Annotated in this window: 49 protein-coding genes and 1 pseudogene (2 of these 50 running past the window's edge); 26 read left to right on the top strand and 24 right to left on the bottom strand. The window is 72.0% G+C overall.

Going from position 1 to position 57,201, the window contains the following annotated elements; genetic code table 11:
• The 3 genes in view from QF035_RS27410 to fabG are tightly spaced (each overlapping or abutting the next) and all read left to right on the top strand, a layout consistent with a single transcriptional unit that may run on beyond the window.
• A protein-coding gene (locus tag QF035_RS27410) for a class-II fumarase/aspartase family protein (RefSeq protein WP_307523242.1) crosses the window boundary here: on the top strand, positions 1–476 show its end. 1,006 nt of this gene lie to the left of the window's left edge; only the last 476 of its 1,482 coding nucleotides appear in the window; its start codon lies beyond the left edge, outside the window; its stop codon occupies positions 474–476.
• Positions 473–2,197: an MFS transporter gene (locus QF035_RS27405; protein ID WP_307523241.1), complete on the top strand. Its 1,725-nt coding sequence runs from the start codon at positions 473–475 to the stop codon at positions 2,195–2,197. The genes QF035_RS27410 and QF035_RS27405 overlap by 4 nt, the downstream gene beginning before the upstream one ends.
• Entirely contained in the window at positions 2,079–2,798 is a 720-nt protein-coding gene (gene fabG / locus QF035_RS27400) for a 3-oxoacyl-ACP reductase FabG (protein ID WP_307523240.1), read from the top strand. Before QF035_RS27405 ends, fabG begins: the two co-directional genes overlap by 119 nt.
• A 90-nt stretch (positions 2,799–2,888) precedes the next feature.
• On the opposite strand, the gene QF035_RS27395 is transcribed toward fabG, so the two are convergent.
• The 3 genes from QF035_RS27395 to QF035_RS27385 all read right to left on the bottom strand — a co-directional run bounded on the left by QF035_RS27395 (position 2,889) and on the right by QF035_RS27385 (position 5,937).
• Positions 2,889–4,649 carry a lysyl oxidase family protein gene (locus QF035_RS27395; RefSeq protein WP_307523239.1) on the bottom strand — a complete coding sequence of 587 codons (1,761 nt, stop codon included), beginning with the start codon at positions 4,647–4,649 and terminating at the stop codon, positions 2,889–2,891.
• Between the two features lie 239 nt (positions 4,650–4,888).
• A complete protein-coding gene (locus tag QF035_RS27390) occupies positions 4,889–5,689 on the bottom strand; it encodes a polysaccharide deacetylase family protein (protein ID WP_373466731.1) in 801 nt (266 codons plus the stop codon).
• Positions 5,686–5,937, bottom strand: coding sequence for a hypothetical protein (locus tag QF035_RS27385; protein ID WP_307523238.1), 252 nt, complete (start codon positions 5,935–5,937; stop codon positions 5,686–5,688). The genes QF035_RS27390 and QF035_RS27385 overlap by 4 nt, the downstream gene beginning before the upstream one ends.
• A gap of 170 nt (positions 5,938–6,107) precedes the next feature.
• Between QF035_RS27385 and QF035_RS27380 the strand changes: the two genes are divergently transcribed.
• The 9 genes from QF035_RS27380 to QF035_RS27345 all read left to right on the top strand — a co-directional run bounded on the left by QF035_RS27380 (position 6,108) and on the right by QF035_RS27345 (position 16,163).
• Entirely contained in the window at positions 6,108–7,472 is a 1,365-nt protein-coding gene (locus QF035_RS27380) for a sensor histidine kinase (protein ID WP_307523237.1), read from the top strand.
• Positions 7,460–8,146 (top strand): response regulator transcription factor, encoded by a 687-nt coding sequence (locus tag QF035_RS27375; RefSeq protein WP_307523236.1) that lies wholly within the window; start codon positions 7,460–7,462, stop codon positions 8,144–8,146. The genes QF035_RS27380 and QF035_RS27375 overlap by 13 nt, the downstream gene beginning before the upstream one ends.
• Before the next feature lie 205 nt (positions 8,147–8,351).
• The gene (locus tag QF035_RS27370; protein WP_373466730.1) at positions 8,352–9,044 is read left to right on the top strand and encodes a DUF5994 family protein; all 693 of its coding nucleotides are present in this window, start codon (positions 8,352–8,354) and stop codon (positions 9,042–9,044) included.
• 5 nt (positions 9,045–9,049) lie between these two features.
• Positions 9,050–9,250, top strand: coding sequence for a hypothetical protein (locus QF035_RS27365; RefSeq protein WP_307523235.1), 201 nt, complete (start codon positions 9,050–9,052; stop codon positions 9,248–9,250).
• Positions 9,251–9,439: 189 nt separating this feature from the next.
• Positions 9,440–10,888, top strand: coding sequence for a PP2C family protein-serine/threonine phosphatase (locus tag QF035_RS27360; RefSeq protein ID WP_307523234.1), 1,449 nt, complete (start codon positions 9,440–9,442; stop codon positions 10,886–10,888).
• Between the two features lie 87 nt (positions 10,889–10,975).
• The gene (locus QF035_RS55875) at positions 10,976–11,116 is read left to right on the top strand and encodes a barstar family protein (RefSeq protein ID WP_373466729.1); all 141 of its coding nucleotides are present in this window, start codon (positions 10,976–10,978) and stop codon (positions 11,114–11,116) included.
• Between the two features lie 131 nt (positions 11,117–11,247).
• On the top strand, positions 11,248–11,799 hold the full coding sequence (locus tag QF035_RS27355) for a GNAT family N-acetyltransferase (protein ID WP_307523233.1): 552 nt from the start codon (positions 11,248–11,250) through the stop codon (positions 11,797–11,799).
• Between the two features lie 75 nt (positions 11,800–11,874).
• A complete protein-coding gene (locus QF035_RS27350; RefSeq protein ID WP_307523232.1) occupies positions 11,875–15,006 on the top strand; it encodes a beta-N-acetylglucosaminidase domain-containing protein in 3,132 nt (1,043 codons plus the stop codon).
• A 557-nt stretch (positions 15,007–15,563) separates the two neighbouring features.
• Positions 15,564–16,163 (top strand): hypothetical protein, encoded by a 600-nt coding sequence (locus tag QF035_RS27345; protein WP_307523231.1) that lies wholly within the window; start codon positions 15,564–15,566, stop codon positions 16,161–16,163.
• Between the two features lie 84 nt (positions 16,164–16,247).
• Here QF035_RS27345 and QF035_RS27340 read toward each other — a convergent pair whose 3' ends face one another.
• Entirely contained in the window at positions 16,248–16,658 is a 411-nt protein-coding gene (locus QF035_RS27340; protein ID WP_307523230.1) for a DUF5994 family protein, read from the bottom strand.
• A gap of 743 nt (positions 16,659–17,401) precedes the next feature.
• Here QF035_RS27340 and QF035_RS27335 point away from each other — a divergent pair.
• The 3 genes from QF035_RS27335 to QF035_RS27325 all read left to right on the top strand — a co-directional run bounded on the left by QF035_RS27335 (position 17,402) and on the right by QF035_RS27325 (position 19,441).
• Positions 17,402–17,785, top strand: a complete 384-nt coding sequence (locus tag QF035_RS27335) for an STAS domain-containing protein (RefSeq protein ID WP_307523229.1) — start codon at positions 17,402–17,404, stop codon at positions 17,783–17,785.
• 79 nt (positions 17,786–17,864) lie between these two features.
• Entirely contained in the window at positions 17,865–18,656 is a 792-nt protein-coding gene (locus QF035_RS27330; protein WP_307523228.1) for an ANTAR domain-containing protein, read from the top strand.
• Positions 18,653–19,441, top strand: coding sequence for a GAF and ANTAR domain-containing protein (locus tag QF035_RS27325; protein ID WP_307523227.1), 789 nt, complete (start codon positions 18,653–18,655; stop codon positions 19,439–19,441). The genes QF035_RS27330 and QF035_RS27325 overlap by 4 nt, the downstream gene beginning before the upstream one ends.
• Positions 19,442–19,456: 15 nt before the next feature.
• Here QF035_RS27325 and QF035_RS27320 read toward each other — a convergent pair whose 3' ends face one another.
• From QF035_RS27320 to QF035_RS27310, 3 genes are all read right to left on the bottom strand, one after another.
• Positions 19,457–21,088 carry a serine/threonine-protein kinase gene (locus QF035_RS27320; protein WP_307523226.1) on the bottom strand — a complete coding sequence of 544 codons (1,632 nt, stop codon included), beginning with the start codon at positions 21,086–21,088 and terminating at the stop codon, positions 19,457–19,459.
• Positions 21,089–21,342: 254 nt separating this feature from the next.
• A complete protein-coding gene (locus tag QF035_RS27315) occupies positions 21,343–22,368 on the bottom strand; it encodes a hemolysin family protein (protein WP_307531450.1) in 1,026 nt (341 codons plus the stop codon).
• 5 nt (positions 22,369–22,373) lie between these two features.
• The gene (locus QF035_RS27310; protein ID WP_307523225.1) at positions 22,374–23,738 is read right to left on the bottom strand and encodes a hemolysin family protein; all 1,365 of its coding nucleotides are present in this window, start codon (positions 23,736–23,738) and stop codon (positions 22,374–22,376) included.
• 278 nt (positions 23,739–24,016) lie between these two features.
• On the opposite strand from QF035_RS27310, the gene QF035_RS27305 reads away from it, so the two are divergent.
• Positions 24,017–24,442, top strand: coding sequence for a hypothetical protein (locus tag QF035_RS27305; RefSeq protein ID WP_307523224.1), 426 nt, complete (start codon positions 24,017–24,019; stop codon positions 24,440–24,442).
• A 77-nt stretch (positions 24,443–24,519) separates the two neighbouring features.
• On the opposite strand, the gene QF035_RS27300 is transcribed toward QF035_RS27305, so the two are convergent.
• From QF035_RS27300 to QF035_RS27280, 5 genes are all read right to left on the bottom strand, one after another.
• Positions 24,520–25,221, bottom strand: a complete 702-nt coding sequence (locus QF035_RS27300) for a DUF4232 domain-containing protein (protein WP_307523223.1) — start codon at positions 25,219–25,221, stop codon at positions 24,520–24,522.
• A gap of 300 nt (positions 25,222–25,521) precedes the next feature.
• Entirely contained in the window at positions 25,522–26,760 is a 1,239-nt protein-coding gene (locus QF035_RS27295; RefSeq protein ID WP_307531449.1) for a cation:proton antiporter, read from the bottom strand.
• A gap of 5 nt (positions 26,761–26,765) precedes the next feature.
• Complete coding sequence (locus QF035_RS27290; RefSeq protein ID WP_307523222.1) at positions 26,766–27,251, bottom strand: cation:proton antiporter regulatory subunit; 486 nt, start codon at positions 27,249–27,251, stop codon at positions 26,766–26,768.
• 215 nt (positions 27,252–27,466) lie between these two features.
• The gene (locus QF035_RS27285) at positions 27,467–28,885 is read right to left on the bottom strand and encodes a flotillin family protein (RefSeq protein ID WP_307523221.1); all 1,419 of its coding nucleotides are present in this window, start codon (positions 28,883–28,885) and stop codon (positions 27,467–27,469) included.
• 87 nt (positions 28,886–28,972) lie between these two features.
• The gene (locus QF035_RS27280) at positions 28,973–29,488 is read right to left on the bottom strand and encodes a hypothetical protein (RefSeq protein ID WP_307523220.1); all 516 of its coding nucleotides are present in this window, start codon (positions 29,486–29,488) and stop codon (positions 28,973–28,975) included.
• Between the two features lie 469 nt (positions 29,489–29,957).
• On the opposite strand from QF035_RS27280, the gene QF035_RS27275 reads away from it, so the two are divergent.
• Positions 29,958–31,049, top strand: coding sequence for a PucR family transcriptional regulator (locus QF035_RS27275; RefSeq protein ID WP_307523219.1), 1,092 nt, complete (start codon positions 29,958–29,960; stop codon positions 31,047–31,049).
• A 14-nt stretch (positions 31,050–31,063) separates the two neighbouring features.
• On the opposite strand, the gene QF035_RS27270 is transcribed toward QF035_RS27275, so the two are convergent.
• The 3 genes and pseudogenes from QF035_RS27270 to QF035_RS27260 form a co-directional block, all read right to left on the bottom strand.
• Positions 31,064–32,542: a serine/threonine-protein kinase gene (locus QF035_RS27270; RefSeq protein ID WP_373466979.1), complete on the bottom strand. Its 1,479-nt coding sequence runs from the start codon at positions 32,540–32,542 to the stop codon at positions 31,064–31,066.
• Positions 32,543–32,788: 246 nt separating this feature from the next.
• Positions 32,789–33,784 (bottom strand): FkbM family methyltransferase, encoded by a 996-nt coding sequence (locus tag QF035_RS27265; protein ID WP_307523217.1) that lies wholly within the window; start codon positions 33,782–33,784, stop codon positions 32,789–32,791.
• A 41-nt stretch (positions 33,785–33,825) separates the two neighbouring features.
• Positions 33,826–35,662 (bottom strand): annotated as a pseudogene (locus tag QF035_RS27260) (glycoside hydrolase family 15 protein).
• Between the two features lie 151 nt (positions 35,663–35,813).
• Here QF035_RS27260 and QF035_RS27255 point away from each other — a divergent pair.
• Complete coding sequence (locus tag QF035_RS27255) at positions 35,814–36,683, top strand: hypothetical protein (protein ID WP_307523216.1); 870 nt, start codon at positions 35,814–35,816, stop codon at positions 36,681–36,683.
• A 30-nt stretch (positions 36,684–36,713) separates the two neighbouring features.
• Here QF035_RS27255 and QF035_RS27250 read toward each other — a convergent pair whose 3' ends face one another.
• Positions 36,714–38,750, bottom strand: coding sequence for an AfsR/SARP family transcriptional regulator (locus QF035_RS27250; protein ID WP_307523215.1), 2,037 nt, complete (start codon positions 38,748–38,750; stop codon positions 36,714–36,716).
• A 320-nt stretch (positions 38,751–39,070) separates the two neighbouring features.
• Between QF035_RS27250 and QF035_RS27245 the strand changes: the two genes are divergently transcribed.
• Positions 39,071–39,958 carry an alpha/beta fold hydrolase gene (locus QF035_RS27245; RefSeq protein ID WP_307523214.1) on the top strand — a complete coding sequence of 296 codons (888 nt, stop codon included), beginning with the start codon at positions 39,071–39,073 and terminating at the stop codon, positions 39,956–39,958.
• A gap of 89 nt (positions 39,959–40,047) precedes the next feature.
• The gene (locus tag QF035_RS27240; protein WP_307531447.1) at positions 40,048–41,091 is read left to right on the top strand and encodes an ABC transporter substrate-binding protein; all 1,044 of its coding nucleotides are present in this window, start codon (positions 40,048–40,050) and stop codon (positions 41,089–41,091) included.
• A 237-nt stretch (positions 41,092–41,328) separates the two neighbouring features.
• Here QF035_RS27240 and QF035_RS27235 read toward each other — a convergent pair whose 3' ends face one another.
• Positions 41,329–42,345: a PP2C family protein-serine/threonine phosphatase gene (locus tag QF035_RS27235; protein WP_307523213.1), complete on the bottom strand. Its 1,017-nt coding sequence runs from the start codon at positions 42,343–42,345 to the stop codon at positions 41,329–41,331.
• Between the two features lie 166 nt (positions 42,346–42,511).
• On the bottom strand, positions 42,512–42,916 hold the full coding sequence (locus tag QF035_RS27230; RefSeq protein WP_307523212.1) for a nuclear transport factor 2 family protein: 405 nt from the start codon (positions 42,914–42,916) through the stop codon (positions 42,512–42,514).
• A 223-nt stretch (positions 42,917–43,139) separates the two neighbouring features.
• On the opposite strand from QF035_RS27230, the gene QF035_RS27225 reads away from it, so the two are divergent.
• Entirely contained in the window at positions 43,140–43,565 is a 426-nt protein-coding gene (locus tag QF035_RS27225; protein ID WP_307523211.1) for a luciferase domain-containing protein, read from the top strand.
• An 8-nt stretch (positions 43,566–43,573) separates the two neighbouring features.
• Here QF035_RS27225 and QF035_RS27220 read toward each other — a convergent pair whose 3' ends face one another.
• The 3 genes from QF035_RS27220 to QF035_RS27210 all read right to left on the bottom strand — a co-directional run bounded on the left by QF035_RS27220 (position 43,574) and on the right by QF035_RS27210 (position 46,167).
• Positions 43,574–44,680 (bottom strand): HoxN/HupN/NixA family nickel/cobalt transporter, encoded by a 1,107-nt coding sequence (locus QF035_RS27220; protein ID WP_307523210.1) that lies wholly within the window; start codon positions 44,678–44,680, stop codon positions 43,574–43,576.
• A gap of 139 nt (positions 44,681–44,819) precedes the next feature.
• Positions 44,820–45,668 (bottom strand): L,D-transpeptidase, encoded by an 849-nt coding sequence (locus QF035_RS27215; RefSeq protein ID WP_307523209.1) that lies wholly within the window; start codon positions 45,666–45,668, stop codon positions 44,820–44,822.
• Positions 45,658–46,167 carry a SigE family RNA polymerase sigma factor gene (locus QF035_RS27210; protein ID WP_307523208.1) on the bottom strand — a complete coding sequence of 170 codons (510 nt, stop codon included), beginning with the start codon at positions 46,165–46,167 and terminating at the stop codon, positions 45,658–45,660. The genes QF035_RS27215 and QF035_RS27210 overlap by 11 nt, the downstream gene beginning before the upstream one ends.
• Positions 46,168–46,409: 242 nt before the next feature.
• On the opposite strand from QF035_RS27210, the gene QF035_RS27205 reads away from it, so the two are divergent.
• From QF035_RS27205 to QF035_RS27195, 3 genes are all read left to right on the top strand, one after another.
• Positions 46,410–47,483: a sigma factor-like helix-turn-helix DNA-binding protein gene (locus QF035_RS27205; RefSeq protein ID WP_307523207.1), complete on the top strand. Its 1,074-nt coding sequence runs from the start codon at positions 46,410–46,412 to the stop codon at positions 47,481–47,483.
• Complete coding sequence (locus QF035_RS27200) at positions 47,480–49,243, top strand: transglycosylase domain-containing protein (protein WP_307523206.1); 1,764 nt, start codon at positions 47,480–47,482, stop codon at positions 49,241–49,243. The genes QF035_RS27205 and QF035_RS27200 overlap by 4 nt, the downstream gene beginning before the upstream one ends.
• Before the next feature lie 455 nt (positions 49,244–49,698).
• Complete coding sequence (locus tag QF035_RS27195; RefSeq protein WP_307523205.1) at positions 49,699–51,546, top strand: SpoIIE family protein phosphatase; 1,848 nt, start codon at positions 49,699–49,701, stop codon at positions 51,544–51,546.
• On the opposite strand, the gene QF035_RS27190 is transcribed toward QF035_RS27195, so the two are convergent.
• From QF035_RS27190 to QF035_RS27180, 3 genes are all read right to left on the bottom strand, one after another.
• Positions 51,532–53,610, bottom strand: a complete 2,079-nt coding sequence (locus QF035_RS27190; RefSeq protein WP_307531445.1) for a TerD family protein — start codon at positions 53,608–53,610, stop codon at positions 51,532–51,534. The genes QF035_RS27195 and QF035_RS27190 overlap by 15 nt on opposite strands.
• A gap of 271 nt (positions 53,611–53,881) precedes the next feature.
• Positions 53,882–54,652, bottom strand: a complete 771-nt coding sequence (locus tag QF035_RS27185) for a TIGR03943 family putative permease subunit (RefSeq protein ID WP_444968454.1) — start codon at positions 54,650–54,652, stop codon at positions 53,882–53,884.
• A gap of 23 nt (positions 54,653–54,675) precedes the next feature.
• The gene (locus tag QF035_RS27180) at positions 54,676–55,671 is read right to left on the bottom strand and encodes a permease (RefSeq protein ID WP_307523203.1); all 996 of its coding nucleotides are present in this window, start codon (positions 55,669–55,671) and stop codon (positions 54,676–54,678) included.
• A 253-nt stretch (positions 55,672–55,924) separates the two neighbouring features.
• Between QF035_RS27180 and QF035_RS27175 the strand changes: the two genes are divergently transcribed.
• On the top strand, positions 55,925–56,539 hold the full coding sequence (locus QF035_RS27175) for a Uma2 family endonuclease (protein WP_307523202.1): 615 nt from the start codon (positions 55,925–55,927) through the stop codon (positions 56,537–56,539).
• Between the two features lie 85 nt (positions 56,540–56,624).
• A protein-coding gene (locus QF035_RS27170; protein WP_307523201.1) for a DNA polymerase III subunit beta family protein crosses the window boundary here: on the top strand, positions 56,625–57,201 show its 5' portion. 533 nt of this gene lie beyond the right edge of the window; the window shows 577 of its 1,110 coding nt (coding positions 1–577); its start codon is at positions 56,625–56,627; the stop codon falls past the right edge of the window.

Genomic DNA, 57,201 nt, shown 5'->3' with positions numbered 1-57,201 from the left:
TGCCCGCCCATGCCCTCGTACTGGCCCAGTGCCTGCTGGCCGAGGACGAGCGGCCCGCCGGGGCGTGGCACGCCGAATGGCAGCCGCTGCGGGAGGCGTTGCGGCTGGCGGGCGGTGCCTCGCACACCGCCGTCGAGCTCGCCGAGGGGCTGGTCGTCCATCCGGAGCGGATGCTGGCCAACCTGGAACTGACCGGGGGCGCCCTCGTGACCGAGCGGCTGACGGTGGTGCTGGCCCCGGCGCTCGGCAAGGTGCGGGCGAAGAAGCTGCTGACCGCCGCGTCGGCCGAGGCGGCCGACACCGGGCGCCCGCTGGCCGAGGTGCTGTCCCAGCACCCCGAACTCCCGGCCCTGTTCAACCCCGCCCGGCTGTCGGAACTGCTCGACCCGGCCCACTACACGGGCGCGGCCGACGCACTGGTCGACCGGGCGCTGCGCAGATACGCGGAGCTCGACGAGAAGGGAGGCAGCCGATGACCGCCGTGAGCCGGGCGGAGGAGGCGGGGGAGAAGGCCGTCCCGTCCCGGTCCTGGCCCGTTCTCCTGGTCGTGGTCTGCGCCCAGATGCTGATCTGGCTGGACACCTCGGTCCTCAACGTCGCCGTCACCACGCTCGCCGACCCGGTCGACGGCCTGGGCGCGACCCCCGCCGAACTGGAGTGGGTGGCGAGCGCCTACACCCTGGTCTTCGCCGGCACGCTCTTCGCGGGCGGCGCGCTGGCCGACCGTTTCGGCCCCCGGAACACGCTCCTCGCCGGGCTCGCGCTGTTCGGAGCAGCCTCCGGCGCGGGCGCCTTCGCCACCTCTCCCGCCTGGCTGATCGTCGCACGGGCCTTCATGGGCGCGGGCAGCGCACTGCTGATGCCGGCGACCCTGTCGGTCATCGTGCAGAGCACGCCGGAGGAGAAACGTACCCGGGCGATCGCGATCTGGAGCTCGTCCAGCGGTCTCGGGGTGGCCGTCGGCCCGGTCGTGGGCGGGGCGCTGCTCAGCCACTTCTGGTGGGGCTCGGTGTTCCTGGTCAACGTGCCGATCGTGGCCCTGTGTCTGGCCGGAGTGGTCGCCGCCGTACCGGAGTCGAAGGGTCCTCGGCGCAGGGTGCTCGATCTGCCCGGTCTCGCCCTGTCGGTGCTCGGTCTCGGCGGTGTGGTCTACGGGATCATCGAACTCGGCAACGGACGGACCTGGTACGGCCCGCACGTGCTCCTCCCCCTCCTCCTGGGCGGCGCGCTGCTCGCCCTCTTCGTGGCCGGTCAGCGCCGGTCGCCCGCGCCCAGCCTGGATCTGCGGCTGTTCCGGCAGCCCGGGTTCACGGCCGGGAGCGTGGTGCTGCTGATCGCGTTCATGGCGCTGGCCGGGCATCTCTTCTACGCGGCCTTCTACTTGCAGGGGCCGCGCGGGCTCTCCCCCGCCGACGCCGGAACGGTCATGATCGCCGCGGCCATCGGCATCGTCCTCGGCAGTCAGGCGTCCCCCGCGCTGAGCCGGCTGCTCTCGGCCCGGTGGACGGTCGCGGCCGGGGTGCTGGCCACGGCGGCCACGTACGTCGGTTATCTGTGGTTCGACGGACGGACCCCGGTCCTGACCGTCGCCGCGCTGCTGTGGGTGCAGGGCTTCGGGATGGGCCTGGTCGGTACGCCGGTCACGGCCGTGATGATGAGCGGGGTGCCGCCGCATCTCGCGGGCGCCGGGTCGGCCGTCAACAGCGTCACCCGGCAGGTGGGCGGGACGCTCGGGGTGGCGATGACCGGCTCGATCCTCTCCGGGGTGTACCGGGCGCGAATGGCGGAGGCCGGACTCCCGGGCGGGGAGGGTGGGTTGACACCGGAAGGAGCGGAACAGGCCCGCGCCTCCGCCGAGGCGGCCCGCTCGCTGGCCGGTTCACTGCGGCTGCCCGAACTGGCGGCCACGGCCGACCGCGCCTTCCTCGACGCCATGTACGCGGCCACGTTCTGGACCGCCGTACTGGCCCTCGTCGGATTCGCCGTGGCTGTCGTGGGACTGCGGACACGGAACGCCACCAACGGAAGTGACGGAAGTGGCGGAAGTGGCGGAAGCAGGAAGGGAAGTGGGGTCGACGATGGAACAGGCGACGGGCCGGTCGGTCTTCGTGACCGGGGGGAACCGGGGGATCGGGCTGGCCACGGCCCGCGGCTTCGCGGCGGCGGGGGACCGGGTCACGGTGACGTACCGCGGTGAGGAGCCGCCGCCCGCGTCCGCCGGATTCCTCGCCGTACGCTGTGATGTGACGGACAGTCAGCAGGTGGACCGGGCCTTCAAGGTGGCCGAGGCGGCCCACGGTCCGGTCACCGTCCTGGTCGCCAACGCGGGCACCACCCAGGACCGGCTGCTGGTGCGGATGACGGAGGAGGACTTCACCTCCGTCGTCGACACCAACCTCACGGGGGCCTTCCGGGTCGCCCGGCGCGCGGTGCGCGGAATGCTCCGCGCGGGCCACGGACGTATCGTCCTGATCTCCTCGACGGCGGCACTGCACGGCGCCGCCGGGCAGACCAACTACGCGGCGTCGAAGGCGGGTCTGGTCGGTTTCGCCCGGTCGCTGACCCACGAACTCGGCCCCCGGGACATCACCTGCAACGTGGTGGCACCCGGTCTGACCGAGACGGACATGAGCCGTGCGCTCACCGAGGAGCAGCGCGGGAACCTGCTGCGGCAGACCCCCGCCGGCCGGCTGGCCCGGCCCGAGGAGGTCGCCGACGCGGTGGCGTTCCTGGTCGGCGCGGGGTATGTGCGCGGCGCGGTGATCCCGGTCGACGGGGGTGCGGGGCTGGGGCACTGAGACCACCGCCGCGGAGTCGATGCCCGGGAAGGCCACGGCTCCTGGCCCGGCGCCGGAGTGCCGGACCAGGAGCCGCTCGGGAACGGGCGGTTACGGGGCGTTGATCAGGTCGTGCGGCGGGACCGTCACGGTACGGGCGCCCGGGTCACCGGCCAGGACGACCTTGCGCAGCGCGACGTTGTTCTTGGTGTTCGTCTCCTGGAGGCGGTTCTCCGGGTTGGCGATCACCTGGATGTAGTACGTGCCGTTCGGCAGGTCGGTGATGTCGAAGGACTGGCCGGGACGGTACTGGGTGTACGTGTCGCCGGAGCCGACGTCGAGGACCTCACGGACGGAGATCGAGTTCTGCTGACCGCAGGCGGTCGACAGGTCGGTGTTCTCCGGGTGCCAGTTGGCGTTCTTCACCGTGTAGTCGACGGCATCGGTGTTGGCCAGGCAGAACGCCTCCTTGCCGCTGCGCACCTCCTTGGTCTGGTCCTCGCTCAGCAGCCGGTAGCTGGCGAAGTCCGTGAAGTGCCAGTGCTCATGGCCGACGCGCGGGTCCCACTCCATGGTGCCGCTGGGCGTGTACCCGACCTGCTTGCCGTCGGCGTCGTAGAAGTACTGGTAGGAGTCCATCAGGTCCTTGCCCGGGCTGCGGAATCCGTCCACGACGAGCGGCGCGGGACCCGCGTTCCAGACGTTGGCGCTGAAGGCGAGGTAGTCCTTGCCCGGGGCGTCGCCGTCCTCGCCGTCGGTGACGGCGATGTCCCAGGCGGGGAGCGAACGCAGGTCGGGCTTGGGCACGTTGGCCGGGACACCGGCACGGCCGCTGGGCCGCTTGGCGGCCGGCTTCAGCGCGGGCGCGATGCGCGAGCCGTCGGTGTGTCCGGGTCCGTCGCCCAGGTGGTGCGCCAGGCCACGGTCTTCGAGCGCGTGGGAGAGCGCGGGCGGGGTGGGTGCGTCTGCGCCGCGGGGGCCGTAGTGGTGGGCGGCCGCAGCGGCCGCCGCGGCGGGGTCCTTGGCGGACGGTGTGCCGTGGCCGCCGTGCCCGCCTCCGTGGGCGGAGGACCGCGAGGCGGCCACTCCCTCCCCGCCTTCGCCCTCCGACCGCACCGTCAGCTTGATGATGTGCTGGTCGTCGGGGATGCCGAACAGATCGCGGTACTGCTTGGACACCCCGACCTTGGCGGTGTACTCACCCACCGGCAGGTCCACCGGCTTGTCGTAGTCGATCGTGCTGGTGTTGGACGCCCAGCCCTTCTCGACGCCCCACACCGAACCCAGCGTGAAGGGATTGGTGGGGCAGCTCTGCGGATACTTCGAGGTCGCCGGGGCGTCCGGACGGATCCGCCCCGAGGCGTTGTTCGGACAGAAGGTCCCCTGGGTGTTCGACACCTCCTCGCCCGCCGCGTTCTTGATCGACACGTCGATGAAGCCGGGCAGCCCGGAGAAGTCCTTCACCAGCCCGGCGGGCAGCGCCTTCGTCTTCGTGCTCGTTCCGTCGCGGAGTATCTGCTGGGCGACGACCGGGTCCTTGTACGACTTCCGGGTCACCTTGAATTCCAAGGGCGCGTCGTCGACCGAGACGTACGTGCCGAGGTCCAGGAAGACGCCGGAGGCGCCGTCCCAGTCGTAGCGGTCCAGCGTCACGGAGTTCGTCGCGGCGATCAGCTTGAGCTTCGGCTTGCCCGCCGTGCTCTCCTGTGCGGCCCCGGCGCCCGGAGCGGCCCCGGCCCCCGCGACGACGACGGTGAGCGCGGCTCCCGCCGCGAGCGTCGCACGCTGTAAACGGGTGCGACCTTCCTGGCTTCCCTGGCCTGTCTGACTTCCCTGACTCGTCCGGCTGGTCTGACTTCTCTTGCTGGTCATCGATTCCTCGTCTGCGAGTGCCATGGTCAGTGGCATCGGACTGGGCTGCCCACAGCCGACCGGGCCGGTGCCGGGGCATGGAGCCGCGCGGGCACGGGCCGTACGGTCCGGACGCACCCCCGCGCGCCCGGCGCCGATCTGTGATCAAGCTGCTGTGAGCAACCTGTGAGAGAGGCAAATGCGGTGCGTGGGTTGCCTGTTGGGAACAAGCTCGGGAAATAACCGTCAGGGCCGGTTCGTCAGGGCCGGTATATGGTCCCGGGCTCCGGTGCCGCGGGCGCCAGGAGCTGGGAGACCGTCACGATGGTGTAGCCGCGCCGGCGCAGGGAGTCGATGATGCCCGGCACGGCCGGAACGGTTCCCTTGTAGCGGTCGTGCAGCAGGATGATCCCGTCGCGTCTCGTCTGGTCCAGCACCCGCCGGGTGATCAGGGCGGTGTCCGTCGTGGCGTAGTCCTTGGCCGTGACGCTCCACAGGATCTGGGCCAGGCCCAGCTTCTTCATCACGGCCGACACGTCGTCACTGGTCCGCCCCTGCGGCGGCCGCATCAGGACCGGGGCGCGGCCCGTGATGCGCCGCACATCGTCCTGCACGGGCTTCATCTCCGCCTCGATCTCCTCGGCGCTCAATTCCGTGAGCACTTTGTGGGACCAGGTGTGGTTCGCCGTCTCGTGCCCTTCCCTGGACATCCGCAGAACCGTGTCCGGATAGGTGTCCGTGTGCCCCTTTCCCTGAAGAAAGAAAGTCGCGTGCACTTTCTTCTCCTTCAGGATGTCGAGGAGTTTCGGGGTGGGCTTGCTCGGGCCGCCGTCAAAGGTGAGCGCGACGCACTTCGCGACGGTGCAGTCGGGGCTGTCGGCACCGCTCTGCTGTGCTCCGGATTCCTTGGTGGTCTCACGGGCTTCCTCGGCGGCGGCCTGACGGGCGTCGTGCGGGGCCTTCACGCCGTGGAGGGTGCCGCACCCGCCGGCCAGGAGGAGCGAGGCGCCGGTCGCGAGCGTGACCGCGGCCCGGAAGACCGGCGTTCGGAGCCGCGTCACCGCACATCAGCGGCTCGTGCGTCCTGCCGCCCGCGTCGGTGGGCGGTGACGGCGACGGTCACGAGGACCGCGCCGACGACCACCGAGAGCACGTCTCGCGCGCCGGGAAAGGCCCAGAACATGGCGCCCAGCAGGGCCCACACCCGGTCGAGCAGCGGGAGTCCGCCGAGCGCCAGGGGCAGCAGTCCCGCGACCCCGCACAGCAGCGTCGTCGAATTGACGGCCCCGGTCGAGTTCTTTATTTCCATGCCGTCGACCGTAGAAATCGGCGGGGAAAGGGAAATCGGCAAAAAGAATACGGTGCGCCTGACCCAATTGACAGAGCACACCGATACCAACGAACAGGGCGCACCTATACTTTGGTATAGGAATTCACCGCCGGTTCCCGCTCACGGGGATCCATGGGTACGGTTTCTCCGTGATCGATGTGAGACAGGCCTGGCGTGGCCGTCCCGGGCTCGCGGAACTCGCCGTGGCCACGGCAGCCGTTGCCCTGACCGTGCTCGTGGCCAGGGCGCAGCGGTCGGGCCTGTCCGTCTATCCGCAGATCGGCGGAGGCGCCCCGGCAAGCCTGCTCGAGGAGGTACTGCCGTTTCACTGGGCGCTCACGGGACTCAGCGGCATCCAGCCCTTCGCCTGGGCACACACGGGATCCGGCAGCCTCGTACCCCTGCTCGCCTGCGCCGCACTGGGGCTGCGGCGACGCCGCCCCGCCGGTCTGGCGGTGGCCCTGATCGTCCTCAGCACCGGCTGGCCTGTGGTGGTGCCCCTGCTGATCGCCCTGTTCACCGTCGCCACGATGTGCCCGGCCCGTACGGCCTGGGCGGTCACCGCGGCCGCGCTCGTCCCGGTGCCCGTGGCCCTTCTGCTCGCCCCGTATCCCCCCGGGCCGCTCATCCTGGCGACCGCGGTGTCGGCCGTCACCCTGGTCGCGGGCGCCGTCGGCTGGGGTCTGGTCGTCGTGGGCCTGCGGGAGCGGGCGGTCCGCGCGGAGACGGAGGCGACGCTGCGGGCCGAGCAGGCGCGGCAGCACGCCCGGGAGGAGATCGCCCGGGAGATGCACGACGTGCTCGCACACCGGCTGTCGCTGCTGACCATGCACGCGGGCGCACTGGAGTACGCCCCGGGAGCGCCGCCTGAACAGCTCGCCGAGGCCGTGGGTGTGATCCGGCACAGCGCCACCCGGGCCCTGGAGGACCTGCAGGACGTACTGAAGGTCCTGCGCGCCCCCGTCGTGGGCGACCACACCGAACCGCCCCAGCCCACCCGCGTGGACGTGGCCCAGCTGATCGCGGAGTCCCGCGCCGCGGGCGTGGAGCTCCACCTCCGGCAACGGGTCGACGACTCGGCCACCATGTCGCCGGCCCTGGCCCGCACGGCCTACCGCCTGCTGCAGGAGGCCCTGACCAACCACCGCAAGCACGCGCCCGGGGCCCCGGTGACCCTCGTCCTTGAGGGCGGCCCGGCGACCGGACTGACCATCCAGGTGACGAACCCGCTGGAGCCGGTGGCGCCTGCCGACCCGGCACGGGACTCGGCGCGGGCCCCCGGGCAGGGTCCGACGCAGGGCTCCGTACCGAACTCGAAACCGAACTCCGTACCGGGCCCTGTGGGCGACCGCGCACCGAGCCCTGTGCCGGGCCCCGCACCCAACGTCGTACCGGGCTCCGGTCAGGGACTCATCGGCATGCGGGAGCGCGTCGACCTCGCGGGCGGCCGCCTGCGCCACCGCACCACACCCACCGACTTCCACCTCGACGTCTGGCTCCCATGGACGGCCTGACCCCCCGGATCCGTCTGCTCGTCGTTGACGACGACCCCCTGGTACGCGCCGGGCTGCGCCTCATGCTGTCGGCGGCCGACGACATCGACGTCGTCGCGGAGGCGGCCGACGGAGCCGACGTGCGCGCTCTCGTGGACGAGCACCTACCGGATCTCGTCCTCATGGACATCCGCATGCCGAGGATGGACGGTCTCGCCGCCACCGCGGCGCTCCGGCAGCGGCCGCGGCCTCCGCAGGTGCTGATCCTGACCACCTTCACCACCGACAGCTACGTACTGCAGGCCCTGCGCGCCGGAGCGGCGGGGTACGTCCTCAAGCACACGCCCCCGGCGCAGATCGTGGCGGCCGTGCGCAACGTCATGGCGGGAGAGCCAGTGCTGTCCTCGGCCGCGGTGAGGCAGCTGATCGACACCGTGACCAACCCCGCGGGCGTCCCCGGCCCGTCCCGCCACGAGGAACGGAAGAAGGCCGAGGCGATGCTGGACCGGCTCGGCGCCCGGGAGCGGGAGGTCGCCCTCGCCGTCGCCGAGGGCAGGACGAACGCGGAGATCGCGGCCGCCTGCCACATGAGCCTGCCCACGGTGAAGGCCCATGTCTCCCACATCCTGACGAGGCTCGACCTCAACAACCGCGTACAGATCGCGCTGTTGGTCTACCGCGCGGGCCTCGTCTGAGCGTTCCGCTTCGCGGGGCGCGGTGGACCGGCCGCCCGGCAGGCGCGTTTGCCGCGGTTCACGCCGGTCCGCCGGGCACCGGTGCGGAGTAACCTGAGGTCACCGAGGGCATTTCGTACGCCGGCCTTCATGCCTACGTCGTTCTCGGTGAGCGACAACACCGGACGGCTGCCCGCGGGCCGCGGTCCGGAGACAGGTTCGCGCGATGTCCGCGACCACCGATCGTCCCCCGCTGCGGATCGTCCCCTTCAGGGCCCCGACCGCCCGCCTCGCGCTGAAGCCGACGAACACTCCCACGGGACTTCCAGAACTGCCGGGGATGCCCGGACTCTCAGGCCTTCCAGGGCTGCTGGACGGCGCATGGTGGCCCCGCTCCCGCGACCTGCCGCTCGAACTCTCCGCCCTGGCCGACGTCCTGGACCCCCTCGGCGGCCGGATCACCCGGATCGCCGTCAACTCCCGTTACTGGCCGGTCGTCCCCCGCAGGATCCCCGTGAACGGCCATGTGGTGAAGGTGGGTTGGTTCACCACGGAGCTGGACCCCCACAAGATCCTGCTGCTCTCCCACACCACGGGCCGCTGGAACCTCCTGGTGATCCCTCCGGAGGCCGGCGCCTCCGCGGCCGCCCGGCTCATGACAGCCGCGAGCGACAGCACGGGGCCGTCCGCGACCGCGACCGCCACGGAACTCATCGCCGCGGAACACGCCCTGCACGGCGCCCCGGCGACCGACGGGGCGCAGGGTCCCGCGGAAGCGGAAGCCTGGGAGGACGACGAGATCGCCCCTCTACTGATCCCGCTGGTCCCGTTGGTCCCCCTGGTCCCGCAGATGCCGCAGATGCCGCTGGTCAAAGAGGCCGCGCTCGCCCGGCCCGTCCCCCCGGTCACAGGGCGGTGACCGGCATGACCGGCGCTCTGGCGGCCAGCGTGCTGCTGATCCTGATCGTGGTGGCGACCCGCCTGATCCAGCCCGCCGGCCGGGCACGCCAGCAGCCACCGCCGACGCTGGCCGCGCGCCCCGCCGAGGTCCGCCCCCGCCACGACCACCGCGACGGCGGCCGAGGCCGCCTGCGGCCGCGCCGTCGCCGGAGCACACGGCAGTAAGCGGCACCAGGCGGAAACCAGGCGGGCGATCCGGGCGGACAGTGGGCCGATGCGGATGCCGGGCGGGCGGGCGGGCCGATGCTGCACGCGCCGGCCGAATCGCACGCCTGCGCGCCTCGGATCCCTGCACAGGGGGCCTGTTCCGGGACCGGGTCGCACGGGGCCGGGGGAGGGAGTAGACATGATGGCATGAGCGACAGTGATGCGCCTGGTGGGAGAGAGAGCCCGGGCATCAGGACGGACCGCGACGCCGAGGCGGACGCCGAAGTAGAAACCGATGCGGACCCCGATCCCGAAATCGCCGACACCCGCTCCCCTTCCTCCCCTCTCGAAGCCGAATCCAAAGCCGAATCCAAAGCCGAAGCCGAAGCCGACAGCGGCATCGACATCGACTTCGCGAAGGTCTTCCAGGCCCTGCCGAGCCCGGTCATGCTGCTCGCGCCCGACCTGACGATCCTCGCCGCGAACCGGGCCTATGTGCAGGTCTCGGGCCGTGGCCTCGACGAGCTGGTCGGCCGGTTCATCTTCGACGTGTTTCCCGACAGCCCCGCCGAGGAGGCCACCGGCGCCCGGACCCTGCGTGCATCGCTCGAACGGCTGCTGGCCACCGGCGAGCGGGACACCATGGCCCTGCAGAAGTACGACGTCGAGGTGCCCGACCGACCGGGCGTGTTCGAGGAGCGTTACTGGAGCACGGTCAACATCCCGGTCCTCGACGCGGACGGGCGGGTGTCGCTCATCGCCCACCGGGTCGAGGAGGTCACGGCCCTGGTCCGCGCCCGCGAGGCCGCCACCCGGAAGCCGGGCACCCGGCACGCCTCCCTCACCACGCTCAGTCGCGAGGACGCGATGACCGCCGACCTCCTGACCCGCTCCCAGGAACTGCAGGAACTCAACGAGGAGCTGCGCAAGGCCCACGCCCGCACGCACGAGGTCGCCGTCACCCTGCAGCGCGCCATGCTGCCCGGCACCGAGCTGCCGCGGCACGACTTCGCCGCCGTCCGCTACCAGCCCGCGGCCAGTTTCCTCAACGTCTGCGGCGACTGGTACGACCTGATCGACCTCGACGGGGACCGGCTGGCCGCGGCGGTCGGCGACGTCGTCGGGCACGGCCTGGAGGCGGCCGGTGTCATGGGCCAGCTGCGCAGCGCCCTGAGCGCCGCGATCCGCGCGACCGGCCGGCCCGCGGACGCGCTCACGACCCTCGCGCAGCACGCGCACACCGTGGAGGGCGCGCTGGCCACGACAGCCGTCCAGGCCGTGATCGACCGGGCCGCCCACACCGTCACGTACAGCTGCGCAGGCCACCCGCCCCCACTCCTGGCCCACCCCGACGGAACGGTCGAACTACTGGACACGGCCACCGACCCGCCCCTCGCCGCCTCCGACGACACCATCCCCCGCACCCAGGCGACGGTGTCCTACACCCCCGGCGCCACCCTCGTCCTCTACACCGACGGCCTCATCGAACGCCGCGGCGAAGACATCGACCAGGGCCTACACCGCCTGGCCCACAGCCTCGAACGCCACCACACCCTGCCCCCCGAACCCCTGTCAGACGCAATCCTGACGGACCTGGTCCCGGCCCCCCGCCGGGGCCCGGACGACGACACGGCACTGGTGGTGATCCGGCTGTGACCTGCTCCGACCCGCTCCACCGGCCCGGCGGCCGGCAGGGCTGGAGGTGAAGGGGGACAGGTCCACCGCTTCGACTCTCGTGAGCTGATGACCGAGCAGGGAATCCACCGTTCGTTCGCGGAAGTCCTGCAGTTCCCTGATTACTTCGGACGGAGCTGGGACGCCTTGGTGGACTCCGTGAGTTGGATCGTGAGAAGGTCGCGCTCCGGGTTGGGCAGCCCGACCTGACCGTCACCAAGGGGGACGGGTTCGTCACGGCCGCTCTCAATCCCGAGGCATGGCTGAAGCCTTCTCGGCAGAGCACGGTTCGGGCATGGTTCGGCCTGGACTCCCGGTGTCCTCTCTTGATCCAATGGTGGATGACATCCTTCTGGACAGGCACGCGGGTACGTCTGCGCGGGATCGAGCCCGACGACTGGACCGGGTTCATGCGGTTCGCCGTGGATGAGGAGCGGTTGGGGGATGCGGTGCGTCCGCCCCGTTCTGCCGAGGGGCATCGTGCCTGGACCAAGGAGCAGGCCTCGGCCGAGACCGACGGTGACTGCTTCCGGCTGGCCATCGAGGCTCTCGACACCGGGGAGATGGTCGGCGCCGTCTCCTCCAACCACGCCGATCCGCAGGCGGGGCGCTTCGAGTACGGCGTCACGGTCGGGGCGGATCATCGGCGCAAGGGCTACGCGGCGGAGGCCGTGGTGATGCTGCTGCGGTTCATGTTCGCCGAGCGGCGCTACCACAAGTGCGAAGCACGGGTCTTCGACTACAACCAGCGGTCGTTGGCGCTCCATCACCGGCTCGGTTTCGTCGAGGAGGGGCGCCTCCGCGATCACGTGTTCGTCGCGGGCCGGCACCACGACCTCGTCCTCCTGGGCATCCTCGCCGACGAGTTCGACCGACTGCACCCGCCGACCTAGCCGCCCTGGCCGCCCTTCGGCAGGTCAGCCACGCGGTCTTGCCCTCGGTGAATCCATCCACCACCATCTTCGCTGATGGATAAAACATTGAACCGGAAGCGGAGATCCAGGACCCTCGCGGTCGGGCTTCTCGTCGGCCTGGTCCTGGGGGTGTTGGGTGTCGCCCCAGCCGGCCCAGCCGCCCCCGCCATGGCAGCCGAGCGTGCCGACGTCGAGGCCCGTCTCCCCCAAGTCCGGCCGACCCCACAGGAGTTGCAGGCCGGGCGCGGGGCGCAGCCCGTGCCCGAGCAAGTCGTCGAAGTCGTCGGGCGTCGGACCGACCCCGCCGCGCGCAAGCTCGTCGAGAAGGTGCTGCGGGGCGCCGGGGCCCGGGTCATTCGGACCGTCGTCGCGGGTCGGCCCCTGCCGGACGCCGACCTCACCGTCTACGTCGGTGGGCCGGGCGAAAACCCCGCCACCGCGCAGGCGTTGAAGCGGCTCGGGGGCGAGTCGCCCCGAGGGCTGCCGGACGGTGGGTACGCGGTTGCCGTCGGGCAGGGGCGGGTCGCGCTGTCCGGGGTGGACGTCACCGGGACGTACTACGCCGCGCAGACCTTCCGTCAGCTGGTCGGCCGAGGGAAGGCCGTGCCCGACGTCACCGTCCGGGACTGGCCCGCCGCCGAACTCCGCGGTGTGGTCGAGGGGTTCTACGGGGCGCCCTGGTCGCAGCAGGACCGGCTGTCGCAGCTGGACTTCTACGGGCGTACCAAGCAGAACGTGTACGTCTACTCCCCCAAGGACGACCCTTATCTGCGGGCGAAGTGGCGGGACGAGTACCCCGCCGAACGGCTCGCGACGATCAAGGAGCTCGTCGACCGCGCCGCCGCGAACCATGTCCGCTTCACCTACGCCCTCTCGCCCGGCCTGTCCGTCTGCTACTCCTCGGCCGCCGACGCGAAGGCGCTCGTCGCGAAGTTCGAGTCGTTGTACGCCATCGGCGTGCGGTCCTTCGCCGTGCCACTGGACGACATCAGCTACACCGACTGGAACTGCGCCGAGGACGGGGACGCGTACGGCAGTGGGGGTGGCGCGGCGGGCCGCGCGCAAGCCTCGCTGCTCAACTCCGTCGTCGACGGCTTCGTCGAGGCGCACTCCGACCTCGCGCCGTTGGAGATGGTGCCGACCGAGTACTCCGACCTCGCCGACTCCCCGTACAAGACCGCCCTGCGGGAGAAACTGGACCCCTCGGTCGTCGTCGAGTGGACCGGTGACGGTGTCATCGCGCCCACCATCAGTGCCGAACAGGCGCGCCGGGCAAGGGAGTTGTTCGGACATCCGGTGCTGCTCTGGGACAACTACCCCGTCAACGACTACGCCACCAGTCGGCTGCTGCTCGGCCCGTACACGGGGCGGGAGGCGGGCGTGGCCGACGTCGTCACCGGTATCACCGCCAACCCCATGGTCCAGGCCGAGGCCAGCAAGCTCGCGCTCTTCACCTCCGCCGACTTCGCCTGGAACCCGGACGCCTACGACCCGAGGGCCTCCTTCCTAGCCTCGGTCGCCGACCTCGGCGGGCGCGCGGCCCCGGCCCTGCGGATCTTCGCCGAGAACAACTACTCCTCCCCGCTGAACTCCACCGAATCGCCCACCCTCACCCCGCTCATCAAGGCGTTCACCAAGGCGCTGGACAGCGGGGACGGGCTGGCAGCCGCCGCCCGGAAGCTCCGCGCCTACTTCACCTCCATGGCCGCCGCGCCCGGCCAACTCCGCGCCCACCTGGGCAACTCCGGGTTCCTGGAGGAGACTTCGGCCTGGCTGGACAAGCTCGGCGCCTGCGGCACGGCAGGCGACACGGCCGTACGGCTGATGGTCGCGCAAGTCGCCGGCGACGACGACTCCGTACGGACGCTCTACGGTCAACTCCAGTCCCAGCGCAAGGAGTTGGACTCCATTCCGCAGCAGGTCGCACCCGGTGTCATGGAGCAGTTCCTCTACGACGCCACGCTGCGGGCCGCTCCCGATCCCGGCCCGGACGCCTCCTTCCGGCCGTCGTCGCTGTCGCTGGCCCCGGGTGCGAGCGGCACGAGCAGCCTGACCGTGGCCGACGACCGCTCGACGGCGGACCGTACCGTCGCCTGGAAGATCACGGCTCCCGACGGTCTCACCGTCTCCCCGTCCTCGGGGTCCCTCACCGTTCCGGCAGGCGGCGAGGCAACCGCCACCGTCACCCTCACGGCCGCGAGCGGGGCGGAGAACGGCGTACGGTCCGTCGTCGTCAGCGGGGACGGGCTCGTCGGTCGCGCCATTCCCGTACGGATCACGGACGGCGTCGGCAGCGAGCGTGCCCTGACCGCCAACTTCAGTGGGGCATCGGTCAGTTCGGTGGACCTGGCGTCGGGGGCGTCGGCCGAGATCGCGGTCGGCAGGAATCCCGGCGAGGTCGTCGTCAGTCCGGACGGCAGGACCGCGTACGCCGCCAACCAGGGGTCCGACTCCGTGAGTGTCATCGACGTGCCTACGGGCAAGGTGACCGCCACCATCGCGGTCGGCGACGTGCCCGCGGGGCTCGCCCTCACCCCGGACGGGAGGACCCTCTGGGTCGCCGACTACTCCGACGACGCCGTCCAGCCCGTGGACCTCGCGACCGGCACGGCGGGCGCGAAGATCGCGGTGGGCGACGGCCCGGAGAACATGGCGATCACACCGGACGGGTCCACGCTGTACGTGGCGAACATCCACGACAGCACGGTCACACCCGTAACTCTCCCCGCGGGCAGGGCCGGTACGGCGATCCCCGTCGGACCGAACCCCTTCAACGTTGTCGCGGCGCCGGACGGGAGGACCGTCTACGTGTCCGACTCCGGCGGTTCCACGGTCACTCCGATCGACACCGCCACCAACGACACCCGACCGACGCTCCTGGTCAACGGACAGCAGGCGTACGGTCTCGCCCTCTCCCCGGACGGGCGCACGCTGTGGGTCAGCGCGAGCACGGGCGACCGGGTCACCCCCGTCGACACGGTCACCGGCGCCCCCGGCACCCCGGTCACCGTCGGCAGGTCCGCGTTCGACGTCGCGCTCGACTGGAACGGGAGCACGGCATACGTCACGACCGCCGACGCCGGTGAACTCGTGCCGGTCACGACGGCGAGCGGCGCCGTCGGCAGCGCCCTCGGGACGGGCGCGTATCCGCTGGCCGCGGTGGTGACCCCGGTGCCGGTCGGCTAGTCCTCGTACGACCGTGTACGACCGTCCTCCGTGGTGTGGTGGTCGCCGCCGGTGGTGTACCGGCGGCGACCACACCGCCCTGGCGCGCCACCCCCCGGTCGGCGAGTTGCAGGGCATGGGATCCCTCATGGGCCGCCGCGGCGCGCGGGAGTGCGCCGTGGCGAAGTCCGCAAGGGACACATGGTCGAGGGCCCGGCCGCGAAAGGGCAGCGGGGATACCGAAGTTGTCTGGGCGGTGGAGGCCGCCTCGTCCTGATGCCCGGGGACCGGGGGCGAATGCGCCCGGGGACAAGGGGCGCGTGAGAAGCCGGTGAACGCGGCCTCAATGCTGTGACGGCTCCCGAGGAGCCTCGCTCATCACTCGGGTCCGAGCCTAGGCCCGACCGCCTGTTCTGGATAGCCCCGCGTCCGTACGTCCCGTATGCCCGGACGGGCGCCGCCACCTGCGGGCCGGGCAGTACGCGGTTGATCCCGACGCCCCGTTTACCCCGGCGGCTCCTGCTGTGATGATGCCGAGTCGGGGGATGACCATCCCGCGCGGCCGGGGGAGGACCCGTATGACCGAGGTGTACTTGCGCAGACTGTCCCGGTGGCAGGCCGAGCAGCAGCGGGCAGCCGTCGCGGACGTGTACGTCACGGCGTACCGGGGTGCCGCGGGGGCCGAATACCGCGACCGCCAGGGCTTCCTGGACCGGTTCGAGCAACACGTGCAGCGCCTCGGCTTCGACATGACGGTCGCCGACGCGGGCGGGCTGGTCGGCTGCGCGTACGGGTTCCGGGTCGAGCGGACCGGCGAGTGGTGGTCCGACTTCCGTGGGGAACTGCCCACGGACATCGAGGAACTCACCGCCTCGGGCCGTACCTTCCTGCTCGCCGAGCTGATGGTGCTGCCGGCCCACCGCAGGCACGGCGTCGCGACCCTCCTGGGCGAACGGCTGCTGGCCCGGCTCGAAGCCGACCTGGTCGTCGCGGCCGTGGACCTGGAGCGACCCGACATCGACGGAGACGACGGCGGAGAGGGCGGTGACGGCGGCAGTCGTCCGGCGAACGCCGCCCAGGAGACCGTGCGCGCCTGGGGCTGGTCGAAGCTGGGTGTCCTCGCCCCCCACTCCCCGTCGGCCGTCCGCGAGGTATGGATCCGCAGGCCACTGCGGTGATCCGCGGCGGTCCACCACGGTCCACGACGATCCGCGGTGGACCACGACGGTTCGCTGCGGACCACGGCGGTTCGCCGCGGACCGTCAGTGGGACGGGCGCAGGCCCGCCGCCGCGGCCGCCATCAGCGGCTCCGCGTCCGCCGCGTCGACCTCCGGTGGCACGACCAGCAGGTCCCAGCGGCCCCGGCCCGGACTGACCAGGCAGACGGTGTGCCGGCCGTGCGACCCGGCGGACCGGCTGAGCCGTACGACGTGGTTGGCGACGAGCATCCGGCCGGGCGAGGCCGCCCACATCGCCGTGTTCACGGTGACGCCGGTGATCTGTCCCCACGTACGCGGCAAGGCGCCGATCAGCAGCGGGAGTTCGGCCAGCAGATCGCGCGAGTGGGGCCACCACGCCCCGTCGATACGGCGCGGCAGGGCGCTGTGCGGGGCCAGGCGGAGGCGGGCGAGGGGCTGCGAAGGCAGGGGTTCGAGGACGGGGACGGTGGTCATGGAGCGCTCCTGTCTGGGGCACGACTACGGCGTGCCGGTGGTTCGTTCGCGGCGGACACGACGGACACGGCGGACCGCGCGACGGAACGGGCTCTCTTCTCCTGCGGCTCGGTCGAGCCGGGTGACAGGTGGCTCCTTGGCCTCGATGCCCCGGTGCCTTCGTGCTTCCCTGAGCCGACGAGCCGACGAGTCGGTGACTCAGTGGTTCGGCAGTTCCGTGACTCAGTGGTTCGACGGCTCAGCGGTTCGGTGACTCGCCGGCGCGGAGCGTGCGGTCAGGGCCGTGTGCCGCCCCGACGCCGGGGCTCGACCGGCGGACGTGAACGACTTCAACCGGCCATGGGGCGGACCCTGCCCCGGGCGCTGATCGGCCCGGCGTCGTCGTGCGCCGAGGACGAGACCGATTCGAACACCGGTGTACGACATGCCCTCGGTTCCCCCACCGTACCTTGACCGTCGGTGAACGAGGCTGCCGAGACCGTACGGTTTGCGAGGTCTCGGCCCGCGTCAACTCCCGTTCGGACCTGACCTCTTTGGTCCCGAGCCGTCGGGAACCGGTCGGGTACCGGCCAAGTACGGCCTCTTCGAGCGCCCACCCGACGGATACCGGAAGCAGCACTACGGGCACCTCCTCCCCGGCAGTACGCTCGCCATGCGGCAGCCCGTGTCCCCGGCCCTCACCGTGAAGTCCCGTTCCGCGCAACTGAGGCTCTGCGCCAGAAGGACCAGAGGAGATGGGGCACATGGGCCCGCGTCCCAGCCTGTTCGACGAGTGCCGTGTGGTCGGGGCCAGCGGCGAGCTGGACCTGTCGACCGCCCCGGGCTTCATCCGTGACCTGGAGGACGTGCGCCGCGGCACCGGGCGCCTCTTCCTCATCGTCGACCTGAGCGGCCTGACGTTCATGGACGGCAGCGCCCTGGACCCGCTGTGCGCGGCCTGGGACGACTGCCGGTCGCGGCGCGGCTGGACCCGGGTCGTCTATGCCCGCCCGTGCATAGGTCTGGTGTTCCGGGCCGGCGCGGTCGTCGATCGCTTCCCCCGGTACGCGAGTGCCCGGGACGCCTGGCGGGGCATGCCCGCCGACGACCCGGAACAGTGGAACGCGACGGCGAACCGATCCGCGTAGGGTTACGACGCAAGCCGGCCGGTGCCCCGCTCCGGGGCTCCCGGCCGCGGCTGAACGGATACCGGTGATCAGCGACGGCATGGCCGACGTGCTCCGGTCGCTGCGCCTCGGCGGGCGCGGTGATCCGGCCCGGGCGTGTGCGCTGGCGCTGGGCGCCGAGGGTGTCGCACTGTCGCTGCTCGTGGGCAACGGCCGCATGACCGAGCCCCTCTGGTGCCATCCCGAGGTGAGCGCCCGTTTCGAGGAACTCCAGTTCACGCTGGGCGAGGGCCCGGGCCCGGACGCGGTGCGCACCGGGTCCCCCGTCATGGAACCGGACCTGGACCGCGTACGCCCGGATCGGTGGCCCGCGCTGCTGTCGCCCGCGCGGGACATGGGCGTCCACGGGGTGTGCTGCTTCCCGCTGGGCATCGGCGCCATCCGGGTCGGCGTACTGACCGTGCTCTGCGACGGCGACCGGACGATGTCCGTCCAGCAGAGTACGGACGCGACCGCCCTGGCCGCCGCGCTGACCGGCGCACTCCTGAACGGGGCCGGGCGCGGGCAGCGGGGCGAGGACGGGAACGGCGGCCCGGGGCTCGGCCTGTTCCTTGACCGGCCGACGGGACTGCATCGCGCGGCGGTGCACCAGGCCACGGGAATGATCAGCGTCCAGATCGGGGGGACGATGGAGGAGGCCCTCCTGCGCCTGCGGGCCCACGCCTACAGCAGCGAGCGCCCCCTAGGGGAGGTCGCGGACGACGTGGTCGCCCGCAGACTCCGCTTCAGCGACGACGACATCAACGGCAACAACGGCAACAACGACGCTTCCGGCAACGGCATCGGCGACGACACGGACGGGCCGTACTCGCCCGGCGACGGAAAGGGATGATCGGCATGGCCCGCGAACAACGTCTGGCCGAGATCTTCGTGGAGGTCGCGGACTCTCTCGTCGAGGACTTCGACGTCATCGACCTGCTGCAACGCCTGTCCACGCGCTGCGTCGAACTGCTGGACGTCTCGGCGGCGGGCATCCTGCTCGTGGACGCCCACGGCGAGCTGCAGATCATCGCCGCGTCGGACGAGCACGCCCGCCTGCTGGAGCTGTTCGCGCTCCAGCACGACCAGGGTCCGTGCGTGGAGTGCTACCGCACCGGCACGGCCCGTACGAACATCGACCTGACGCGGCCGGAGACGACTGCGGCCTGGCCGCACTTCGCCGGCCGGGCCCGCGAGACGGGTTACGTGACCACGCACGCGCTCCCGCTGCGCCTGCGCAACCGGGTCGTCGGCGCGCTCAACCTCTTCCAGAGCGCACCGCACCGCCTCGGTGACGCCGACATCGCGCTCGCCCAGGCGCTCGCCGACGTGGCCACGATCGCGATCCTCCAGCAGCGCACGCTGGAGCAGTCGCACATCGAGAACAGCCAGCTTGCGACCGCGCTCACCAGCCGCATCCTGGTCGAACAGGTCAAGGGTGTGCTGGCGGAGCGCTGGAACACCTCGGTGGACGACGCCTTCGCCGCGTTCCGCTCGTACGCGCGAGCCCATCAGCTGCGCCTCGCGGACCTCGCCACGCGAATCATCGCGGGGGGCTTCGACACCGCGTCCATTCCCGCCCCGGCCTCCGCCGCCCCCACGACGGCACCGGGCGCGCCGGAGGACCGCACCCGATAGCGGTACGACGAGTCGTCAGCCGACGCGGAAGCCCGCCTTGACCGTGTCGAACACCGGGCGGTGCGTGTCCCATTGGGCTTCGGGCGCCGAGAGGTAGATGTCGTACTCCGTGCCGCCCTCCTCGCCGAAGCCGAAGTCGATGGCACGGAAGGCACGGACCTGGCCCTGGAAGGTGAACTCCCACACCGCCGCGGGCTTTCCCTGGAACGTGGTGCGCTGCATGCGCAGTTTCCGGTACGTCGAGTAGTTGAGCTTGGTGTTCGCCTCGATGTTCTGGAAGTGCGACTCGGGGTTCGCGCCCGCGGGGTTCACGGTGCCGATGGTGAGCCCGACCAGGCCCGACGGGTCGGTGTAGGTGACCTGTTCGGCGCTCGCCCTGCCGTCGCGCTTCCAGCCGTCCGGGACCGGGAAGGTGACTCCCAGCGTCTTCTCCCTGACCAGACGGAACCCGGCGGGGACGGGGGACGGCTCGGACGCGGTGGGTGCGGTCGCCGTCCCGGAGCCCTTCCTGCCGTGGCCGCCGTCGTCGGCCGTCACCGCGTAGAGCCCGCCCGCCACGGCCGCGGCGGCCAGGGTGACGGCTGCCGCGCTCCAAAGGAGACGGCGCCGCTTGCGACGCGGGCGGCCGGTGCCGTCGCCGGCACTGCCGCTGCCACCACCACTGATGGGAGTGGGCGGCACCGACCCCGAGCCCGAGTCGGTGAGCGTGGCCCCGGCCGAAGTCGTCGGTCCCGTCGCCGCCACGGTCGCCGTCGCCCTGCTCGGCACGGCCGACGCCCACGCGACCTCCGTCGTCCCGCCCGTCGCAGTGCCCATCGTGGCGCCCGGCGCCTCCGACGCCACGACCCGCAGCGCCCGTTCCGTCTCCTCCGCCGACGGGCGCTCGTCCGGGTCCTTGGCGAGCAGCATCTCGATGAGGGGTTCGAGCGGTCCGGCCTGCTTCATGGGGGCGAGGGGGTCGACGGCGATGGCGTACGCGGTCTCCATCGCCGTGGCCCTGCGGAACGGGGGCCGGCCCTCGACGGACTGGAAGAGGGTGGCGCCGAGTGCCCAGAGATCGGCGGTGGGGCCGGGCTTGTGGCCCCTCATGCGCTCGGGCGCGATGTAGTCGATCGACCCGATGATCTCGCCGGTCTTGGTGAGCGTCGAGGTGCCGGTCGCCATGGCGATGCCGAAGTCGGTGAGGACGACACGGCCGTTCCCGCCCAGCAGCACGTTGCCCGGCTTCACATCGCGGTGCAGTACTCCGGCGGCGTGGGCGGCCCGCAGCGCGGCGACCATGCCGAGGCCCACCCGGGCGGCCTCACCGGGCGGCAGGGCCCCGCCGCCCTTGAGGAGCGCGCCGAGGGTGGTGCCGTGCACGTACTCCATGACGATGCACGGCAACCCCTCGTCATCCAGGACGTCATGGACGACGACCACGTTCGGGTGAGCGATCCGGGCTGCGCTGCGGGCTTCCCGGCGGGTGCGTTCGTGGACGGTGGCGAGTTCGTCCTCGGAGAGGTGCTGCTGGGCATGGAGCCGCTTGAGCGCGATCTCGCGGCCGAGGGCCTCGTCCTCGGCACGCCACACGGTGCCCATGCCACCGCGGCCGATCCGCTCGATCAACCGGTACCGCCCGGCGATCAACCGCCCCTCGTCCGACACAGCGCGCCTTTCGCCGACACGACCCGATCCGAACCCGATCCGAACCCGATCCCTGTGAACCGCTCCACGTTCGATTCGGATCGCCACGATAGTCGCCGTGGTCGCGGGGCACTGTGGCGGAGGCCATGTCGCTCCGCGGGATGCCGGATGTTCGTCTGCGGGGCGGTGGGGGCTGGGCGCGCAGTTCCCCGCGCCCCTGACGGGGCCGAGGCGGACGCCCGCCCCGGCCCCCTCGCCTCCGGGCCCCGTGCCGCCTACCGGGCCCCCGCCGGGGCCGGCCCCACCAGTTCCGACAGCACGTCCTCCATCGTGACGAAGCCGAGGACCTTGCCCGACTCGCCGGTGACCGCGGCCAGGTGGCTGTCGTTGGCGCGCAGGGCGGTGAGGGTGTCGTCGAGCGGGGTGTCGATCCGGACGCGCGTGACCGGGTGCAGCGCGGCACGCGGGAAGGGCCGGTCCCGGTCGGTGACGCCGAGCGTGTCCTTGATGTGGAGGTAGCCGAGCACCGTGCCGTCCTCGCCCGTCACCGGGAAGCGGGAGAAGCCGGCCTCGGCGGCCGCGCGCTCCAGCCGTGCCGGGGTGACGGTATGTTCGACCGTACGCATCCGCTGGGCCGGCACGAGGATCTCGCCGACCGGGCGGGTGCCCAGCTCCAGGGCGTCGCGCAGCCGTTCGCCGTCCGCGGACGACAGCAGCCCGGCCTGGCTGGAGTCGACGACCATGCGGGCGAGCTGGTCGTCGGTGAAGACCGACTCCACCTCGTCCCTGGCCTCGACCCGCAGCAGCTTGAGCAGGGCGTTGGCGAAGGTGTTGATACCGAAGACGACCGGCTTCAGCGCCCGGGTGAGGGCCACCAGGGGCGGTCCGAGCAGCAGCGCGGCGGGCACCGGCGCGGCGAGCGCGAGGTTCTTCGGGATCATCTCGCCGATCAGCATGTGCAGATACGTGGCCACGGTGAGCGCGATCACGAAGGCGATCGGGTGGACGAAGGCGTCCGGGACGCTGGCCGCCTCGAAGGCCGGCTCCAGCAGATGCGCGATGGCCGGTTCGGCGACCGCGCCCAGTACCAACGACGAGACGGTGATGCCGAGTTGGGCCGTCGCCATCATCGCGGAGATGTGCCTGAGACCCCACAGCGTCATCCGGGCCCGCTTGTTGCCCTCCTGGGCGCGCGGCTCGATCTGGCTCCGGCGTACGGAGATCAGGGCGAACTCGGCGCCGACGAAGAACGCGTTGGTCACCAGGGTCAGGGCGCCGATGGCCAGTTGGAGGGTGGTCATCGTGCTCATCGGGACTCCTCCACGGCCTGGCGGGCAGCGTCACGCGTGGACTCGGCGGCCGGCTCGTCGGCGGCCGGTTCGGTGATGCGGACGCGGTCGGCGCGGTGGTGGTCGACGTCGAGGACGTCGAGACGCCAGCCGTCGAGGTCCAGCGCGTCGCCCTCGGCCGGGATCCGGGCGAGCCGGGTGGCGACCAGTCCGGCGACAGTCTCGTACGGACCCTCCGGCGCCCGCAGGCCTATCCCGGCGAGCTCGTCGATCCGTACACCGCCGTCCGCCTCCCAGACCGCGCGGCCGTCCGGCGACGCGGGGGCGGGCAGCAGGTCGGGCACCTCGACGGGGTCGTGCTCGTCGCGCACCTCGCCGACGACCTCCTCGACGATGTCCTCGACCGTCGCCACACCCGCCGTGCCGCCGTACTCGTCGATGACGACGGCCATGGTGCGGGCCGTCCGCATCCGCTCCAGGAGCCGGTCGGCGGGCAGGCTGTCGGGCACAAGGAGCGGGGCCGTGGCCAGCTCGGTGACGGGCGTGACGGCCCGCTTGTCCGGCTCCAGGGCGAGTACGTCACGGATGTGGACCGAGCCGACGACCTCGTCCAGGCTGTCGCGGTAGACCGGGAAGCGGGACAGCCCGGTCGCGTGGGTGAGGCTGGCGGCGTCGGCGGCCGTGGCGCGCGACTCAAGGGCCCGTACGTCCACGCGCGGGGTCATCACGTTCTCCGCGGTCAGCTCGCTCAGGTGCAGCGTGCGGACGAAGAGCTCCGCCGAGTCCTGCTCAAGGGCGCCCTGGGCGGCCGAGTGCTGGGCCAGCGCCACGAGCTCCTCGGGGCCGCGGGCGGAGGCCAGCTCCTCGGCGGGCTCCAGGCCCATGCGGCGTACGAAACGGTTCGCGGAGTTGTTGAGGTGATGGATGAACGGGCCGAACGCGGCCGTGAACCCGCGCTGCGGACCCGCGACCACCTTGGCGACGGCCAGCGGGCGCGAGATCGCCCAGTTCTTCGGCACCAGCTCGCCGACCACCATCAGGACGACGGTGGAGACGACGACACCGAGCACGGTCGCCACGGACGAGGCCGCGCCACCGAGGCCCGCCGATTCCAGGGGCCCCTTCAGCAGCGCGGCGAGCGACGGCTCGGCGAGCATGCCGATCACCAGCGAGGTGACGGTGATGCCCAGCTGGGCCCCGGACAGCTGGAGCGTCAGCCGCCGTACAGCCTTCAGCGCGCCGTCGGCACCCCGCTCGCCCGCCTCGGCGGCCCGCTCCAGGTCACCGCGCTCGACGGTGGTCAGCGAGAACTCGGCCGCCACGAACACGGCACAGGCGAGCGTCAGCAGCAGGGCGAGCAGGAGCAGCAGGATCTCGGTCACCGTGCCACCCCCGCCCCGTCACGCACATGTCTCGGGCCGGGAATGGCACGGCTGGTACTGGGAGGTTCACCCATCGCGGAACCTTCGCTCCTTCTCGCACTAAAGGTCGTATGACGCGCCCTGACCGGACACGTCCCACCCAGTGTAAAGGAATCGCAAAGTAGCGTCGGGAGCAGCGGGGAGCGGCGCAGGCGGGGTGGCCGGGGAGCCGCCGAGGATCGGGCCCGCTCCCGGAAAACGCGTGTCGCCACAGGGGCGCGGATGCCTACGGTGAGGCCGTGCACCAGCACCGAAGGCGGGACCGCAGGCCGTCCGCCCGCCGGAACCCCCGGCCGGCGGACCCGCCGAAGAGCCTTCCCGGCCTGGATCTCACGGGAGCCGATGTCGTGATCGTCGGCTACTTCTCCGCCAAGCAGAAGGACTTCGCCCTGCGCATGGACGCGGCGGCCGCCGACCTGACGGCACGCGGCGCCCGGGTCGTGGGCCGCGTCGTACAGCGCCGGGGCGTCTCGGACGGCGGGGTGAGGAGAATGACCCTCCCGTACTCCTCCCGCACCCTGCTCAGCTCCGGAAAGACCCGCGAAGTGGCCGCACTCCGCGAGGAGTCGGGAGCGGACGCGGTGGTCTTCCTCAACGCCCTCACGGAACACCAGCGCCGGGTACTGACGGAGACGTTCGGGTGCCCGGCGGTGAGCCTGTCGTAGGGCCCGGCGGTCGGCCCGGTCGCTGCCGTGCGGGCCGCGGGCCGAGCCGGTCTCGTACGTACGAGGGGTACGCGGCCTCAGCCGACCCTGGTCGCGGGGCCGATCCGGAGCTTGCCGGACGAGCTGCCGTCCGTGACCGGGAGGGTGCCCGCGGGCCAGGCGACGCGGACGTACTTCGTCTCGTTCGGGGGCGTGACGAGGATGTCGGTCAGGCGGACGCCGGAGCCGCCGGAGTTGTTGTAGGGGAACGTGATGTTGAAGGCGGCGGAGTCGCCGTTCTTGAGGACCGCCGGGTAGACGGGCTCGCCGTTGCGCTCGACGGAGAGGGTGGAGCCGTCGGCGGCCTTCAGGTCGACGCCCGCGTATCCGTTGATGGAGCAGTCGCGGCCGCCGGCGTTCTTGAGCTGGACGGTGACGACACCCTCCTTCTTGTCGGTGGTGTTGTCGGCGGCGTTGACCTCCAGCTCGTCGGTGCGGCAGATCGATGCCTTGCCGCCTGATCCCGTACCCGTGCTGCCGCCCGTTGCGGTGTCACCGGCGTCCGATCCGCCGGAGGAGCCGTTGGAAGAGCCGCCTGAAGAGCCGCTGTCCGAGCCGGTGGTGCCGCTGTCCGAGCCGCCCGTCTCCTTCGCGGTGGACGAGGCCGAGGAGGACGGAGCGCCCGACGGCGTGTCGCCGGCCGTGTCGTCGTCACCGCCGCCGCACGCCGTGAGCGTGAGGGCGGCGGCGAGGCCGAGCGTGGCGAACAGGGTCGTGCGGCGGGCGTTCGAGAGGCGCATTGGGTGTCCTTGCGTGGAGGCCGTGAGGCGTGATCGTTTCCGAACTGCCTCCAGGAAACGGGGGTGGTTGGGGAGCGGGCAAGGGCGCTCGGGCAGCGCGGGACGCGGGAATGCTTTCACCGCCTCCGACCTGCGGTAACACCATCTGCCTGGAACGGTTGGGCGGGACGGCTGCGGGTGGGGTGAGGGGGTGCGTTGTCGGGTGCGGGCCCAGTGGGGGCTTGTCGCGCAGTTCCCCGCGCCCCTTAAAGGCAAGGGCTACCGCCCCCACCCACCCGCAGGTGTCCGTCAACCCGGTGGTTACTTCTCGGCGGGCGCGTCGGGGCTTGGGACCAGGTCCCGGTCCTGGGGCGTCTCGGCGATCGTGGGGGCGGACTGGCGTGACCGGCCGGTGAGGCGGGTGGCGATCGGTTCGGTGAAGCGGGCGGTGAGGGGGCCGATGATGACCAGGATGAGGACGTAGGCGGTGGCCAGGGGGCCGAGTCTGGGTTCGATGCCGGAGGTGACGGCGAGGCCGGCGATGACGATGGAGAACTCGCCGCGGGCGACGAGGGTGCCGCCGGCCCGCCAGCGGCCCTTGGCGGAGATCCCGGCGCGTTGGGCGGCCCAGTAGCCGGTGGTGATTTTGGTGGCGGCGGTGACGAGGGCCAGGGCGAGGGCGGGGAGCAGGACGGGCGGGATGCTGGCGGGGTCGGTGTGCAGGCCGAAGAAGACGAAGAACACGGCGGCGAACAGGTCGCGCAGGGGGGAGAGCAGGCCGTGGGCGCCCTCGGCGACCTCGCCGGACAGGGCGATGCCCACCAGGAACGCGCCGACGGCGGCGGAGACCTGCAGTTGCTGGGCGACGCCGGCGACCAGCAGGGTCAGGCCGAGGACCACCAGCAGGAGTTTTTCGGGGTCGTCGCTGGAGACGAAGCGGGAGATGTGGCGTCCGTAGCGGACCGCGATGACCAGGACGAGGCCGGCGACGCCGAGGGCGATGGCGAGGGTGGCGCTGCCCGCCGCGATACCGGCACCGGCGAGCAGGGCGGTGATGATGGGGAGGTAGACGGCCATGGAGAGGTCTTCGAGGACCAGGATGCTCAGGATGACGGGGGTTTCGCGGTTGCCGAGGCGGCCGAGGTCGCCGAGGACTTTGGCGATGACGCCGGAGGAGGAGATCCAGGTGACGCCGGCCAGGACGACGGCGGCGACCGGGCCCCAGCCCAGCAGGAGGGCCATCGCGGCGCCGGGCAGGGCGTTGAGGGCTGCGTCGACCAGTCCGGCGGGGTACTGGGTCTTGAGGTTGGAGACCAGGTCGGTGGCGGTGTATTCCAGGCCGAGCATGAGCAGCAGCAGGATGACGCCGATCTCGGCGCCGATCGCGACGAACTCCTCGCTGGTGCCCAGCGGCAGCAGCCCGCCCTCGCCGAACGCGAGCCCGGCCAGCAGGTAGAGGGGTATGGGCGAGAACTGGAACCGACCGGCGAACCGGCCCAGCAGCCCCAGGCCCAGGATGATCGCACCGAACTCGATCAGGAACGTCGCGGACGAGTGCACTGTGCTCACTCCCTTCCGAGTATCTCGGCGGCCGTCTCGACGCCCTCGCGGGTGCCGATCACGATGAGGGTGTCGCCACCGGCCAGCCGGAAGTCCGGCGTGGGGGACGGGATGGCCTCGGCCCGGCGCAGCACCGCGACGATCGAGGCTCCGGTGTCCGTCCGCATACGGGTGTCGCCCAGCAGCCGGCCGTTCCAGTGCGAGGTCGACGACAGCTCGATCCGCTCGGCCACCAGGCCCAGTTCGGTGGTGGAGAGCAGGTTCGGGCTGTGGTGCGCGGGCATCAGCGCGTCGATGAGCGCCGCCGATTCTCCTGCGGAGAGCCGTACGGAGAGGGCACAGGCGTCCGGGTCGTCCGTCCGGTACGCGCTCAGTGTCCGGCCGCCGTCCCGGTGCGCGACCACCGACAGGCGGCGCTGTTCTCGTGTCGTCAGGTCGTACCGCACACCGATTCCCGGCAACGGCGTACTGCTCAGGCGTGGAGTGCCCATGACTGGTCCCCTGTCCGGTGTCCGGCGTCGATCTCGCTGTGCGTTCACCCTACGGCGACCTGCGGATCGAGTCCGGCCGCGGCCCGGCGGGGGTTGACCGCGCAGTTCCCCGCGCCCCTGAAGGACAAAAGCCAGGGGCGCAGCCCCGCCTTCAGGGGCGCGGGGAACTGCGCGACCAGCCCCCACTCACCCGCAGCCGAACTCAACCCGTACCGTCACTCACCAACTTCGATCTTCCCGTTGGCCTCCACCGCGACAGCGCCCTGCTTCGGCGCAGTGATGCTCTTGAGCAGCTCGGCAAGGTCAACCCCGGTCGTGGAACTGAGGAGTTCGACCCCCTGGGCCACGTTGTCCGCGACAGTGCGCGACAACTGGCTCGCCCCGTCCGTCGAGATCACCGTCATCTTGTCGATGGCACTGAGCGGCTCGGACGCCTTGGCGACAACCTGAGGCAGCACCTCGACAAGCATCTGCAGTACGGCCGCGTCGCCGTACTGGGCGAACGCGTCGGCCTTCTTGCGCATGGCCTCGGCCTCGGCCGCCCCCTTCGCACCGATGGCCGCGGCCTCCGCCTCACCCTCGATGCGTACGGCGTCGGCGAGCGCCGCGCGGTGTGCCTTCTCGCCCTCGCCGGTCAGCCGGGAGCGCTGGGCGTCCGCCTCGGCCTCCTTGACCTGGGCGATACGCCGGGCCTCGGCCTCCTGCTCGGCCTGGTAGCGGGCGGCGTCGGCGGGCTTGCGGACCTTGGTGTCCAGCTCGCGGTCGGTCAGCGCGGCCTGCCGCTGGGCGACCTTCTCCTGCTCGGCGAGGACCTCCTGCGAGCGGGCGGCCTCGGCCAGCGGGCCGGCCGCCGCGGCACGGGCCGCCGCCTCGTCCGTCTCGGCCTTGATCTCCGCCGTCTTGAGGGCGAAGGTCCGCTGGGCGATCGCGATCTCCTCCTCGGCCTTCAGCCGGGCCTGCTCGGCGGCGCGCCGGGCCACCGCCTCGGCGATGTCGGCCTCCTGCCTGGCGCGGGCGGCCTCGGGCCGGCCGAGGTCCTCCAGGTAGGAGCCCTCGGTGGTGATGTCCTGGATCTGGAAGGCGTCGAGCACCAGGCCCTGCCCGGACAGGCTCGCCTCGGCCTCCTCCGCGACCTGCCCGGCGAACGCGGCACGGTCCCGGATGATGTCCTCCACCGACATCCGGCCCACGATGGAACGCAGCGCGCCGGACAGCACCTCCTGGGTGAAGCCGACGATGCCGTCCTGCTGCATCAGGAACCGCTGGGCCGCGGCGCGGATGGAGTCCTCGGTCCCGCCGACCTTGACGATGGCGACACCTTCGAGGTTCGCCTTGACGCCCCGCAGCGTGACCGCGCCGCGCACCGAGATCGGGATGTGCCGCGAGGACAGGTCCAGGGTGAACTTCTGCTGGACGAACGGCACGACGAAGACACCGCCGCCGACCACGACCTTCTGGCCGCTGTTGTCGGTGAACACCCGGCCGGTGTCCGGATCGGTGGACTTCTTGCCGCGCCGGCCGGTGACGATGAACGCCTGGCTGGGCCCGGCCACCTTGTAACGGGTGACGACGACGAGCGCGAGCAGCACGAGGAGTACGACGACTCCCACGACCGCGACGAGAACTGGACTCATGGTGGATTCCCCCCTGCCGCCCCCGGCGGCAGTTCAGTACGAGTTACGAGTGGTACGAGCGGTACGGGTGACGGAACGGACAGGGCCTCAGCGCTGGACCGGCCTGACCGCCACCGACGTCGGTGACAGCGACTCCTCGACCCAGATCTCGGCACCCCGGGCCACCGGCTCGGGGCTCTTCGCCGCCAGCTTCACCGGCTGGCCCGCGAGATACACGAGCACCTCGCCGTAGCCCTCGGCCGGGATCGGTGTGACGACCGAGCCCGAACTGCCCACGAGGTCGGTGCCGCGCGGGGTCGCGGACGGCTCGTCCCGCATCAGGGACCGGCTGAACCGCCAGGTCAGCCAGCCCGCGCCGGCCCCGGCGCCGATGCCCACCGCGGTGGCGGCTCCGGCGCCGAGCCCGGTCGTGCCGAGGACGAGCGCCCCGCCGAAGCCGAGCATGGAGACGAACCCGGCGATGACCGGCAGGGAGAGCAGGCCGTCGAAGAGCCCGTCCAGGAAACCGGTCCCGCCGAAGAGCCCCTCGAGTACGCCGTCGAAGACCAGCGTCAGAGCCAGCAGGACGATCCCCGCGATGCCGAGACCGAGAAACAGAGTCACCGGTCCACCTCCCCCACCTGCGCCGGTCACCTCGGCCAACGGGCATTGTGCCAACTTCGTACACGTGTGCACATTGCCGTGACCTGGCAGTCTTTACGCGTTCTTGACGCCGTGCCGACACCGTACGCGGCACTCGTGTTCGAGCGCTTCGCCGACCTCCGGCATCAAGAACGCGTAAAGGTTGCCGGAATCCGGCAATGCGCCGGACTCCCGTCCCGGGTCACGATGGTCCGGCAGAAACGGGGGAGCACGGGGGACGGATAAGGGCCCCGGTGCCGGACACATCGTCGTGAGACGACCGGCGCCGGGGCCCAATCCCTTGCCTCGCCCCGAACTCGCCCCGAAACTCCTCCGAACATCCTCCGAACGTCCTCCGTGGTGAGGGGAACCGAGATCACGCATGGACCTGCCGTCTTCCGGCAGTGAGCCCCTCCCCCACGGGACCGCGCTCCGCCCGTATGCGCTAGAAATGCGTCAACGGCTCATCAGGAAAACGGGGGTGCGGATGGCGGCGGGGCGGGACATACCCGAGGAGTATCTGGAGGGGTATGGGCGCATCCTCGCGGACGCCTCCGCGACCGGCCGTCGGCTGACGCGCGACGAACTCGACTCCCGCCGGGCCCTGGGCGAACGGGCCGCCGAGGCGGGCTACGGACTGCGCGCCCTCGTCGGCGCCCACCTGGCCGCCGCCCGCCTCCACTGGCCGGCCACGGCCGGCGAGAGCACGCTCGCCGCCGTCGAGCAGGCCGTCGACGCCTTCGCCGAGGGCTACGAGCGGGCCCAGCTCCTCGCCGTACGCCAGGAGGAGGCCGCCCGCCGGGAGTTCATCGACGACCTTCTGCACGGCCGCAGCGACCTCGGTCTGCTGGCCGAACGCGCCGAACGCTTCGGGCTGCGCCTCTCGCACGCACACGCCGTCGCCGTGGCCCAGGGCCGGGCCTCGTACGACGAGGGGGACGCCGTGCCCCGCGATGTGGAGCGCTCCCTGATCAGCCGGTTCGGGGACCGCAGCATCCTCGTGACCACCAAGGACGGGCGTCTGGTGTGCATCGCGCCCGGCGACCAGGACGACGTGCTCGACTTCTTCGCCAAGCAGGCGTACGCGGCCACCGACGGCGGGCGCGTCGCCATCGGCCGGTCCCAGCCGGGGCCCGGCGGGGTCGTCCACTCGTACGAGGAGGCGCTGAACGCCCTCGACCTGGCCGACCGCCTGGAGTTCGACACCCCCGTGCTGCGCGCCGCCGACCTGCTCGTCTACCCCGTGCTCACCCGGGACCGGCAGGCCATGGCCGACCTGGTCCTCAGTGCTCTCGGACCGTTGCGCCAGGCCCGCGGCGGGGCGGAGCCGCTTCTCGACACCCTCACCGCGTACTTCGACTCCGGCTGCGTCGCCGCGGAGGCGGCCCGGCGGCTGTCGCTCAGCGTCCGCGCGCTCACCTACCGGCTGGACCGCATCCACACGCTCACCGGCGCGAATCCGGCCGATCCGGTGCACCGGTACACACTGCAGACGGCCGTCATCGGGGCGCGGCTGCTCGACTGGCCTGAGAAGGACTTCTAGCCGGAGCAGGACTTCTAGTCGTCGCCGTATCCGCCGTCGTCGTCATCGTCCCCCTCGCCGTACTGCGGCGGCGGCTGCTCCTGTTCCTGCTGCTTCGGCGGGGCCTGCTCCTGCTGTTTCTTCGGCTTCTCCTCCTCGGTCTCGGCCGGGGTCGGCGTGGCGGCCGCGGTTTCCGTGAAGGAGGGGGACGCGGGAGGCTCCGCGTTGACACCGGGCTCGGGTGTGGAGTCGGGCGCCCCGGTCCGGGCCACGGTTCCGGCGGCCGGCACCTCGGTCTTCTCAGGGCCGGTGGACGACGAACCGTCCTTCAGCCCGTTCCCGGTCTCCGCCGAGGTGGTGTCCGGCGAGAACATCTTCATGCCGGCGAGCACGGCCAGCACGAACAGCACCGCACCGGCGAGGATGCCGAACACCCGGGGCCGACGACGGGCCATCGCACCGACCCCGCCACCCGATCTCGCAGCCCCGTTCGACCGTGTCCCGCCCGGTCTCGCGCGGCGCGACGGCGTGGGTGGCGCGGAGTCGGCCGCGTGAGCGTGAGCGCCATGAGCGGCGTGGGTCTGGTGGGCGGAACGGGCGGGCTGCGCGGACTGGGCGGCGGTCGGGGGCAGCCGGTACATCGTCGGAGGCCCGGTCTCGGCGCCTCCCGACTGCGGCGGCCGGGAGGCGTACGACGGCGAGGCGGAGCGCGATGTGGTCCTCGTGTCCGACGCCACGGGCAGCGGCTCGGCCAGCCCCCGCCACGCCCCCGTGCCGAACCAGTCCGCGACCTCCTGGGCCGAGGGCCGGTCCTCGGGCTGCTTGGCGAGGAGGCCGAGGAGGTAGTTCTCGAAGGCGGGCGGCAGTTGGACACCGTGCTCGCGGGGCGGCACCGGGGCCATGTCGATGTGCTGGTGCAGGGTGACCGTGGCGCTCTCGGCGTGGAACGGCGGGCGCCCGGTGAGGAGTTGGTACAGCACGCAGCCCAGGGAGTAGACGTCGGAGGCGGCCGACGCCGGTCTGCCGAGGGCGCGTTCGGGGGCGAGATAGAGGCTGGTGCCGACGATCTGGCCGGCCGTGGTGAGCGCCGAGGCCGGGTCGTCGACGAAGCGGGCGATCCCGAAGTCACCGATCTTCACGGTTCCCTGGGCGTCCGAGAGGAGGTTGCCGGGCTTGATGTCCCGGTGCACGATCCCTTCCCGGTGCGCGGCGGCGAGCCCGGCCGCGGCCTGGGCGGCGACGGTGGCGACCCGCTCGGTCCCGAGGCTGCCCGCCGCGGTCAGCTCCTGCGCGATGCTCTGGCCCTCGACGAGTTCCATGACCAGGTAGAAGCGGTCGTCCCAGGCGCCGAAGTCGAACACGGCGACGACGTAGGGGTGGCTCAGCCTGGCCGCCGTCTGCGCCTCCAGCCGGAACCGGGCGGCCGCCGCGCTGTCGGCCTCGTCCCCGAGCAGCAGCTTGACCGCCACCTCACGCCCGAGCACCTCGTCGGTGGCCTGCCACACCTCCCCCATACCGCCGCGGCCAATGGATCCGTGCAACCGATACCGCTCCGCGACGAGCACCAGCGAATCATCCTCAACAACGCAGAAGGCCAACACGACGACCGCGAACGGCACTTCATGCGATGCAGAAGCGCGCAGGTGGGGGGATCCGCAGCAGGGGCCAGCCTACCGACTCGCGGCCACCCCCGACGCCCCGTCAGGGGCGCGGGGCGGTGACATCCTGCGGCTCCGCCGCGTGGGCGCGTCCAGCCCAACTCAACTCTCAGCAGCCCCACTTGCCTCAGGCCGCACCATCACACAGTCGAACTCCACAACCCTCCCGGTGGCCGGCTCCCGAGTGACGGGATACATCCCGGTCACCCCGAACCCCGCGGCCTCGTACGCGGCGATCGCCTCCCCCATCAGGGGACTCCCCTCGTACAACCGCAACGCCGCAACCTCGGACTGCATCCCCACGAACTCGGAGATCCGGTCCCCCGCCCCGGCGAACACCTCCATGTCGAAGCCCTGCGTGTCCATCTTCAGATACGGCCGGGGGTCCTCGATCCCCTCCAACGCCTTCTGCATCACGTCGTCGAGCCGCCGGATCTCGATCTCCTCGGTACGCCCCTTGGCGAACCGCTTGTACCGCTCCTTGCCGTACTCGCTCGGCGGCAGCAGGGAGTTCATGGACTTCCAGTCGATGTGGATGGACTGCACGGCCTCCTCACGCCCGAGCGCGAAGTTGTAGACCTGCCAGTCGGGATCGTTCTCGGCGGACTGCTGCAGCTTCTCGAAGGTGACGGAGACCGGTTCGAAGGAGACGATGCGCCCCTTGTAGCCGAACCGCCGGAGCCCCTTCCCGTACTGCCCGATATTGGCCCCCACGTCGAACACGCAGTTCACGCGGTTCAGCTCCAGCAGCGCGGCCACATGCTGGGCACCGAGATAGTGGGCGGCCCCGAGCTGGAACTCCCGTTCCGCCTCGGCCGACACGGCCTCGTCGAGGAGGAGCCGCGCCCCGGTGGCGCCGAAGGGGACGCTCGTCGCCTTCCGCCCCTTGGCTCCGCGCCCCACCAGCCACGTATCGGAACCCACCGGGGTGACGGCGTAGCGCCCCTTCCCCTCGGTGACCAGATGGGCGCCCTGTCCCACAGGGACGCCCGTCCGGTCACCCCGCCGGAACACGACGGCGGCGCCGGGGCCGAGATCGAGCACCTTCACACCTATACGGGGAAGGAACGTGAGCAGTCTTCTGTAAAGGGTCTGCATCCCGCCAGCCTCGCAGAAGACGCCTTGGATTCACCGGTACTTTACGGAACAAGTTTTCGTGCGTGACGGGTCGCGTGCCCGTCCAGTTCGTACGCCACCCGGATCAGCGGAACGTGCGTGAACGCCTGGGGGAAATTGCCCAGCTGGCGGCGGGCGAGAGGGTCGTACTCCTCGGCCAGGAGACCGACGTCGTTGCGCAGGAGCAGAAGGCGTTCGAAGAGGCGGCGGGCGTCGTCCTCGCGGCCGGTCAGGAGCAGGGCGTCCGCGAGCCAGAAGGAGCAGGCGAGGAAGGCACCTTCGCCGCCGGTGAGGCCGTCGGAGGTCGCGGCCCCGCCCGTGCTCGTGGCTCCCGCGGCACCGGTCGAGTAGCGGCTGACCAGGCCGTCGTCGGTCGTGAGCTCGCGTTCGACGGCGGCGACCGTGCCGATCACCCGCGGGTCGTCCGGCGGCAGGAACCCGGTCCCCGGGATGAGCAGCAGCGCGGCGTCGAGCGCGCGGGAGCCGTAGGACTGGGTGAAGGTGGCGCGGGCCGGGTCGAAGCCCCGCTCGCAGACCTCCCGGTGGATACGGTCCCGGACCTCGCGCCAGTGCGCGACGGGCCCCGGGCGCCCGTGCTCCTCGGCCAGGCGGACGGCCCGGTCGAAGGCCACCCAGCACATGACCTTGGAGTGGACGTGGTGGCGGGGTTCGCCGCGCGTCTCCCACAGGCCCTGGTCGGGGCGGGCCCACACCTCCTCCAGATGGTCGAGCAGGGCCTGCTGGAGCGACAGGAGGTGCCGTTCGGGACGCAGTCCGGAGCGCACGGTGAGGGAGAGGGTCTCCATCAACTCGCCGGGTACGTCGAGCTGTTGCTGGGCCGCGGCGCCGTTGCCGATCCGTACCGGGCGGGAGTTCTCGTACCCGGCGAGCCAGTCGGCCGTCCACTCGGTCAGCCGGCGTTCACCGCCGATGCCGTACATGATCTGGATGTCCTTGGGCCGGCCCGCCCACCGCCCGTTCCAGCCAGCCGCGCCAGGCCTGTGCCTCGGCGGTGAAGCCGCTGCGCAGCAGGGCCTCCAGGGTCATTCCGGCGTCGCGCAGCCAGCAGTAGCGGTAGTCCCAGTTGCGGACGCCGCCGGGCTGTTCGGGGAGGGAGGTGGTGGGGGCGGCGACGATGCCGCCGGTCGGCTCGTAGGTGAGGGCCTTGAGGGTGATGAGGGAACGGACGACCGCGTCACGGTAGGTGCCGTCGTACGAGAAGGGGCGCAGCCACTGCTCCCAGTACTCCTCGGTGCGGCGCAGCGCGTCGAAGGGGTCCACCGGGTCGGGGGCGGGCAGGTGGGAGGGCTGCCAGGTCAGGACGGAGGGGATCCGTTCGCCCGCGGTGACCGTGAAGTCGGCGGTGTGGGCCTCGCCCTGTCCGGTCAGCGCGACGGGCGTGGTCAGCCACACCGACTCCGGGCCCGCGATGCCCGTCAGCTGCCCGTCCACGCGGTGCATCCAGGGCACGACGCTGCCGTACTCGAAGCGCAGCCGCAGGTCCATGTGCAGGTCGACCGTGCCGGAGTGGCCCTCGACGATGCGTACGACGCTGGGGGCGCCGTCGCGGCGCGGCATGAAGTCGACGACGGTGGCCCGGCCGGTGGCGGTCTCCCACTCGGTCTCCAGGACGAGGGAGTCGCCGCGATAGCGACGGCGGACCGTCACCCCTTCGTCGGTGTCCGCGTCCGCCGGGGCGATCAGCCAGCGGCCGTTGTTCTCGTCGCCCAGCAGCGCCGCGAAGCAGGCGGGCGAGTCGAAGCGCGGCAGGCACAGCCAGTCGAGGCTGCCGTCGCACCCGACGAGGGCGGCGGTGAGCAGGTCTCCGACGAGGGCGTAGTCCTCGATCCTTCCCGGCATGGTGCAAGTGTCCGCGCGGCGGGGGACGGAGGCATCTCGAACGGGCGGAATGCCTCACCCGGTCGGACCGGTGCGCTGGTGGGCGGTACCGACCGGTGATGCGGTGGGGTGGAGTTCCCACGCCCGCCGGAGCCGTAGGAGGCATTCCGCGATGACCCGTCCGCCCGGACCACTCCGTCCGCTCCGCCTCTCCCGTCGTCGTACGGGCCACGCTGTCGTCCCGGCCCTGGCGGCGGCCGCGCTGCTGACGACGGCCGGGTGCTCGGCCGGTGACGGCGCCGGTTCCGGGGCGGCGGCGAAGGGCGACGCGGCGGTCTCCGCCTCGCCCGTGGCCGCCGGACAGGCCCCGTCGCCGTCCCCCTCGGTCACGGTCGCCCCCACGCTCACCGAGGCGCAGGTGAAGTCGGCGCTGATCTCCAACAAGGACCTGGGCAAGGGCTGGAAGCCGACCCGGGGCGGGGCGACCTGGCGGGACGCGCTGCTCAAGGGGAAGACGGACATCGCCGAATGCCAGCGGCTGCTCGACGGCCTGTACGCGGAGGACCTGCTGGGCGAGCCGGCCGGGGCCCGCGCGGTCAGGGGCCTGGACGACACCGACGACGGGGCGCAGGTGCGCTACCAGGTCGGGGCGTACGACCGGGCGGCGCTGGACGCGTCGCTGGCCTGGCTGAAGGAGGTGCCGGGCAAGTGCGGCCAGTTCACGGCCACGGACGTCAGGGGCGGCGAGTTGTCGGTGCAGGTCGCCGCCACGCCCCTGCCCGGAGTGGGCGAGGCCCGCGAGAGCCTGCGCATGAAGGTGTACGGCGAGTCGGGCGGCTCACCCGCCGTGCTCACCCTGGACTTCGCCGCCGTACGGGTCGGCGACAGTGCCCTCTCCCTCACCAACGGCGGCCTCGACGGCGTCTCCGCCAACTCCACCCGGCAGGCCGCCCAGCTCGGCACACAGCGACTGCAGGACGTACTCGCCGGAAAGAAGCCGGCGGCTCGGCCGGCGAACGAAGAGGCTGACGCGGAGGGCTGAGCCTTCGGGCCTGCTCGGCGCCCGTCGTCCCTAGTCGGCGAGGTATCGCTCCACCGGTCCCAGGGTGAGCAGTCCGCTGCCCGCGCCCGCGAGTTCGGCGGCAGCCGGGCGCAGGCGGGTGCGGGCGCGTTCCAGTACGGTCCGGTCGTCGAGGCGGAGTGCGGCTTCGGCCTCCAGGGCGCAGTAGGCCTCGTACAGGAGGTCGTGCGGAGGCTCCGGAAGGGCGCGCAGGGCGGTACGGGCCTCGGTGTGACGGCCCTCGGCGATCAGCGTGAACGGTTCGGCCCAGGGGCGGTGCGGGCCCCAGTCCGCCCGGGGGTCCGGGTCCGGCGGGAGCCCGTGGGTCAGGCGCAGGCAGAGGAGCGCGAGCGGGAGGAGGCCGCGTTCCAGGCCGGGCATGCCGGCGCCGTCGAGGCGGGCCGCGGCGGCACGGCAGGCGGTCTCGGCCCGGGCCGGCTCTCCGGTCGCGCTGAGCCGCAGGGCTCCGTACCAGTCGGTGAAGACGCCCACCAGCGGCAGTTCGTGGCGTTCGGCGAGGCGGTCCGCGGCGGCCGCGTGGGTGTCCGCGGCAGCGAAGTCGGCGAGGGCCGCGCGGGCCTGGAGGCGGATGAGCCGGCCGAGGACCTCGTAGGTCACCAGGCCGTGGCGCGCGGCCAGTTCGACGAGTTCCGCGCCGATCGCGTCCCGTCGGGGGGCGAGACCGGCCCGGGTGAAGGACTGCATGAACGTGCCGTTGAGGGCGAACGCCAGCAGCGCGGGGTCGTCGAGGCGGCGGGCGAGCGCCTCGGCCTCGCGGGCCGCCTCGGGGCCGCGCGGGCCGGTCGCTCCGCGGATCTCCAGGGCGACGGTGGCGAGCAGGCGGCAGCGGGCCGTGTCGTGCGGGCCCGTCGGCAGCGCGGTGAGCGTGCGTTCCGCCACGGCGACGATGTGCTGGGCCGCCGCCGGGTCGTCTGCGCGGGTCCAGATCGCCGGGACGTCGTACGCGCCGATGACTCGGGCCGTCAGTTCCGGGTCCGCGAACTCCTCGGCCGCGGTGATCGCCGCCGTGCGGTGGTGGCGGGCTTCCGCCAGGCCTTCGCCGCCTGTGACCGCGAGGTTTCTGATCAGGCCGACGGTGGATTCGAGGCGGACGCGGCTGCCTTCGGCGACTGTGCGGTCGTAGGCCTTGGCTGCTCTTGTCCATAGGTCGGCTGTTGTTGTGGGTTGTGTGTTGGGTGCGGGTGCGTGGGGGCTGGTCGCGCAGTTCCCCGCGCCCCTGGGTGGGTGGGGCTGGGCGGGGTCGTGCTGCGGAGCCCCGCCGGGTCGTAGGTCCAGCGCCGGGGCCTGGGTGAGGATGTCCGATTCCAGGTGGCGTAGGGCTTGGCCCGGGTCCAGGCCCAGTTGGTTGACCAGGACTTCTCTGGCTCGGCGGAGTACGGCGAGGGCGTCGCCCTGGCGGTGTTGGCGGTAGAGGGCCAGGGCCAGCAGGCGCCAGGCGTCCTCGCGCCAGGGGTGGTCGGTGAGGTGGGCGTCGAGGTCGGGGACCGCGTCGGCGGGGCGGCCGAGGGCGAGGTGGGCCTCGGCGCGCCGTTCCACGGCCTGGAGGCGGAGTTCGGCGAGGCGGGCGCGTTCGCCGCGGGACCAGTCCTCGTCCGCGAACTCGGCGTAGGCGGGGCCCCGCCACCACCCGAGGGCCTCCTCCAGGGTGGCGAGGGCCCCCGGGGCGGGCAGGCCGGCCGCGGTGGAGAGGGCCGTCTCGAAGCGCCAGGCGTCCACCGTGTCCGGATCGGTCCGCAGCGCGTATCCGGGCCCGTCGGTGACCAGCAGCCGGGCGGGCGCCCGCGGCGGACGCTCCGGCTCCAGTACGCGGCGCAGCGCGGCCACGAACGTCTGGACGGCTCCCACCGCACCGGGCGGCGGATCGGCCCACAGGTCCTCGACCAGCCGGGCCACGGGCACGACCCGACGCCGGGCCACGATCAGCCGCGCCAGCACGGCCCGGTGCCGCGGCCCCTTCAGCGCGAGCGGGTCCCCGCTGTCAACGGCGGCGACCGTGGGCCCGAGCACCCCGAACACAACCCGCACCATCCCGACCGCCGACCTCTCCTCCCCAGGTATTCCCAGGCCACGGTACGCCGCCCACCCGGCCACTGATCGCCCGCTGATTCACACCCACCAGGCTCAGACCACGGCCGTCACACATACGGCCCGGCCGCGCCCACCAGGGGCGCGGGGCTGTAAGACATGCGGCTCCGCCGGGCCCGTCAGGGGCGCGGGGAACTGCGCGACAAGCCCCCACCGGGCCCGCACCCGACACACCACGACCAGCCCCACCCACCCAGGGGCGCGGGGAACTGCGCAACCAGCCCCCACGCACCCGCAGACAACACACCCCCCGAAAGGCCCCCATGTCCTCCACGCCCCCGGCAATCCCCGGCTTCACCGAACACCGCGTCCCCGTCACGCCCGACGTCACCCTCAACACCGCCATAGGCGGCACCGGCACCCCCGTGATCCTCCTGCACGGCTTCCCCCAGACCCACCTGATGTGGCGCCACGTGGCGCCCAGGCTCGCGACGGAGCACACCGTCATCTGCCCGGACCTCCGCGGCTACGGAGCCAGCGACAAACCCGCCGACCCCGACGGAACGACGTACTCGAAGCGCACGATGGCCGCCGACGTGATCGCGCTGGCCAGAGCACTGGGGCACGAGCGCTTCGCGCTGGTCGGCCACGACCGTGGCGCCCTCGTGGCGATCCGGGCCGGTCTCGACCACCCGGACAAGGTCACCCACCTCGCCTCGCTGGACGTCCTGCCGACCCTCGACATGTGGGAGGTGATGCGCGGAACGTCGGCCGCGGTCGGCTTTCACCTCTACCTCATGGCCCAACCGCCCGGCCTGCCCGAGCAGTTGATCGGCGCGAGCCCCGACGCCTTCTTCGGCCACTTCCTCGACGTCTGGACGCGCGACCCGGCGGCCGTGCCGCCGGAGATCCGCGCCGCCTACCTGGCGGCGTCCCGCGCGGCCGTCACCTCGATCGTCGCCGACTACCGCGCCTCCGCCGGGATCGACGTCACGCACGACCGGGCCGACCGCGAGGCCGACCGCCGACTGCGGATGCCGGTGACGGTCCTCCAGCAGGACTGGGGCAGCGCCCTCGGTTTCGACGCCGCCGCGCTGTGGTCCGCGTGGGCACCCGACCTGCGTCATACGACCGTCTCCTGCGGCCACTTCATGGCGGAGGAGGCTCCGGACGAGGTGGTCAAGGCCGTACGGGACCTGCTGACGCGGTGAGATCGGGGCGCCCCGCGAGGGCCGCGAGAGCCGCCGCCGAGGTGGACGCAGGGCTGCCGGCGGCGCGGAAGTTAGGTTAGCCTGCCCTAATTAAGTCAGCCCCCTCCGGCCCGGACCGTGTCTCCCGTCGGCGCCTGCTCGCGGCCGGCGGCGCCCTCGCCCTCGGCCCCCTGCTCGCCGCCTGCGGCGACGGCACCGACGACGGAGACGAGTCCTCCCGGTCGGCCGGGGACGGCGGCGGCCCCTGGTCCTTCAAGGACGACCGCGGGCGGAAGGCCGAGACGGACAGCGAGCCGAAGACACTCGTCGCGTTCGTGAGCGCGGCCGCGGCACTCCACGACTACGGCATCGAGTGCAAGGGCGTCTTCGGCCCCACCGAACCGATCGACGGAAAGCCCAATCCCCAGGCCGGCGACCTGGACGTGTCGAAACTGACCAGCCTCGGCACGGCATGGGGCCAGTTCAACGTCGAGAAGTACGCGGCCCTCAAGCCCGACCTCCTGATCAGCAACATGTTCCCGCCGCCCGACCTCTGGTACGTCCCCGAGGAGAGCCGCAAGAAGATCGAGGCCCTCGCGCCCTCCGTCGGCATCAGCATCGCCCGGACCTCGCTCCTCAACCCGCTGCGCCGGACCGCCGAACTCGCCGAGTCCCTCGGTGCGGACCTGGGTGCCAAGAAGGTCACCGACGCGAAGGCCCGCTTCGACAAGGCCTCCGAGACCCTCCGCGAAGCCGCCGGGGCGAGCGGCGGGCTGAAGGTCATGGCGATGACGGGGGACGCCGACCAGATGTACGTGGCCGTCCCCGACTCGTACAGCGATCTCAACTACTTCAAGGACCTGGGCGTGGAGTTCGTCGAGGGGAAGAAGTCCGACGAGTGGGGCTTCTGGGAGTTCCTCAGCTGGGAGAACGCCGACAGGCACCACGCCGACCTCATCATGATCGACAACCGCTCCACCGCCCTCCCGCCCAAGGAGCTGGCCAAGAAGCCCACTTGGCGGCAACTGCCCGCGGTGAAGGCGGCGCAGACCACGCCGTGGTCGATGGAGGAGCGGTTCAGCTACGCCGGTTTCGCCCCGGTGATCGAACGGCTCGCGGCGGCGGTGAGGAAGTCGAAGCGGCTGGACACGTAACCACTCACTCCATCAGCACTCGAAGGACCCCGTCAGTACTCGCAGAACCCCGTCGTACCCGTCGTCCCCCGTCGTACCCGCGGGAAGGGAGCAGCCGGTCATGGACAAGCGCACGCCCCGACTCGGCGACGTCCAGGAGACGTTGCTCATCCCCCTCTACGCCCGTGCGGTCGAGACGCGCAAACCGCGCGGCATGCTCAGGGACCCGCGGTCCGTGGAGATGGTCGACGCCCTGGACTACGACTTCTCCCGTTTCGACGGCGCGAAGAGCCTGCTCGGGGCGAACCTTCGCACGCTGCTCTTCGACCTGTGGGTACGGAACCTCCTGGAGCAGCACCCCTCGGGCACGTCGATCAGCGTCCCGGTCCCGTCGCCCGCGAACACGGCCGGAGGCAGATGGCCCGCGCCGGCGAGCGCGGCCGTCCCGCGGGCCGGGTCGACACGGGCGAGCAGACAGGTGGCCGGCCGGCGCGTGCCGTCCTCGGAGAAGGCGGCGTCGAGGCGGCGCAGCACGCGGTGCGGGGGCAGATCGGCGGAGGCGACGTACCGGAGCATCGAGCGGTACGCGTTCATGTCGACCGCGGCGTCCAGGCCGTGCCCCATGACGTCGCCCATGACCAGCAGGGTGCGGCCGTAGTTCAGCCGTACGGTCTCGAACCAGTCGCCGCCGACGAGGGAGCCGCCGCCGACGGGCAGATAGCGGGTGGCGAGGTCGAGGTTCGGATGCGGGCGGCCGGGCTCGGCGAGGAGGGCGCGCTGGAGCTTCATCGCGGTGCTGTGGACGGCGTTGTGGCGGCGGGCGTGTCCGATGTGGACGGCGGCGAGGCGGGCCGCGTAGTGCATCGCGGCGGTCTCGTGGTCGACGAAGGGGCGGCCGGTGCGGACCGCGAGGAGCACCCCGTACAAGCGGCCGTGCGCGAGCATCGGCATCGAGATCGAGCGGCGGGGCACACCGCCCGACACGTCGTCCGTCGTGGTGATCGGATACCCCTCGTCCAGGGCCCGTACGGTCAGGGACGGTTCTCCGTCGTGGGCCTCGAGCAGCTCCCTGGGCCCCACCGTGGCGGCCCGGGTCGGCGCCGGGTCGCTCGCGGGCCGCGTCGCCGGCACGTCCTCGCCCAGCAGGTCCACGGCGACGGCCTCGCAGCCGTGCCGCCCCAGGGATCCGACCAGTTCGGCGCAGGTGGTCCGCTCGTCGAGGGTGGTCCCGATCGACTCGACAGCCTCCTCGACCATCCCGACCGGTGCCGGCACCCCCTCACCAGGCCGCTCCACCAACCCACCTCCGCCGCGCTGTACCCGTACGCCGGTACGCCCGTCGGCGCACCCGGACAGCCATACCACCAGCTTTCGGGACGTGTCGGTCGCTGGCGCGCGGCGGCGGGGCACACCGGGACGGTGTGCCGGTGCCCGCCCGGCGCTACTGCTCGTCCCCGAGCGGGAACGAGTGGTGCTCGTGCGCCACGGTCCAGCGGCCGTTCTCCTTGCGCAGGCCGAGGGTGAGGCGGAGGCGGGTGCCGGGCGCGGCGGCCAGTTCCTCCGGGGTGCCGCAGCGCAGCAGGGCGTGGGCGAAGGCGACGTCCGCGCCCGCGGTGACGTCCAGGGAGACGAGGTCGAAGGAGGCTCCCTTGGCCTGCCACTCGAAGAACGGCGGCCAGGTCGCGCGGTACGCGTCCAGGCCACGGACACCGTCCTGCGGGGGCGGTACGTCGAACATCACGATGTCCTCGGCATGGTCGGCCAGGACCGTGTCCAGGTCACCGGCGTGCACCGCCGCGGCCCACCGCTCGATCAGCTCCCGGATCAGCTCTTGGTCGTTCTTCATGACGGCCTCCTTCTCTGCGGACTGTTTCTCCGCGGACTGTTTCCCTGCGGCCCGCTGCTCTGCGGGCGCCTTCTCCGGTGAGGACCGCTCCGTGCGCGGAAAGTCATCGCACCGGGCTCATTCGGCCCCAGGTCCGGATCATCGGGTGACCGGGCGTGCGGGGGGAGTAGTCGCAAGTGGATGGGGGTGGTCCTTCAGGTGAAGCGTGCGCGAGTATGGGGTAATGACCGCGGCCCATCGCGCCATGGCTCTCCTGGAGACCTGGCCGAACCTGGTAAGTGGCCCGCCCCGGTGCACCGTTGGGCAAGCCTTCGCTTCGGCGGGACACGAGATCGTCCACTTCCACTCCGACGACTCCGCCGACCTCTACCTCACCCGCACGGCCGTCGAACGCCTGCTTCCCCAGCTCGCGCACGCCAGCGCGATCAGGGTCCGCCCCGGCGCCTCCTGGATCACCGTGCTCCTCGACTGCGACGCGGACGTCCAGCTCCTGCTGGGCCTCGTGAGCGTCGCGCTGAAGGAGCACGGCGCGGTCACGCCCCGCCGTCCGTCACCACCGTGCGACTGGGAGCGGCCACCGGTGGCCCCCGGACCACGCCCGGGAGCGGCCCGCCGCATGGTGGACCGACTCATGCCACACGCCCACTGACCGGCCCCTCACTCGGCCGGCTGTTCCGTCGGCGCGCGCAGCCCCGCCGTCCACTTCTCCTCGATGCGGCCGACCCGCCACACCACCAGAGCGAGCGCCCAGGTGGCGACGAAGAGCCCCACGATCGCGAACCCGACGACGTTCAGGTCGATTCCGGCCACCGAGTCCCAGAACACGCCGTGCAGGGAGAAGCGCTCGGCGAGCAGTCCGAGGAGTTCCACGGTCCCGATGAGGAGCGCGACCGCGACCGACAGACCCGTGACGGTGAGGTTGTAGTAGACCTTCCGTACGGGCTTGGAGAACGCCCAGCCGTACGCGAAGTTCATGAACGACCCGTCGATCGTGTCGAGCAGCGACATGCCGGCCGCGAACAGCACGGGCAGGCACAGGATCGCGTACCACGGCAGTCCGGAGGCGGCCCCGGATCCGGCGAGCACCAGCAGCGCGACCTCCGTGGCGGTGTCGAAGCCGAGCCCGAACAGCAACCCCAGCGGGTACATCTGCCACGGCTTGGTGATGGACTTCATGACGCGGCCCAACAGCCGGTTCAGGAAACCGCGGTTGTTCAGCCGGTCCTCCAGCGCCGCCTCGTCGAAGTGCCCGTGCCGCATCTGCCGGAAGACCTTCCAGATCCCGGCGAGGACGACGAGGTTGACGGCGGCGAACACGTACAGGAAGACCCCGGAGACCGTCGTGCCGATGAGCCCCGTGACGCTGTGCAGGGTGGAACCGTCGTCCCGTACGGGCCCCGCGACCGCCTTCACGCCCAGCGACAGCAGGAACGCGAGCGCGAACACGACGCTGGAGTGCCCGAGCGAGAACCAGAACCCGACCGACAGCGGCCGCTGTCCCTCGGCCATCAGCTTGCGTGTGGTGTTGTCGATCGCGGCGATGTGGTCCGCGTCGAAGGCGTGCCGCATGCCCAGCGTGTACGCGGTGACGCCGATGCCGATCCCGAAGGACTTCGTGCCGATGCTGTAGTGCTCGGGCGCCACGATCGCGACGAGTGTGAACCAGCCGATGACGTGCAGCGCCACGATGAAGGCGGCCATCCCGCCGACCCGGACCCACTCCTCCCGGTTCAGGGAGGCACGCCAGGAGGAGAGGGTGGTCATGGGTTCGCCTTGCCTTACGTCCGGTGGAGCCGCCTCCCCACCCTCACCGCGGGACCACCGCACCTGCAACTAATGCGCGGTAAAGGGCGGACCAGGTCTTGCCCCGGATACGACCGGCAACAGGGAAAGCCGACAGGCTTCAGGGTGTCGCGAGACCGCGCTCGGTCGGGGGCGTCTCCAAGGCACCCGGCTCCGTCGGCGTCGTCGTCATGGCCCCCGAATCCGGGTACGGATCCGGATCCGTGCCCGTGCCTCCGGACGTCTCCTGCGGGGCCGACCCCACCACCTGGACCACCGATCCCGGCTTCAGCGCCTCGTACAGCCACATCGCGTCGTCGCGCCGCAGGCCGATCACACCGCCGGTGCGGTCGTAGTTGCCGGGTGCCTTCTCGTCCCAGGTGAGGGCGAGGAGGTAGTTCGTACGGTCGTCGGGGGTGCGCAGCCTCATCACCCAGGTCCCCTTGACGTCGTACCCGTTCCAGCCGGCCGAGTCACCGGGCACCGTGGCCGCCCGGTACTTGGCCGTGACCGTCATCAGGCCGGTCGGCGTCGGTGTCTTGAGCGACCCGGAGGAGATGGGCAGGGTCCGTCCCTCGACGGACATCTCACGCCGGCCGAGATCGACGGTGGCGGCGACGGCCACCGGACTGGCCTCGCCCTCGGCGGTGGCCGGGGGTGTGCGCGCGGTGTAGCTCGCGGCGGGCGGGGTCGATCCGGCGTCCCGCCCACCCGTGAGGGCCACGGTCAGGACCAGCGCGAGGGCTCCCGCGGCCATGGCACCGGCCGCGGCGAACGAGACCTGCCGCCGGCGACGGCGACGCCCCGCGCGACGACGGATCTCCGTGCCCGGAACCGGTACGGGCGTCTCGTGGTCGTGGGCCAACTCGCGCAGCGCGGTGGCCAGTTCGGTACCACCGGAACCGGCGTCGGGGCCTTCGACGGGGCCGTCGAATCCATGCGTGGTGCCGGGCGTGAGCTCATCGGACACGGTCGTCCTCCCTCTCACCCAGTTCGTCGGCCTCGCCGAGCCGCCGCGCCAGCGCCGCCCGGCCGCGGGACAGCCGGGCCTTGACCGTCCCCACGGGCGCACCGGTCTCGGAGGCTACCTGCTCGACACTCAAGTCGCACAGATGGTGCAGAACGACAGCCATGCGCTGTGCTTCGGGCAACTCGCGCAACGCGCCCACGAGCGCGGTCCGTTCGGGACCGGGACCGGGGGTGTGCTCGGGCGGCGGATTGCGGCGCACCAGTTCCAGCCAGCGCCGTGCCCGCCGCCACCGGCTCACCGCGAGCCGCATCGCGACCGTACGCACCCACGCCTCGGGCGCCCCCTCCGCGAGGAACTCCCGCCGCCGGTCCCAGGCACGGACGAACGCCTCCTGGACGACGTCCTGCGCCTCGCCGTGGTCCCCGGTGAAGGCGTAGAGCTGCCCGGTCAGCCGGGGGAACGCCGCGGCGTAGAACCCGTCGAACTCCTCCTCGGTCATACCCCCCGCCCCGCCCCCTGCCGCTGTCGTCGCCGCTGTCGTCACAGTTGTCGTCGCCGCTGCCCTCGCCGCTGTCTTCGGATGCCCGTGCAACCCGGATGCCTCCGCCGTGCGTACAGGTCCCATACGTCACAGACGTCTCAGACGGCACGGAGGTTACGGGCGCCGCGTACATCGAAGCACAAGCACCACGCAGGGCTGAGCCGGAGGGAGTGGCGCGCGGACAGCGCGCTCGACTGACCATGGACGACGAATTCACCGCCCGTGCCGGGGAGTACTGGCCCCGGCTGACGCGTACGGCCCGTCTGCTCACGGGGAACTCCGCCCGCGCGGAGAGACTCGCGAGAGCGGCGCTCGCGGAGGTGTACGCGCGGCGGAGAACTCCCCGCGACGACGCGGAATTCTACGTCCGGCGGGCTCTGGTACGGGGCTTTCTGCGGAGCCGGACCCGGCCGCTGATCGGCTCCCGGCGCGCCCCGGAGTCGTACGCAACCGATCAACTCGACCCGCTCACCGAGGTGTTGGCGGCTCTCCCGCCCCGCCGTCGGGCCGTCGCCGTCCTGCACCACTGGGACGGCCTGTCCCATCGCGAGATCGCCGCGCTGCTCAACTCCTCGCCCGGCGCGGTCAAGGCGCACGTCCGCCGGGCGCTGAAGGCCCTGCGCACCCACCCTGCGTACGGCGCCGGGGGCCGCCCCGGGCCCGGCCCGGACCCGACTCCCGGCATCCCGGCCGCCGTTCTCCCGGCCGTCGAGGAGGCGGGCCGCACCCGTCGGCGGAGCCGCCGCCGTACGACGGCCGTGCTGACCACCGTCTGCGCCCTGCTGCTCGTGCCGCTGGCACTGGGGGCCGTGCGCGGCACCGGTTCCGGCGGGGACGGTGGGGACACAACTCCCGTCTCCAGAACGTCGGTTCGGGTCGTGACCGCCGGTGAGCGGGTCTCCGCCGCGCCCGGTGTCGAGCTGTGGCTCACCAAGGACGGCAAGCACTGGTCGACGCCGAAGGGGCCGAACCAGTTCCGGCCGGCCGGCAAGGGATCGGGCGCCGGCATCAGCCTGGAGTCGGAACCCGGCTCGGGGACACGTGTCTTCCACTCCGGCGTCCTCCAGGGCTCCCGCGAACCGTCCCGCGTCCAACTCACCACCCCCGAGGGCACGTTCACCGCCCGGATCCTCACCCTGGCGGGCAGCCCCGGCTGGTCCGTCTGGTACGCGGACACCCAACTCCAGGACGACCAGCGCCAGTTGAGCGAGATCACCGTGAAGGCCTACGACTCCGCCGGCAAGCTCCTCGCACAGACGGGCACCTCCTCATGAGCACCCGCCTCCGCACCCTGCGGACCCACCTCCGCCACGCGCGCACCCGCCTCCGCCGCACCCGGACCCGCCGTCTGCGGCGCGTCCTGGCCGCCCTTCTCGTCCTGTTCCTCACGGCCTGCGCCGGGCTCGTCGTCGCGTACCGCATGACCGGGATCCCCGACCCGCACCCGGAGACGGTCAGCCAGAGCACGGTCTTCGTGGACGCCGAGGGCGAGTACCTGGGCCGGCGCGGACCGGTCGACCGCCAGGACATCTCCCTCGAGCAGGTGCCCCGGCACGTCCAGGACGCCGTGATCGCCGCGGAGAACCGCTCCTTCCGTACGGACTCGGGGGTCGCCCCGACCGCGATCCTGCGGGCGGCGATCGCGACCGTGACGGGCGGCGAGCGGCAGGGCGGCTCCACGATCACGCAGCAGTACGTGAAGAACGCCCTGCTGACCCCGGAGCAGTCGCTGAGCCGCAAGGCGCGCGAGGCCCTGATCGCCGTGAAGCTCGACCGCACGCGGTCCAAGGACGACATCCTGGAGGGCTACCTCAACACGGTGTACTTCGGCCGTGGCGCGGCCGGTGTCGAATCGGCGGCGCGGAACTACTTCGGCGTGGGCGCGAAGGACTTGACGGTCTCCCAGGGCGCGGCCCTCGCGGCGATCGTCAACCTCCCCTCCTACTACGAGCGGGCCGGCGCCGACGCGAAGGTGACCGGGACGCTGGAGCGCCGCTGGGCCTGGGTGCTCGACGCCATGGCGGACTCGGGCGCGATCAGCGACCGCGAGCGGACGGCCGCCCGCTTCCCGGCGTTCCGCTTCTATCCGCCGGGCGACACGGACGGCGGGCGTCAGTACCTGATCGACGCGGCGTCCGCCGAGGCCGCCGACCGGCTCGGCATCACCGAGGACCAGTTGGCGCGCGGCGGCTACAAGGTGCACACCACCTTCGACCTCGGTCTCCAGGACGAGACGGCGGAGCTGGTCCGTGACCGTACGCCCGCGGACACGAAGGGGGCGCGGCTGCACACCGCGGTCGTCGCGACCGTGCCCGGCGACGGCGCGGTCCGTGTGCTGTACGGCGGCGCGGACTACGCGCACCAGCCGTTCAACGACGCCGTCGACGGGGCGGTCGAGGCGGGCACGGCCACCGAACCGTTCACGTACGCGGGCATCCGGCTGGGCGAGCCGCTGACCGGCCTGCCGAAGGAGGCGGCCCCGACGCCGATGCGCCTGAACTCCGCGTACGCGACCGTGGCCGCCGGGGGTGAGTACGCGACGCCGTACACGGTCACGAAGATCACCCGCGGCGGCACCACGGTGCACACCGCGCGCCCGGAGACGCGTACCGCGATGGGCGAGAAGGAAACCGCGGTGGTCACCGAGCTGATGCACGGTTCGCTCGGTCCGGACGCTCCGTACGCTCCGGGCACCGCGGTCAAGCCGGTCGCGACGGGGGTCGGGGCCGCGTTCCTGCCGGTGACCAGTCATGCGGCGGGCGCGGGCAGCGGGCCGGGGGCGCGGACGGTGTGGCAGAGCGTGTACTCGCCGCGGCTCGCCCTCACCGTCGCCCTGTTCGCCGAGCGCGGGGGCAAGCCGGCCCGGGTCGCGGGGCTGACCGGCGAGTACCCGCCCGCCGAGCACGCGGCGCTGCAGGCGGGGGAGGTGTGGCGGCTGGCGGGTTCACCCGGGACGGAGGGGCCTGCGGCGGAGGCCTGGCCGGAGGACAAGGGCAGAACCAAGCCGAAACTGGAGCCGAGGCCGAGGCCGTAGCCGGGGCCGGGACCGGGGCGGGGCCGGGGCGGGGCCGGGACCGGGGCGGGGCCGGGACCGGGGCGGGGCCGGGACCGGGGCGGGGCCGGGACCGGGGCGGGGCCGGGACCGTAGCCGGGACCGAGGCCAGAACCGGGGCGGGGCCGGGACCGTAGCCGATACCAAGGCCAGGGTCGACGCCGGGACCGTAGCCGGGGCCAGAGCCGGGACCGTAGCCGGGGCCGGGACCGGGACCGGGACCGGGACCGGGAAGACCGAGGCCGGGACCGAGGCCGGGACCGAGGCCGAAGCCGGGGCCGAAGCCGGGGCCGAAGCCGGAGCCGAAGCCGGGACCGGAGCCGGAGCCGGGACCGGAGCCGAAGCCGGGACCGGAGCCGAAGCCGAGGCCGTGCCCGGCGTCACCCGGACGGGCCCGCCCGTTGGTGGGCAGGACGGCGGCGTGGTGCCGTGGGAGGGTGCCCGGTGACCAGGTCCAGCCCACCCCGCGCATCCTGCTCACCCAGAAGGAGCTGGCGGCGATCGCGAACGCGGTGGACCGTGCCGAGGGGGTGGGGGAGCACGCGGAGCGGCTGCTGGCGGAACTGACCCTGGCCCGGCGGATCCTCGACGGCTGCCCGGCCGGTATCGCCGTGCTGGACCGGAGCCTGCGCTACCTCTACATCAACGACGCGCTGGCCCTCCTCAACGGCGTCCCGGCCGCCGACCACATCGGCCGCCGGCTGCCGGACGTCCTGCCGGACCTGGAGTCGTCGGAGCAGCTCCTCGAACAGGTGCTGCGCACGGGGGTGCCGCAGATCGTCACGGTGGGCGGGCAGACCCCGGCCGACGGGGCGGGGGACAACCGGTGGTGGCTGGGCGCCTACCACCGGCTGTCCACGTCGTCCGGCGAGGTCCTCGGGGTGGCGGCCGTCGTCCTGGAGGTCACCGACGCGCTGCGCGGCCGCGAGCACCTCGTACGGGCCGGCAACCGGATGGCCCTCCTCGACGAGGCGAACCGCACCACCGGCGCGACACTCGACCTCCGCCAGGCCTGCCAGGCGCTCGCCGACCTGCTGGTCCCGCGCTTCGCGGACTACGCGGCGGTGGACGTGGTCGACCCGGAGGGCACACCCCGGGTGCCGTCGGAGAACTACCCGCTGCGCCTGCGCCGCATCGCGCTGGCCACCACCCCGGACCTGGCGGAGGTGTCCTCCCCGCTCGGCCGTCTCGACGAGTTCGTGGTCCACCGGGCGGGCTCCCCGATGGCCCACGTCCTGGCCGACCGGCGCCCGCTGGTCCTCAGCCACCCCGACGACGAGGCCATGCGCCAGTTCTCGCCGTCGCCCGAACGCAAGGAGCACCTCCTGCGGATGGGCGCGCACTCGGGGATCTACCTCCCGCTCGCGGTCCACGAGGAGCTGGTGGGCGCGGTGATGGTGTTCCGCGCCGGCGACTCCCCCCGACTGACGGACACGGACACCGAGTTGCTGGGCGACCTCACCGACCGCGCCGCCACCGGCATCGCCCACGCGGTCCGCTACACGCGGGAACACGAGACGGCCCTGGAGATGCAGCGCGCCTTCCTGAACGCGCCCACGATCACGGGCCCCGGCGTCGAAACCCTGGGCCGCTACCTCCCGGCGGGCTCAGGAGCGGAAGTCGGCGGCGACTGGTTCGACACACTGGCGCTCCCCCACGACCGCACGCTGCTGGTGGTGGGCGACGTCATGGGCCACGGAGTCCGAGCGGCGGCGGCGATGAGCGAGTACCGCTCGGTCCTCCGCACCCTCGCGATCCAGGGCAGCAGCCCCGACTTCATCCTCCTCCAGGCCGAACGCACCGCGCTGACCCTGGAGTTGGACCGGGTGGCGACCTGTCTCCTCGCCCTCCTCGACCCCCGCCGGGAACGCGCCACCTTCTCCAACGCGGGCCACATCCCCCCGCTCCTCGTCACCCCCGACGGCACCCGCACCCTCCTCAGCCTACCCGTCGCCCCACCCCTGGGCGTGGGCCTCGGCTCCTTCGCGGCCACCACGGTCCCCCTCCCCCCGGGCTCCGTCCTGCTCCTCTGCACCGACGGCCTGGTAGAACGCCGCGACCGCGACATCGAAACAGGCCTCCACACCCTCGCCACCCTCCCCATCACCCCGACCGACCCCCTCCCCACCCTCCTCGACACCGTCATCACCCACCTCGACCCCACCGCCTCGGAAGACGACGTAGCCATCCTCCTGGCCCGCACCAAACCCACCCCGAACGAACCGGACCAACTGGGCTGGTTACCGCCAGGGTGGACGAAGGGGCCGGGCTCAGCGGCGCGTTGAGCCGGGGCGGTCCAGGTGCACGACCACGTGGTCGTGGAAGCGGTCCACGGCCTCGTCGACACTGCGGATGAACCCGGACTCTGCAGAGCCCCGGGTGTTGCCCATGCTCCGGAAGAGGGACAGCCGGAAGCCGGTGATCTCGGCGTTGTTCTTGGGGAGGATGTCGCCCGGTTCCGGGCGCAGCCGCTCCAGCGTGCCGCGCGGGCCGCCCACATGCCCGTCGAGCAGGGTCTCGACATGCAAGTCGGCCGGTGCGTCGGAGAGTTGACGGATGAGCCGCTTGGCCCAGGTGAGGGGGTAGCCCTGCTCGGGTACGGCGATCTCGATGGACGTCCGCAGCTTGCCCGTCCGCAGGTCCGCGGAGAGCGCGAGGATGCCGGGCGTGCCCTCGATGCGGAGTTCGGAGTCCAGGCGTCCCGCCAGGCAGAGCTGGTCGGCGAGGGCCGCGCGGCGGACGCGGGGATCGGTGCCGCGCTTCGCCCGCTGCACGGGAAGCACCTTCTGCCCGAGTTCGCCGCCCAGGCGCAGACACACCTGCCGTACGAGCCGTTCCCAGCTCTCGACGACCTCCACAGCACGTCGATCGCCCTGACAGAGGGTTTCGTCGTCGATCCCGTTGCGCACGGGGACCCAGGCCGGGCCCATGTTCTGGAAGCCGTGGCAGCCGGAGTTCTCGTGCTGGAGGTAGTGCAGGAGTTCCTGGAGCAGCCAGGCGTGCGCCGCGTTGCCGACGCCTTCGTGACGGATCAGCATCTGCGCCTGGTGGGCGACGTCGGCCCACGACAAGTGCCGCAGCGCCACCTTGTGCTTGCGCCGGCCGTCCGTCTTCACGTCGACCAGAGGACTGCCGTCCAACTCCACGTCGTTGGAGAGGGTGATCACAGCCTCGTAGCCGCGGCGGGCTGCGATTTCGGTGTACGCCTGCACCTGGTCCGGCTTGAGGGCGTTGCCGTTGGTCTTCGTCTCGACCAGCGCCGTCCACAGCTTGCCCGCCCGCTCGACCCGGATCACGCCGTCCGGCCGCCGCGGGGTATCGCCGTTGGGCAGCGAGACCTCGGTGAACATCTCCATCCGCCCGGCGGGCGCCCCGAAGCCGGCGGTGAGCCGCCTGCCGAACTCAGGCACCTGCGCCATCACGGACAGCAGCACGGAGGTCGCACGGGTCTCCCTGTCCCGGTCGCTCTTGAGAGCGGAGACCGGGAAGAGCCGGGCGGGCCGCCAGGAGTCGTTCTCGGCGAGCGACTTCTTGGCCACCTTGGGCAGCGTGACCTTCTTCTTCGCCGTACGGGGCCGGGGGACCGGCTTGGCCGGTGCCTCGACGGACTCGCTCACGATCCGTTCCACCGCAGGAACCGGACCGGGGGCAGGCACGGCGACCAACGGCACCGCCACCCCCACAGCCTCGATCTCGGTCTTGGCCTCGGGCCCCGCCTCCGTCGCGACGGGCTCGGCCGCCACCTCCGAGGGGGTCTCCTCCGGCGGGACGTCCGCCGCCACGGCCACTTCGGCCGCCTCCGCCTCCTCCGCGTCGTCGTCGACATCGACGCCGTAGTCCTGGGCGAGGCCCGCGAGACCGGACTCGTACCCCTGCCCGATGGCGCGGAACTTCCAGTCGCCGGCCCGCCGGTAGAACTCGCCGAAGAGCAGCGCGCCGACCGCCCCGGCGTCCTCGATGGAGAACCGCAGCAGCCCCTCTCCCGAGCCGTCGGCCAGGGTCACCCGTACGTCGTCCAGATCCCCGAACCGGGCTCCGTTGTAGCGGCTCGCCGCCACGACGACCTGCTCGACGTCCGCCGGAATCGCGGTCAGATCGAAGGTGATGCGGTCCTCGTTTCCGTCGGAGGTGGGCGTCTTGCCCAGCAACTGCACGGACCCGTCGGCCGCCACGGGGTTGTTGTAGAAGTAGAAGTCCGCGTCACTGCGGACCTTGCCGTCCGCCGTCAGCAACAGGACGGACACGTCCGCGTCGCCCTCACCCGTCGGACTGCTCCAGCCCAGGCTCACCATCACCGAGCCCACGTCTTCGCTCAACGCCGCCAGTCCGACATTGGCGCCCTTGACCATCTCGTGCACGAGGCCCCCCAAATGCACCGCCGCACAGGTGTTGCCCGTCGGCTCATTTCGTCGCGATGTGTGACGCGCCCCACACCCAGCGCATCAGTGACGAACTGTAGCGCCGGAATCATGCACATAGACCCCGAATGAACGACTCGGGTTATTACGCAGAGAGGGACCCCCTTTATTCAGGGGCGCAGCCCTCCAGGGGCTACGCCCCTCAGGGGCGCGGGGAACTGCGCGACCAGCCCTCACGGAGCCGCACACGACACACAACCGGTCAACGCTTCTCGTACGGATCCGAAGGTGCCGAGACCCGTTTCACGGACGTGGCGTCCAGGACGGGGCGCGCGGCGTCCGAGCCGGGCTTGCCGGTCGGGCGCCACGTCCCGGTGACGGTCACCCACGCGTCAGCCGCAGGCGCGTCCGCGGCGCGGATTTCGACCTTCAGGGCCTGCGCGTCGGCGGCGCAGCAGGTGACGAGGAGCCGGGCGATGTACCAGGTGCCGTCGTCGTCGCGGGTCACGAAGCCGGTGAGGCGGACCGTGCGGCCCTTCATGGACGCCCCGGTGTCCCACTCCGCACGGGAGGCGAACGCGCCGAGCGTCAGGTCGACGGGGTCCCCGGCGGGCAGTTCGGGGAAGGTGCCGGTGCCCTGGGCGGCGACCCTGGCCTCCTCGCGTCCGGCGCTGTACGAGCCGAGGGCGGGCGGCGGGAAGAGGAGGAGGGCCAGGGCGGGGGCGGTGAGGAGCCAGGCGATGCGCGGGTTGCGGATGTGGTCGTGCCCGTCGTGCGCGTCTTGGCCATGCCCCGCGTGGGCCTCGTGGGCGTCTTCGTCGTGGACCTCGTGCTCGCCCTCGTGTTCGTCCTCGTCCTCGTCGCGGCGGATCATGCCCACCAGGCCCAGCACGATCAGTGCCACGCCCGAGACCACCAGGTACGGGCGCAGGCCCTCCTTCACGTAGCGCAGGTACAGCTCGCTGAAGAGGGCGATCCGGAGGAGGGCGGCGCCGCACAGGATGAGCAGCACCCCCTGCGGACGCAACCGCAGACGCGTACGCGGTCGGGTCGTCGTCACAGCAGCCACCAGCCCACCACCCCACTGCTCACCACGGCCACCACCCACGTGACGGCCGAGAACCGCACCGCGAACGCCCGCCCGAAAGTCCCCGCCTGGAGGGCGATGAGCTTCAGGTCGACCATCGGGCCGACGACCATGAAGGCGAGCCGGGCCGTCGGCGAGAACCCGGTCAGTGAGGCGGCCACGAAGGCGTCCGCCTCGGAACACACGCACAGCACCACGGCGAGGACGGCGAGCAGCAGGACGGAGAGCCAGGGCGAACCGGTGAACACGTCCAGCAGCGACCGCGGCACCAGGATGTTGAACGTCGCCGCAGCGGCCGCGCCCAGCACGAGAAAGCCTCCGGCGTGCAGGAAATCGTGCTGCAGTCCGTCCCGGAAGCCCCGCCAGCCGCCGGTGGCCGCTCCGGCTCCCACCTCCGGCGTACGCCGCGTCGGCAGCCACTCGTCCCTCCCGAACCGCACCCACAGCCACCCCATCACCACGGCGGTGGCGAGCGAGGCGACGAACCGGGCGCCGACCATGGCCGGGTTCCCCGGGAAGGCGATGGACGTGGCGACGAGCACCACCGGGTTGATGGCGGGGGCCGAGAGGAGAAAGGCCAGCGCCGCCGCCGGTGCGACCCCGCGCCGCATCAGGCTGTCGGCCACGGGGACGGACGCGCACTCGCACCCGGGCAGCACGGCCCCGGCCGCCCCCGCGACGGGCACGGCGAGCGCCGGGTTCTTCGGCAGTACGCGTCTGAAGACCCGCTCCGGCACGAACGCCCCGATGGCCGCCGACACCACCGTGCCAAGGAGGAGGAAGGGGATGCCCTGCACGGCGACTGCCGTGAACACGGTCCACCAGGCGGCCATGGCCGGCGTCGCGATGTCGAGCGCGACCATCGGCCCGAGTACGGACCCGACGGTGGCGATGACGACCAGCGCGACCCCGCCGACCACCACGTACACCAGCGCCCGGGCCACGACCCGCGCTCCGTCTGCCACAGTGCGCCGGCTCCCGGCACCACTCGTGTCCGCGCCGCCCGGGTCCGCGCCCCGCGTCTCCACGCCCCTTGTCACCACGCGCCTTGCTTCCCGCCCCGCCTCACCCACTCGTACGCATGTATGCACGTACGTCTGCGCAGGCTAACCGGTGCTTCTGTGCCCGGTCCTCGTTTTACCCAGGAGGTAGCTGTCAGTCGTTCGCGAACCCGATCGGCGATAGCTTGGTGAAATGACGGGAAGCAAGGAGTCGGCCATGTCCCAGCAGGCCATCTACCGGCATCTGCGCGAGCTGCGCACCCACCTGACGCCGCCGCGCGGCTTCACGTACCCCGAGATCAGTGACGGGACGTTCGTCATAATGATGAGCCCTCGCCCGCGTCACCAGGTCACCGCCTCCGACGTGCGCGACCAACTCGTCTCACAGCTGCCCGAGGGCATCGGTGCCTTCGAGGCCACCGACACCGACGACGGCGCCCTCGGCAAGCTCCGGGTACCCGACCTCATCGTCACCGCGCGCGAGGCGATGCTGACCGATGATCCGCTGGACCCGCGCCAGATCCTCCTCGCCATCGAGATCGTCTCGCCGTCGAACCCCGCCAACGACTACGAGGCCAAGAGCCGTGACTACCCGGCCATGGGCATCGAGCATTACCTGATCCTCGACCCTCGCGACGGCACCTGGACCTACCAGTGGGACATCGACAGGTGCGGAGGACGCCCCGCATACGGCAACCGCCTCCACAAACAGCCCTACGGAACCCCGCTCGCCATCACCACCGACGTGGGCACCTGGAAGCTCGACACCAGCGGCCTGCCGCTCTACTCCCGCAAGGACATGATGCTCTCGCCCGAACCCGACGGGGCCTAGTCATCCGTCTCGCGGAGGGTGCCTGCCGGTCGGGATTGACCCTCGACCTTGTGCAGGGCCCAGAGTTCCGGATGTGGAGAGCGAGATGCGCAGTATCGGGGAGATGGCCCGGGACAGCGGGCTGAGTGTGAGTGCCCTGCGGTTCTACGACCGTGCCGGTGTGCTGGTCCCCGCCTGGGTGGATCCAGTGAGTGGCTACCGCTGGTACGGCCCCGAGCAGTGCGAGGAGGCGCGCCTGCTGACGCGGCTGCGCCGGGCCGGTATGCCGTTGCCGGACATCCGGCTGGTGCTGGCCGGCTGGTCCGGCGCGGACACCGACCTCGTACGGAAGCTGCTACAGGCGCATCTGCGCCGCCTGGAACTGGGGTTGTCCGATGCCCGCAGCGAGTTCTCCGCGGTCCGAGCGCTACTCGAAGGCAGGGAGAAACCCATGACATCGCTCCGCACCGCCGCCGTCCGGCTGACCGTCCCCGCGGCCGAACTGGCCGCCGCGCTGGACGCCGTCCGCTTCGCCGCCGGTACCGACCCGGAGCTGCCGATGCTCGGCGGCGTCCTGTTCGACATCGAGGGTGAGGCGCTTCAGGTCGTGGCCACCGACCGGTACCGGATGGCCGTCGCGCACACCGCCGCCACCGGGCACGACGGACCCCGCGAACAGGCCA

Origin of the sequence: Streptomyces umbrinus, assembly GCF_030817415.1 — a bacterium.
Lineage (GTDB): Bacteria > Actinomycetota > Actinomycetes > Streptomycetales > Streptomycetaceae > Streptomyces > Streptomyces umbrinus_A.
The sequence above is the reverse complement of the archived record's forward strand: the minus strand, read 5'-3'. Positions and strand labels throughout refer to the sequence as shown.

Excerpts from the sequence above, each read along its gene's own strand:
- QF035_RS27210 (WP_307523208.1), bottom strand. The coding sequence starts at position 46,167 with ATGACCGAGGAGGAGTTCGACGGGTTCTACGCCGCGGCGTTCCCCCGG.
- QF035_RS27225 (WP_307523211.1), top strand. The coding sequence starts at position 43,140 with ATGACCGCGGCCCATCGCGCCATGGCTCTCCTGGAGACCTGGCCGAAC.
- QF035_RS55875 (WP_373466729.1), top strand. The coding sequence starts at position 10,976 with ATGACCGAGCAGGGAATCCACCGTTCGTTCGCGGAAGTCCTGCAGTTC.
- QF035_RS27270 (WP_373466979.1), bottom strand. The coding sequence starts at position 32,542 with ATGGGGGAGGTGTGGCAGGCCACCGACGAGGTGCTCGGGCGTGAGGTG.
- QF035_RS27315 (WP_307531450.1), bottom strand. The coding sequence starts at position 22,368 with ATGACCACCCTCCAACTGGCCATCGGCGCCCTGACCCTGGTGACCAAC.
- QF035_RS27220 (WP_307523210.1), bottom strand. The coding sequence starts at position 44,680 with ATGACCACCCTCTCCTCCTGGCGTGCCTCCCTGAACCGGGAGGAGTGG.
- QF035_RS27370 (WP_373466730.1), top strand. The coding sequence starts at position 8,352 with ATGTCCGCGACCACCGATCGTCCCCCGCTGCGGATCGTCCCCTTCAGG.
- QF035_RS27200 (WP_307523206.1), top strand. The coding sequence starts at position 47,480 with ATGAGCACCCGCCTCCGCACCCTGCGGACCCACCTCCGCCACGCGCGC.
- QF035_RS27285 (WP_307523221.1), bottom strand. The coding sequence starts at position 28,885 with ATGAGTCCAGTTCTCGTCGCGGTCGTGGGAGTCGTCGTACTCCTCGTG.
- QF035_RS27190 (WP_307531445.1), bottom strand. The coding sequence starts at position 53,610 with ATGGTCAAGGGCGCCAATGTCGGACTGGCGGCGTTGAGCGAAGACGTG.
- QF035_RS27265 (WP_307523217.1), bottom strand. The coding sequence starts at position 33,784 with ATGCAGACCCTTTACAGAAGACTGCTCACGTTCCTTCCCCGTATAGGT.
- QF035_RS27245 (WP_307523214.1), top strand. The coding sequence starts at position 39,071 with ATGTCCTCCACGCCCCCGGCAATCCCCGGCTTCACCGAACACCGCGTC.
- QF035_RS27175 (WP_307523202.1), top strand. The coding sequence starts at position 55,925 with ATGTCCCAGCAGGCCATCTACCGGCATCTGCGCGAGCTGCGCACCCAC.
- QF035_RS27330 (WP_307523228.1), top strand. The coding sequence starts at position 17,865 with ATGGCCGACGTGCTCCGGTCGCTGCGCCTCGGCGGGCGCGGTGATCCG.
- QF035_RS27375 (WP_307523236.1), top strand. The coding sequence starts at position 7,460 with ATGGACGGCCTGACCCCCCGGATCCGTCTGCTCGTCGTTGACGACGAC.
- QF035_RS27300 (WP_307523223.1), bottom strand. The coding sequence starts at position 25,221 with ATGCGCCTCTCGAACGCCCGCCGCACGACCCTGTTCGCCACGCTCGGC.
- QF035_RS27405 (WP_307523241.1), top strand. The coding sequence starts at position 473 with ATGACCGCCGTGAGCCGGGCGGAGGAGGCGGGGGAGAAGGCCGTCCCG.
- QF035_RS27340 (WP_307523230.1), bottom strand. The coding sequence starts at position 16,658 with ATGACCACCGTCCCCGTCCTCGAACCCCTGCCTTCGCAGCCCCTCGCC.
- QF035_RS27395 (WP_307523239.1), bottom strand. The coding sequence starts at position 4,649 with ATGACCAGCAAGAGAAGTCAGACCAGCCGGACGAGTCAGGGAAGTCAG.
- fabG (WP_307523240.1), top strand. The coding sequence starts at position 2,079 with ATGGAACAGGCGACGGGCCGGTCGGTCTTCGTGACCGGGGGGAACCGG.
- QF035_RS27360 (WP_307523234.1), top strand. The coding sequence starts at position 9,440 with ATGAGCGACAGTGATGCGCCTGGTGGGAGAGAGAGCCCGGGCATCAGG.
- QF035_RS27325 (WP_307523227.1), top strand. The coding sequence starts at position 18,653 with ATGATCGGCATGGCCCGCGAACAACGTCTGGCCGAGATCTTCGTGGAG.
- QF035_RS27350 (WP_307523232.1), top strand. The coding sequence starts at position 11,875 with ATGGATAAAACATTGAACCGGAAGCGGAGATCCAGGACCCTCGCGGTC.
- QF035_RS27355 (WP_307523233.1), top strand. The coding sequence starts at position 11,248 with ATGACATCCTTCTGGACAGGCACGCGGGTACGTCTGCGCGGGATCGAG.
- QF035_RS27250 (WP_307523215.1), bottom strand. The coding sequence starts at position 38,750 with ATGGTGCGGGTTGTGTTCGGGGTGCTCGGGCCCACGGTCGCCGCCGTT.
- QF035_RS27290 (WP_307523222.1), bottom strand. The coding sequence starts at position 27,251 with ATGGGCACTCCACGCCTGAGCAGTACGCCGTTGCCGGGAATCGGTGTG.
- QF035_RS27345 (WP_307523231.1), top strand. The coding sequence starts at position 15,564 with ATGACCGAGGTGTACTTGCGCAGACTGTCCCGGTGGCAGGCCGAGCAG.
- QF035_RS27230 (WP_307523212.1), bottom strand. The coding sequence starts at position 42,916 with ATGAAGAACGACCAAGAGCTGATCCGGGAGCTGATCGAGCGGTGGGCC.
- QF035_RS27385 (WP_307523238.1), bottom strand. The coding sequence starts at position 5,937 with ATGGAAATAAAGAACTCGACCGGGGCCGTCAATTCGACGACGCTGCTG.
- QF035_RS27255 (WP_307523216.1), top strand. The coding sequence starts at position 35,814 with ATGACCCGTCCGCCCGGACCACTCCGTCCGCTCCGCCTCTCCCGTCGT.
- QF035_RS27365 (WP_307523235.1), top strand. The coding sequence starts at position 9,050 with ATGACCGGCGCTCTGGCGGCCAGCGTGCTGCTGATCCTGATCGTGGTG.
- QF035_RS27205 (WP_307523207.1), top strand. The coding sequence starts at position 46,410 with ATGGACGACGAATTCACCGCCCGTGCCGGGGAGTACTGGCCCCGGCTG.
- QF035_RS27275 (WP_307523219.1), top strand. The coding sequence starts at position 29,958 with ATGCGTCAACGGCTCATCAGGAAAACGGGGGTGCGGATGGCGGCGGGG.
- QF035_RS27335 (WP_307523229.1), top strand. The coding sequence starts at position 17,402 with ATGGGCCCGCGTCCCAGCCTGTTCGACGAGTGCCGTGTGGTCGGGGCC.